Raw genomic sequence first — 57,204 nt, forward strand, 5'->3', positions numbered from 1 at the left:
CCAGCCCTGGACCATGATCTATTCCAACAAGGCCCTGATCGGCCTGGAATATGAAATCGATTCCAACGAACGTCTGGTGGTTTCTCTGACCGACTCCGGCTATGAATTCCGGCGCGAAGCCATCCCCTACGAGATGGAAACCAAAAGCGTATCGGGAGTGGTTGAAAGCAGTCTGTTCGGAGCGGTGACCTCCGCCGGTGAAAGCGAGGAACTGGCCATCAGGCTGGGCAATGTTTTCGCCTACGACGTGGACTTCACACGGGACCTGCGCACCGGGGACTCGTTCAGAGTCATCGTCGAGAAAAAATTCAGGGAAGGCAAATTCGTCGGCTACGGGCAGCTCATGGCGGCCAGCTTCACCAACCAGGGGCAGACCTACCACGCCTATCAATACACGGACAAGAAAGGCAACACGGCCTACTACGACGAAAAAGGACGTCCGCTACGCAAGGCGTTCCTCAAGTCGCCGCTGCCCTTCACACGCATCTCGTCCGGCTATTCCATGAGCCGCATGCACCCCATCCTGAAATACAGACGTCCGCATCAGGGCATCGATTACGCCGCGCCCACCGGAACGCCGATCAGCACGGTCGCCGACGGAATCATCGCCCAGGTAGGCTCCAACAAGTCCCAGGGCCGTTTCGTGCGCGTGATCCACAGCAACGGCTATGAGACCATCTACAATCACATGAGCAAATTCGCCAAGGCTTCCAAGAAAGGCGCCAAGGTGAAGCAGGGCCAGACCATTGGCTATGTCGGCAGCACCGGCTACGCAACGGGCCCGCATCTTGACTTCCGCATGAGGCAAAACGGCAAGCTCATCAACCCCTTGAAACTCAAGACCATGCCGGCCGATCCCATCGCAAGCAAGGAGATGCCCGCCTTCAAGGCCGCCGTGGCCGCATACATGGAACAGCTCGAAGAGCCCGTCCAGTCCGCAAGCCTGGAGCAGCCCTCCACGCCCAATCCATAGTCCGGCGAGCCGGAACCCTTGTTCCGGCACACCGGTCGCGCACAGCGCCCGCCACAGACATCCCGGGCCATGTCCTGACCCGCGAGCATCATTGCCGCACAATCTGCTCCGACGACTCCAAACCCAGGCGCGCAAGACAGACTTCCCGTCCACCATCAAGCCGGCGCATCTGCAAAAGCACCTCGCCGTCTTCGGTCATGCCGTGCCGAACTTCGACCTTGTCCCCATCCCTGACTTCCCGCACGTGACGAATGCGCACGCGGCCAAAAGGCGTTTTCAGGCCAAAAGTGCCCAGATGGTCCGCGATCCAGTCCAGGTAACGCAGGTTGTTCATATGCCCCAGGGCATCCATGTCACTTGCGCGAACAGTGCGGATGTCAGAAGGGCAACCGTCCCACGGCGCCTGCAATTCCGGCAGGGGCCCCTCAAAGACCGACGCTGGCACGACCTCGGCCGGCAGATGAAAAAAGGACTCGGCCTTGCATGGACGTCTTGTCGCAAGATCCAGCCCGAGCCAGGCGCTGGTTCCCCGGGCGACCAACTGCCCGCTTTCGTCCAGGATGCGGTAATCGCGATGGCATAGAATCCTTTCGGCCCGTGTCGGCCAGGTCGTGATCCGCAACACCTCTCCCAGTCCAGGGTATCGCGTCACGTGCATGGCCTGTTCGCGCAGCACCCAAGCCATGTTCTTTCCAGCCAGCCGCTCCATGCCAAACCCAAGGCGCTCGGCATGCCCTCCCGCGCTTTCCTGGGCGAATCGGCACAGGGACGCAAGTGTTATCCTGCCGGTTGCGTCCGTATGAAAGAGCTGAATCTTCCTGCCTTGCTCAAAAATCATCCCGCCTTCTGTATCCATCTGAAAATCCCTTTATAAAAACAGTTTTCAACCAGGGTCGACGTCGCTCAAAAAAAAAACCTTGAATAAGGGGAGCTGACCATCCTGGATGCCTCATTAAAAAAATGTCGCCTGCGCGGAACTACGCACAGGCTCGCGCGCGATGTTGTGTAACGGCCTTCAGGATTTACGCCATGGCGGTTCGCACATCCGCGAGCACCCAGCCTGTGGGGTGCCCTTCATGTTTTTTTTGCGACGCCCAAGGGTCTTTGTTGCATGATCGACCGAAGATGCTTAGGAACCCTAATAGATCGAAAACGATCCCTAACCGACCATGTACGTTTGACACACGAAAAACCCGGAGGAGTACTTATCGCACCCCCTTTTCCGAGCAAAAACACGATATTGATCGTTGATGACGAACCCGTCAACATCAAGGCCCTCGAAATAGTCCTGGGCGACGAGCATGATCTCACCTACGCCACCACGGGAGAAATGGCTCTGGAAATGGCTCGCGCCGAGCCTCAGCCGGACCTCATCCTCATGGACATCGTCATGCCCGGTCTGGATGGCTTTGAGGTTTGCGCAGAACTCAAAAAGGACGAAAAGACCCGCAACATTCCAGTCGTTTTTCTGACCGCCAAATGGGAAACCTGCGAAGAGGCCAAGGGGCTCGAACTTGGTGCCGTGGACTACATACGCAAGCCCTTCAGTCCTCCGATCATTCGCGCCCGGATACGCAATCATCTGGAGCTCAAGAGAAATCGCGACCTGCTCGAAAACCTGTCCACCCTGGACGGATTGACCAACATCCCCAACAGACGCAGGTTCGACGAAATTTATGTTAATGAATGGACCAGGGCCTTGCGCACAAAATCACCCCTGTCCCTGCTTTTCATCGATATCGACCACTTCAAAAACTACAACGACCTCTATGGTCACATGGCCGGCGACGACTGCCTCAAGGCCGTGGCCCGGGTTCTTCAGTCCTCGCTTGGCCGCCCGGCCGACTTTCTGGCCCGTTTCGGTGGAGAGGAGTTCATCATCCTGCTCCCGGACACAAGCGAGAAGGGATGCCTGCACCTGGCGGAAAACATCCGCGACGCCCTGAAAAAATTGCATCTCGAACATCAGGATTCCTCGGTCGCCGATTACCTCACCGTGTCCATCGGTGCGGTGACCTGCAACGATATCGCGCAGTGCGACCGCGCCCTGCTCCTGGAACAGGCGGACAAGCTGCTCTATCAGGCAAAGCACGACGGCCGGAACTGTGTCAGGGCGAAAAGCCTGCCCTGAGCAAAAGACAAATTGACTTTGGGCTCCTGCCTGCCCAAGCCTAAGGCGGGCAGGAGCAAGGGATGACAATCAAAACGTCACGGAGGGCATGATGGAACTGACTGGAAAGAAATTCGTGCTTCTGGTTGAAACGCAGTTCAATGACCACGAATTCTGGTATCCCTACTTCAGGCTCAAGGAAGCCGGAGCACAGGTCGTTGTAGTCTCGGGCAAGGCCGGGCAAAGCTATGAGGGCAAATACGGAACTCCCGCCAAATCCGAAAAGGCTCCGGCGGACATCAAGGTGGCCGACTTCGCGGGGATCATCGTCCCGGGCGGATATGCCCCCGACCACATGCGCAGGGATCAGAACACCGTCAGCCTGGTCAGGGCCTTCGACCAGCAGGGCAAGATCGTCGCGGCCATCTGCCATGCGGGCTGGGTTCTCGTCTCGGCGGGCATCCTCAAGGGGCGCACGGTGACCTCATTTTTCGCCATCAAGGAAGATCTGATCAACGCCGGGGCCAAATGGCAGGATCACGAGGTCGTCATCGACAAGAACATGATTACCAGCCGCACGCCTGATGATCTCCCGGCCTTCATGCGGGCCATCATCGAAGCCGGCAAGGCTTAGGTCAATCCGGCAAAAGAACGCCTAGGGACGATGCAGGACCAGCCGGGCAATTTCGTGGAAAAGCTCCTGCTCACGCACGACGCCCACGATCCTGCCGTCCCGCCCGACGGCCACCCGGCGACGGTTTTCCGCACTCAGAAGATCGGCCACCTGCATCAGGTTGGCGTCACTGTCCACCACTGGCGGCCTCGGGTTCATGATGTCGCGCACGCATTTGGACTCAAGGTCGCGAACCCGGGTGTTGAAAAGCCCCTGCCAGAAAATTCCCGAGTATTTCACGCCATGGTTCGTCTCGCCGCGCACCGCCGAAATATAGTCCGGCCGGAGCGCCTCGATCAGATTGCGCATGTTCAGCACGCCCACCAGCTCTTCCCCCTCGAACACCAAAACTGCCCGATGTCCGCACTCCATGATCAGACCCGTGGAAATGAAATTTTCCGCCGCGATCTTGAGGCGCTCTATGCCCTCCCTGACCGTGCTCGACGCCTGCACGCAGGTGTACTCGTCGATGGGGATCATGAGCTCGGCGATGGTCCGCTCCCGTTCCTGGATGCCGGTCTGCGGGCGGACGGCGTCGAGGATGCGGGCCACAAGGACATCTATGTCGCAGGGCTTGCACAGGTAATCGAACGCGCCGGCCTCATGAGCCTTCCGCGCTGCCCGCTCATCGCCGTGTCCGGTAAGAATGATGACCCTGGCTTTGGGCTTCATGCCCAAAATTCGCGGCAAGGCCTCGTCTCCGCTCAGTCCCGGCATTCTCACGTCAAGCAGCACAACGTCGGGATTGGCGGTTTCCAGAAATTCCAAAGCCTGATCACCGTTTTCGACCAAGCTGACCACAAAACCCTTGTGTTCCAGAATTTTTGCCATCGTTTCCCGAAAACGAGCCTCATCATCAACAATGACAACATGCGGTCTGCCCACGGCGACTCTCCTTGTCTCTTCCTTTTGAAAATCAATTGTCCGAAGATAGTTTCCACATATCGTAAGCCGTCTTGATCCTGTCAAGAAGGTGGCTCATTTCAATCGGTTTGATCAAAAAATCAAAAGCGCCGCTGGTCAGGCAGACGGCTGCGTCATCCGAAGTGGCGTGACCGGTGAGAATGATCACCTGCACGGCCGGGAGGCTGCCCTTGATTTCCCGGAGCACTTCCTGTCCCGTCATTCCGGGCATCTTCAGGTCAAGCACGACCACCTGACATTTCTTTTCCCTGAGAATTCCCACCACGTCCCTGCCAATGGAGCAAAGCTCCACGTCAACGCCCTTGCGCCTGAATATCTTGGCCGCGGTTTCCAGATAGCTTTCCTCGTCATCGACAAGCAGGACCCGCAATGCATCATCCATAGTCACCTCTTAGTAAGCTCGCATATACACGACAGACCGGGCCTTGATGAAAGAGACCGGCAGGGCGGATGCACCTCTTTCCGTCAATCCGCGGAAGATGAAACCCTGGGCAGGAGGAGAAAAAAAGCCGACCCCTGCCCCTTCACGCTGGTAAAATCCAGAACACCCTTCATGCTCTCCACAATGCCATGGCACAAGGACAGCCCAAGGCCGGTACCGCTTCCGGCGGGCTTGGTGGTGTAGAAGGGCGTAAAAATAAGCTTCTGCTGATCCACGCCGATCCCGCTCCCGTTATCCCTGATCTCGACACGCACCTGGTCGGCACCCTCGGCCGAACATGAGAGCACGATTTCTCCGGGCCTGATATTGGAAACCTCACTGACGGCGTACATGGCGTTGTTGAGCAGATTCAGAAGAACCTGCTGCAAACGGGCAGGATCGACATGCACAAGCAGCCGAGAAGCAGGCATGTCGACATGCAGGGCGACATTGCTCAGCTGAATCTTTTTTTGGATCATGGTCAGAACTTCAGGAATGAACTTGCCAAGATCGATGTTCTGCGCCTCGGAGTTTCCCGCCCGGCCGAAACTCAAAATCGAATGGGTGATCCGCGCGCAACGGTCGATCTGAAGCTTGAGCTGATTGATGCTCGCAGCCATCTCGTTCACGTCATTCAAAAAAGCGACGTCCGACGCGGCCCTGTCCCGAAAATCCTGCAACAGCATCTCCATGTAGGCCTGATCGCTTTTCATGATCTGCAAGGGGTTGTTGATCTCATGTGCAAATCCCGCAGCCATCTCGCCGAGTTCAGCCAGCCGTCCGGCACGATAGAGCTGTTCTCGCAGCACCTCACGCTCCTCGTCACGCTGCCGCAACATTTTTTCGACGTAGCCGGTCAGGTAAAGCGAGGACAGGAAGACAACAATGCCTGCGGAAAGCAGAGACATCCCCATAAAAAGGACCGTAGAGTCAGCGGCGCTGAAAATCGCGCCCATCTGTTTACGCGCAGCCAGAATCCAACCGCCATGGCGCAGGACAACGCTTGAATATGCCGTATCGGAACGCGAGTCGTGGAATGCCGTCCCGACTCTTTCCATGAAGACATGTTCAACCAGCCCGCGCTCTCTGGTCAGAATCTGTCCGCCGCTTCCGGCAATGACTTCCCCTTCCCGGTTGACGAGAAACAGTTCGGTCCCCTCGTCGCGGACATCCATGAGCATCTGGGCAAAAATTTCCAAATCAAGGGACGCGCGCAGGATGAGCGGCTCATTTCCGGAGTTTAACCGCAACGCCACAATGCAGTGAGGCAGGCCCATCTGCCCGGAGATGACGCCACTTACGCTGCTGCCCCTTTGCAGCGCCTCACTCAGCCACTGTCCGGGGACGATGTGCGTGCCTGTGTAAACGCTGGGCCCCGCATAAGCCTTCACCAGCCCCTCCGGGTCGATCAGGGCGACATCGACAAGCCGCGTGTGCTTGACGGAAAGCCTGTCAAAAACATCACGCAACCCGATGGAATCGGGATGTTCGGACAGATGGACCTGGGCCATCGTCAAGTCACCCAGGAAATCATCCAGAAAAAGGTCGACGACTCGGGCGCTGCCTACTGAGAGGAGTGTCAATCTGCCGAGCGCTCCCTGCTGGACATGATTCCAGAAAAGATACCCGCCCGTCCCAAGTGCCAGCAGCACGGGAATGAAAGGAGCCAGCAGCATGGCCGCGAAAAAATTCCGCTTTATGGTCTGTCTTGTGTACTGACGCATGTCTTCCCGCTAGCGAACCCCAGCCTCTTCGAACGCCGTGTATGTTGTTTCCACTATTGTCTTCAAGGCCACGGGCTTGAGCAGGTACGAATAGGCCCCGTATGCCATTCCGCGCAGCCCCATTTCCTCGCCGCCATGCCCAGAGAGCAGAATGACCTGGATCTTGGGCCATGCGAGCTTGATCTCCCGCAAGGTCTCGATCCCGTCGATTCCCGGCATCATCACATCGAGGATGACCACATCGTAATGCTCTTTGCCAAGCAACAGCAACGCCTCCTGCCCGCTGCCAACTCCCGCGACCTTGAACCCCCTGCGTTCCATGCGCTTGACCAGGGTTTCAACAAAATCCTGCTCGTCATCGACCACAAGAACCGACGGGCCTGCATGCACAGATGCCATCTGTGAATTATTCCTTTCTGTCATGATGTTTCACCGGCAAAAGGATTGTAAATTCGGTACCATGACCGACTTCGCTGTCGAAGCGGATGATGCCGCCCAGTTTGTTTATTATGGAGTAGCTGATGGAAAGCCCAAGCCCCGTTCCCTCTCCTACTCTCTTGGTCGTGAAGAACGGATCGAAAATGCGCCGCTGGACCTCCTTGTCCATGCCCGGACCGTCATCACGTATGCTGATGCGCACCATATCCGATTCATCATCGTAACCTGTGGATACCGTGATGTTACCGTTACGGCCTATGGCATCGATGGCATTGTTGAGGAGGTTGAGAAGCACTTGCTGAATCTGGGCAGCATCGGATTGAATAGTCGGCAGATCCTGAGCCAGATTCCAGACGAGCTGGATGTTCCGGAACCGGATTTCATTGTCCAGAAAAGCGGAGGTCTGTTTGAGCACATCATTTATGTAGAGATCGTTGCAGACAGGCTCCATTCGCCGTGCAAAACCCAGCATGCGATGCACGACCTGCCCAGCCCGTTCGACATGATGCTCGATTTTATCCACGGCGTCTCCGAATTCCTGAAAATTCGGACTTGCCTTCACATCCTCTTCTTCCAGCAGATCCCTCATCCAGCCAGCTTTTTCCCGGATAACTGCCAGCGGATTATTGACTTCATGCGCCACGCCAGCGGCCAGTTTTCCCAGCGCCGCCATCTTGCTGGACTGGATCAATTCCTCGTTGAGTTGAGCCTGCTCCCTTTCACTGCGCTCCTGCTGTGCGACGATCATGCGCGTGATCATGAGGGTGCCGACTATGATGAAAATGATGCCCCCACCAACCACGGCCCATGTCGCTGTCTGGGTCTCAAAAAGGGGCTGGAGTTCTCCGCGCATGTCCTCCTCGATGACCAGAAGCCAGTTTTTCTGCTCCAGCCAGATCCCTCCGACGAACACTTTCTTTCTCTCGGACTCGAATTCTGCCACCTTGGCCCCGGAAAATGGACTGCCGAGAAATGCCGCGTAGATTTCCTGGCTTTTGTTTCCGAACCTTGGTTTTGTCTGCAATTCGCCGTTGCGATTCACAAGGTAGGCGTCACCAAGATCCCCGAGTTGCAACCAGCGCACCAAAGAATCAAAAATATCCGAGTCGATGGTGGCCCGTAAAATCCAGACCTTGCCTCTCTCCTGCTTTTTTACGGCGATGATCATGTGAGGGAAGCCGCGAAATCCCTCGAACACGTCAGAAACGTAGATCTTCCGAACCATTACCTGGTTGAACCATTCTTCGTTTTTGTAATTCACCTCGGAGAGATTGTACGGTCCGGAGTAGCTGACATGCACCCCCTCCTCGTTGATGAGTCCCAAATCGATAAACGTACGGGAACTCAACTGCATCGTGCTCAGAATCTGCTCGAGTTTCTCCTGGGAGGAGAGGTCTTCAATGGAGTGGGCATAGGCAAGGGTGCGCAACTGGGAAACCTGTTCCCGCAAAAAGAGATCGATTCCCTGACGTTTGTTCTCGGCCAGGGTCATCAGATTGGAGCGGACTTTGGTGTGGTAGGCCGAGGCGAACATGGAGTACATGGTCGCACCCAGGACGATAAGCGGAATCAGCGAAAAACCCAACGCCGTGATGGCAATCTTTGTCCCGAGATCCTTGAGCCCAAATACAGACATACGTGCTCCTGAGGAATACTTCCTGAAACAACCAATGACCCGTTATTCAACTTGGCAGATCACCCATAGCCGACCCCGGAAGAGGGTGCAACAGCGATACCGATCAGGACGAATCGCCGCCCGAGGGCCACACGTAACGCGTCGAGGGACCACGACCTATCCTTGCCAGCAGGCCGCGGCCGACCAGGTCCTGGAGGTCATAGCTTGCGGTTCTCTTTGAAATGCCGCCATCGAGAAGATCGAGCAGGTCCTTGCTCGAAATGCTCCCATGCCCCCGTACATACTCGCATGCGATGACCTGCCGGGGGTTCAGATCCAAAGGCAATACTGTGTCATGTTTCTTTTTATCAGTTCTTGCGGGAAACGAATTTTCAAAACCGTCCCCTTTCTCCCCCACAAACGAATCCGCACTCTGGTTTAATGCGTCATCCTCATTTATTGCCTTGCCGTTGATGCCCAATTGCTCGGACTGGATCACGCGCCCCTCGGACATCACGGCCGCCGTTATGATCACATGCTTGAGTTCGCGGATGTTGCCTGGCCAATCATAGGAGACAAGGGCTTTCAGTGCCCCGCGCGAAAGAGCGAGATCAGATCTTCCAGCCATGTGTTCCCCCTCTTTCAGGAAGTGCATGGCCAAAAGCGGGATGTTCTGCCGCTGCTCCCGTAACGGAGGGGTTGTGATGGTAATGACCTTGAGCCGGTAATAGAGATCCTCACGGAACTTCCCTTCACCGATCAGGGCCTTCAAATCGACATTGGTGGCCGTGATAAGACGCACGTTCACGTCCACATCCTGGTCGCTGCCCAGCGGCTTGATCTTGCGCAGTGACAGAGCTCGCAACAAGGCTTGCTGAACCTTCATGGATGCGGACTGAATCTCGTCCAGAAACAGCGTCCCGCCATCGGCCTGCAGAAAAGCGCCGCGCCGGTCCCCCTTGCCGTCCGTGAACGCCCCTTTGACGTGACCAAACAGGGAATCGAGCAAGAGATTCTCGTCCAGTTCACCGCAATTGATTGAGATGAAGGGTTTGCCGTTTCTGGACGACAGGCGATGAACGGCTTCGGCGGCCAATTGCTTGCCCGTACCGGTCTCGCCTTCGATAAGCACGTCCACTTCGACCTGGCTGGCCTTGATGATGTCGCGTTTCATCTGCTTCATGTGCGGCCCCGAACCGACAAGTTCCGGAAAGTCCGCGTCCAATGTGGATATGGAGGACCCCATACTCAGTTCCGCCGGTTCTTTCAAAGCCACGGACTCGATCTTCAGGTCCTTTGACTTGATCTCCTCAAACTGCGCCTGCAGTGTCCTGATCATGGAATTGATCGAATCCTTGAGCATCTCTGCCTCATAGCCCGTCTCGATCAGACGGACTTCCTCCCACTCTCCCTTTTCCGTGAGAGTCTTCACCGCATAGGCAAGTTCCTGCAGACCCAGCGTGGTGCCCCTGGCCACCAGAGCAATGGCCAGCACCAGAACCAGCACGGAAATGGCGCTGATGATCAGCATGACATCGATGTGCCTGTAACCTGCGAGGTCGACCAGCACGCTGCGGTCTTCGTAGGCGATTCCGCCGATGATTCTTGCGTCCTGATCCGGGGCCAGGTGCAGGCGTACCGGAGCGTAGGCAAGAAAATGGTCACTGTAGGGCGAAGCGGACTCCACTCGATTGAGCGACCGGACAATGTCCTTGTGCCCATCGCGGACATCCTCGACGGTCTGCCAATAATTTTCGTTCCGCTCCGAGGGACGGAACGCCTCTGGCATACCGGGTCTGCCCAGAGTCCCGGACAAGGTTTTCCGGATATTCAAGGTACGCAGAGGCGCATCGTCACCCTGTTCCGATTCGGACTGGAAAAGCACCCATCCCCCCACATCGAAAAAAAAGGTGTACCGCTGAAACTTTGGATTGCGCGAGAAAGCGAAAACGGGAGAATTGGATGACTCATAGAGAGAGAGCACATTGCGGATCATCTTGGCGTTAAGTGAAAGATAAGCGTACCCGTCCAGTTCTCCGTCAGGGCCCACATAGGGAGTCACCATACGCAACGCGACACAGGACATGCGTTCTCGCGGATTGTCAGCACTGGGATAGGGAGTTTCCACCTCTTTAAACTCCGACAGCCACACTTCACCCGCTTTCAAACCGCGAACATGCGCATACAGAAGCGCTGGACCGGGCCGAATGCCGTTCACTTCATCCTGCGTCAATCGTATTTCTTTCCCCTCGCGACTCACAAAAACAACAGGATCTGCTTCGCGCAGGGGAATGAAGCCGAATTCCGCAAATTCAAGGCCGTCGAGTTCCCGAATATCCCTTAAATAGCGGGCCATATCCTCCGCGCTCATAGGATTGCGGGCTGCAAAAAGAAGCTGCCGCTTGCAACGTTCCAGCAACGTTTCCACCGCATAGGCGGTGGAAACGGCATGAATCCGTGAGTTGCGTTCAAGGGCGAGGGAGATAAATTCCGATGACGCCCAATACGTTGCATATCCCATCAGCGCGAGCACGATGAGAGACGTGGGGATAAGCGTCACGAGCAGACGCGTTCGGAGTTTCCGCCTGGCTGGAACAGGTCCGCCGGGCCGCATCCGGGATGCCCATTCCAAAATTTCTTTCGGCTTGATCATGCTTCCTCCATTTCTCCACCCCTTCCGAAACAGCCTCAAATCGCGCAAATTTTCCTTCCCGATAACAGACACCGTACACTTTGCTCAAGAAGAAAAAGAGCAATATACAGCAAAAATTACGCAACAACATTGCCAAAAACCGAGAGAACACAAACTATTTGTGAATTTTATATCAAAATAATATTATTTAAAAACAGAGTTTTAGATATAAAAATTCATATCGCGCAAAAAAAACTTGGCACAGGAATTGTTAATCACTCCACAGTGTTTGCAAGATTATTTAACGACTTGAAATCGGCAATAAACCTGTGTCGGAGGCGAAGATGGTGCACAATCATCAATTCCGGCCCAACCCCAAGGAGCGATGGATAATGGAAGCATCCGTAAAAGATTTCATGGTCCCCATAGCCAAATTTCCCAGGATATCGGACACGGCAACTTTCTCAGGAGCGGTCATGGCTCTGGAGAGGGCCAACGAGGAATACCTTTCCGGCAAGCGCGAACAGCGCATCCTGCTGGTGACCGACAGTGAAAACAAGGTCGTCGGCAAGCTCTCACCCCTCGACGTGGTCCGAGGACTCGAACCGGACTACGAAAAACTGGTCGACGAACAGAGCAGCGTGTACGTTGAAAAGTTCAGCTACGTGATCCAGCCCATGAAAGAGCAGACCACCCTTTGGGCCAAACCCCTGGACGACCTCTGCGCCATTGCCAAGGATATCCTGGTCAAGGATTTCATCCAGCCGCCAAAATCATCCCAGATCATCGACCAGGACGCGAACCTGAACAATGCCTTCCACCGCTTTGTCATGTTCAAGCATGACTCTCTTTTCGTCATGGACGGCAAGAAGCTCATTGGCGTGTTGCGCTTTTCCGACGTGTACAAGGAAATTGGCCGCAGAATCAAAGAATCGTGCGGCCTCTGAGTCACCTTCTGTTCAAGCGATGTTGTCACTGCCAAGCTAACATATTGAATAATAAAGGAGAAAATCCATGAGTGCACAAGACGTGCGAGATACTTCCCCAGATGAGCTCCTCATGCACGAAGAAGAGCCCCAGGGTCCGACTCAGTCATCCAAATCCATGATCATCAAATTGCTCATCGCGCTTGGTCTTTTTCTGTTCATTTACTTTCTGCCCCGTCCGGAGTCCCTCCCGGTGGAAGCGCATCGTCTGGGCGCCATCCTGCTCCCGATCGTGTTCCTATGGGTATCCGAAGCCATTCCCATTGGCGTTACCGCCCTGCTGGCCACGGCGCTCATGATCATTTTCAAGGTTACGGGCAGTTCGCAGGCCTGGGCTCCATACGCCAACCGGACCGTCATGTTCGTCATGATGATCATCATGTTCGGCGTCATCCTGAACGAGGTCGGCCTGGCCAAACGCCTGCTTTTCTTTATCCTGAAATTCGCGGGAACAAAGGTGAAGCAGCTCAGCTTCTTCATAGCCATAAGCAGCACCCTGCTCTCGACCCTCTTTCATGACGCGACCATCACCATCATCATGCTCTTCGCCATTGTACCCCTCTTCCAGAGCATGGGCATCACGCCGAAGAAGAGCAACAACCTGAGCAAATTCTTCATCATCCTCATTCCTCTGGCGGCATCGGCCGGCGGCTTCGGCACCATGCTCGGCGGCGGCCGCTGCGCCCTGGCCGTGGACATCACCCAGAAGTACCTTCTGGAGGCCACGGGCGTCGCGGTCAAAATCGGCTTCCTGAAGTACGCCATCGTCGAATTCCCGGTCTCCATCTTCACCGCCATAGCGACCTGGGCCATCTGTTTCCTGTACTTCCGACCCAAGGAAAAGGAACTTCCCGCATCCGTGAAGATCGAGTCCATGCCGCCCATGAGCAGCGCTGAAAAGGGTGTGGCAGCAATCTTCTCCGCCGCATTCATCATGTGGTTCGCCGGCGACCTGACCGGCTGGCATGTCAGCGTGGTCGCGGCACTGGCCCTTGCAGGCTTCTGTGCTCCCGGCTGGGTCTCTTTCAAGACCATCTGTGACAAGTTCCCGTGGGAATCCTGGATCGTCTTCGGCTCCGGCGTCTCCCTGGGCGCGGCCATGCTCTCCAGCGGCCTTGGCAAGTACCTGGCCGAAGTCTGCCTGCCGCTGCTCCAGGGGCACTCCCCCTTCGTCACCTATTACGGCATCGGCCTCTTTGGCTCGGCCCTGTCGAGCATGATGAGCAACTCGGCGGCCGTGGCCCTGAGCCTGCCCGTGACCCTACCCATGGCCAGCATGATGAACATGAGCGTCGAGACCGTCGGTCTTCTCGCCCCCATGACCACCTCCTTCATCATGCTCGTCATTGGTTGTCCTCCCACAATCATCGCTTACAGCACCGGATACTTCACCCAGGTCGAGTTCTCCAAGGTAGCCATCCCCTGGTGCCTCACCCTGCTGGCCATCTGCGTAGCCGCGGCACTGACTTACTGGCCGATGATCGGATTCAACTAAGCATCCTGTTCAAAGGGAGGGGAAACGCCCCTCCCCCCAGCTCATTGATACTCTCTTTAGTATACCTTCAGTTGCAAGAGAGAATAGTATCAGTAAACGACGAATGGTTGTCCGTCCCTACGTGACGGTCAAAACAAGGAGGATATAATGGAAAATTTGCCAAGATTGCTTCTTATCGACGATGAAGACCGTTTTCGCGAAACGCTGGCCAAGCGTCTGACGGAAACCGGATACAAGGTGAGCGAGGCCGCCAGCGGCATGGAAGCACTGGACCTGCTCTCCACCAACAAATTCGATGTGGCCATACTCGACATCCGGATGCCGGGACTAAGCGGCATCGAAACCCTGGCTGAAATCCGCGCCAAGCACCTTAGCGTGGAAGTGATCATGCTTACAGGACACGGTGACGTATCCTCGGCCGTAGAAGGCATGCGCCTCGGTGCCTTTGACTATCTGATGAAGCCCTGTGAATACGAGTACCTCGTAGTCAAGATCCAGGAAGCCTATAAAATCAAGAAAGACCGTGACGAAAGGCTGCACAGGGCAGAAGAAAAAGCCCTACTGGATAAACTGCAGAAAAGATGGGTCTAGCGTTCCAACATTGTACCGATCCTAGATAACAATAGCGGACCGACACAGCCGTAATAGTCAAACCGGGGGGATTACATCCCCCCGGTTCAACCAGAAGAACCAAGGAAGACATCCAAAGATCGGACACGCCTCAAAACCAATGTACGTTTCGAGACATCTTTGCATCCTCTCTCCATGTTAATTCAGGCAATTGCGATTCTGCAGAGAACCGGCGAGAATATCTTGAAATGAAAACATTGTTACGGTATTCACAAACAATAAACATACCCGAACCAATGCAGTGTCACTTCCATGAGGAGGAAATAATGGATTTTTTGCCCAAATTGCTTCTGGTTGATGATGAAGAAAGGTTTCGAGAAACTCTGGCCAAGCGGTTGCAGGAGACTGGCTACGAAGTCAGCGGTGCGAGCAGCGGCATGGAAGCCCTGGACCGCCTTGCGGCGGAAAAATTCGACATCGTTATTCTTGACATCCAGATGCCGGGTCTCAGCGGCATCGAGACGCTGTCGGAGATTCGTGGAAGACACATCGGCGTCGAAGTTATCATGCTCACCGGTCACGGCGACGTATCCTCGGCCGTGGAAGGCATGCGCTTGGGTGCCTACGATTATCTCATGAAACCATATGAATACGAATATCTCGTGGTAAAAATTCAGGAGGCCTACAAGATCAAAAGAGATCGCGACGAACGCCTGCGCAGGGCGGAAGAAAAGGCCATACTCGACAAGATGCACAAAAGCCTGGGCTTCTAATTCCACCCAAGGCTGAAATTATCCGTCGTTTCCCCTCCGGATCGCTTTCCATGGGGAAACGGCTGTCCCTTTGCAATGAGGTATTGATGCAGGAAAATTTCAGTTTCAACGAAGAAGAACACGGACGTCAGCCGAATTTGCGGGAATCATCCCAGCCGCACGAGAATAGCAGCTACAAGCCGCTGCATCATCTACCGCGGGGGAAGGCCTGGAATCCTCCGATACTCAAAAAATGGTGGTTTTGGCCGGCAAGCCTGGCGGGACTCTTCGCTTTGAATCTGGCGATCTCGATCTGGAGCCGCTTTTTCGGCAATTAGACCCGATTGGCGGCTTCCATTTTTGCTCCCGCTGCTGGTAAAATCGGAATTTCCCGGCCACATTGTTTCATTGTTACAGCCGGCTGCCCAGCAGCAACAACGATTTTTCCGTTTTTTGAATGCTTTGAATCCATGGCGTCCGGCTGTTCTGGATGGCCCAAGGACCTCAGCCTGCTCCGCATCTTTTGCGTGAAGCGCAGGTCCTGGCCGGGAGTGCAACTCTGGATGGATCAGGCGGAAATCGCCTGCCCGGGAGAGCTGCAGCGCGGAAGCGGCATGGATTCAAACACGGCCGGCATCATCACGCCGGTCGGGGATTCTTCATTCCGCTTGGAAAATGAGGGAGCCCAGCGACGGGATTGCGTCCACCGCCGTGCACCCGCGCTTGAAGAAAAAAGGCGGATTTCACATCCGGCCACACTGCTAAGGCAAAGGCCGGCACACCTCGAAGGAGTTATCAATGGAGCCAATGACCGTGAAAGAACTGATGATCCCGGCCGAGCATTTCCCCCGGATTTCTCAGGAGGAAACGTTCGGAGCCGCGCTGAGAGCGCTGGAACAATGCCGCATTGATTTTCAGAGCGGAAAAAAAAGCACATGCATCCTTCTCGTCCATGACGGGAAGGGACACATCGTGGGCAAGGTTTCTCCCATGGACCTGCTCATGGCCCTCGAACCCCGCTATTCAAGACTGAAGGTCAATGTCGGAGAATACTCCCGAAGCCATTCCTACGACAAGATGATCGGAAGTGCGCTGGACCAGGCTGCACTGTGGACGACCCCACTGCACGAACTCTGTACCGACGCATCAGGGATTCTCATCCGGGATTTCGTCAGCAGCCCCTCTGCGGGCCAAACCGTCATGGTGACTGACAGCCTTGACAAGGCCCTGCACCGATTCGTCATGAATCGTCATGATTCCCTGTTTGTCACCGACGGTGGGCGCCTTGTCGGCATGCTCGCCTTTTCGGACGTGTACGCGCATTTATCGGCAACCATGAAGGACGCATGCGCAATTTCACCCATAATGAAAAAAGATCTTCATGGAGTGCCATAATGAGCCACGAAAATATCGATTACAGAAATCACCCCGAAGATGAACTCCTCATCGAAGAACACCCGGAAACGTCCGAGCAGTCGGGCCGTACGATCATCATCAAGACCCTCATCTCCCTGTCCATCGGCCTCGGAATATATCTTCTGCCTACCCCGGCCAATCTGCCCGTCGACGGGCACAAATTTTTGGCCCTGCTCCTGACCGTCGTCCTCCTCTGGGTCACGGAGGCCATACCCATCGGCGTCTCGGCCCTGTGCGCCGCCGCGGGGCTCATCCTGTTCGGCATCCAGAAGCCGACCGACGCCTGGGCGCCATTCGCCAGTCCTGCGGTCATGTTCGTGCTCATGATCGTCATGTTCGGCGTGGTCTTGAACGAGGTCGGCCTGGCTAACCGCATCATGTATTACATTTTCAAGATGGCCGGAACAGGGGTCAAGAAACTTAGCTTCGTGCTGGCCGTCGGGTGCACCATGCTGGCCACCGTCTTTCACGACGCGACAGTCACGGTCATCATGATCTTTGCGCTGGTTCCGGTCTTCATGGCCATGGGAATCACCCCGCAAAAAAGCAACAATCTTTCAAAATTCTTCATCATTCTCATTCCATTAGCCTCCTCGGCCGGCGGTTTCGGCACCCTTCTGGGCGGCGGCCGCAACCCTCTGGCCCTCGAAATCCTGCAAAACTTCACGCGAGACGCGGGTCACGAGGCGACCATCGGCTTCCTGGAGTACATCGTCATCCAGTTCCCCATCTGCATCCTGACCGCCGTCACCACTTGGGGCGTCCTGTGGATGATTTTCCGGCCCAAGGAAAAAGAGCTCCCGGCCGAGGTGAGAATCGAAAAAATGCCTTCCATGCGGGGAAAAGAACTCGGCGTTACCATCATCTTCGGAGTGACCTTCCTGCTGTGGACATTCTCGGACCTGACCGGACTGCACTACAGCGTCCCCGCCGCCCTGGCCCTGGCCGGATTTTGCGGCCCAAAGTTCATTTCATTCAAGACCATCTGCGACAAATTCCCCTGGGAGTCCTGGATCGTCTTCGGTGCCGGTGTATCCTTGGGCGGAGCCATGCTCACATCCGGAGCGGGCAAATACCTGGCTGAGGTCTGTCTGCCGCTGCTTGAAGGCCAGCCTTCGTTTGCGGTCTTCTACGGAATCGGCTTTTTCGGCTCATTCCTGTCCAGCCTGATGAGCAACTCCGCGGCCGTGGCCCTGACCTTGCCCATCACCCTGCCCATGGCGGAAATGATGAACCTCTCTCCAAAGGCCGTGGCCATGCTTTCCCCCATGACCACCTCGTTCATCATGCTCGTCATTGGTTGCCCTCCGACGATCATCGCCTACAGCACGGGATATTTCTCGCAGGCTGAGTTCATCAAGGTCGCGGTCCCGTGGTGTCTGACCCTGCTTCTCGTCGCGACCATCAGCGTACTGGTGTATTGGCCCCTGATCGGCTTCTACTGATTCATGGTTGCGAAACCGTTTCTTCAATCCTAAACAAAACCGGGAAGGTACCCGTCTTCCCGGTTTTTTTCCAAAAACGACCCGCAGCAACAACCCAAACCGCCAAACGGCACGGTGGGCAGATGACTCCTCAACGTCTGGAAATGCACAGAAAACGGTTCAAAAACGCGATCGTCCTGTTCACCGTGGCCCCGGCCTTTCTCGTCGCCGTATGCGTTCTGGTCTACGCACTCAAAAGTGTTGACACCGAACACAGCCGTGCCGCCGAATCGCAACTCGCCGTCGTCGCGGAAGCAGGAAGGGCCAGGGTAGAGCACAGCATGGATTCGGCCGGGGCTCTTTTGGGGATGCTGCTTCAACGTTCCGGTAAGATGTCCGCGGGGGAACTGCAGCACACCTTCACTTCCCTTGGCCACTCCATGGACTGGATTGACGGCATGGACGTGATGGATTCCGGAACTGGCAGCAGGGTCATGGCCGGCCAACCCTTGCCGCAGGAACTGCCGCCAGCCTCTCGGACCGAAAGCGGTCTCCTCGTCACCGATGTTCAGGCCGGCAAGGACGGAACACCGCGCTTTTTCATCGCCATAGGCGAAGGGACGGACCTGTCTTCGGCAACCGTCAGACTTTCCGTCAACGCCTTCCTCTTCAGTTCCCTGCTCGACCGCGAGCGCCTCGGACGCACCGGCGAGACGTTCCTCGTCAACGATGCGGGAATCCTGCAGACCAGGTCCATCCTGCACGGAGGCATCCTGGACCGTGTCGACGGCTCTCTGGTCACTAAGGACTCCGGTGTCACCAAGATTGCCCGGCGCGAATGGTCCGGCACCACTCTGCTTTACGTCGCGCTCCCACTGGACAACCTTCCCGGCTGGCTGCTCGTAACCCAACGCGACAACAGGGAGATTTCCGAGACCCTGCACCACACCATGACACGCTTCGCGACCTTGGCCGTCATCTGCCTGCTTGTCCTGGGCGCGGCGTCCCTGCGGGCGGTAAAGAAGTTCACGACGCTCCAGGAAGAGATGGAGACGGACTCTGGCCGTCTGCGGGAGTGTGAACTGCAGGTTCAGAAGCTCGACGCCATCAGTCAACTGGGAGTGGGCATCGCCCACGAAGTCAACAACCCCCTGGCCATCATCGGAGAGGAAGCGGGCTGGATGCAGGACCTGCTCCGGCGTGATTCTTTCAAAGACCATCCCGACGCCGGAGAACTCAGGGAATCCCTTCGCCAGATCGTGACTCAAACGGCTCGCAGCCGCGAGATCACTCACAAACTCCTCAGCTTTGGCGGAAAGACCGACGGCACGATTCGCGACGTGGAAATGAACACTCTCGTCACCGACGTTGCCGCCTTGAGACGCCGTGAAGCATCGCAGCGAAACATTGAAATCCGGGAGGAACTCGCCTCGCGGCTGCCCGTCATACTCAGCGAACCCGCCCTCCTGCGCCAGCTGCTTATCAACCTGATCAACAACTCCATGGACGCCATGCCCGAAGGCGGACCCATCACCATTTCCACCGCCCCTTCGGAAGGAGGCGGCGTCCGTCTGCAAGTTCGCGACACGGGTTTCGGCATCCCCCGCGAGAACCTCGACAAGATCTTCGATCCCTTCTTCACCACCAAGCCACCCGGCAAGGGCGCAGGCCTCGGGCTATCCATTTCCCATGGCATCCTGCAGCGTATCGGCGGAAGGATTTCCGTTGACAGCACTGCCGGGCAGGGCACTACCATAACAGTCGAGCTTCCCCTTGAAGCACGACCGTTCATCAACTGACGAGAACGCCATGAGAATTCGCTCTGGAAATCTGGCGCATGTCGCATGCAACTGGTTCATGCGCAGACCGACCCCCCCGCAACCGATCCGGCTGGCCGAGCGCCTTCGGATCTTCCGGCGGTCGCTGCCGTGAAGACGACGACCGGCAGGAACCTCGCAGCTCCCGACGCCCATCCGGAGATGAAACGAAAGTATCGTTTCTTCAAAAGTCTGCTGGCCAGCAACAACCACATCCTCGAGGAAATGGCCTGGCTCGAGCGCATGGTCTATGAAGGCCGCTCCTTCACCCAGGAAGATGCGTTGGTGCACATGCGAGGACTGCTCGAGCACGGCTGTTCCCTGATTGAAGACATGAACGCACTGGCCAAGGGGCAATTCACAACTCTCTTCGGGCGCTTGCAGCATGTAGGCGGAGCGGCCCTGCGCGCCCTCCTGCGCGAGCGGACATTCGACGGCCAGGACCTCGTCCTGCCGCTTGATGCAATCTCTCTTGAAAACCTGGGCGAAGTGGGCGGCAAGGCCGCGAACCTCGGCGAGGTCCGCAACCGTGTCGGCCTGCCGACGCCGTCGGGCTTCGCCGTGACGGCTTCGGCAGCAGCCCTTTTCCTTGGGCATACCGGGATTCTCGAAACTTTCCGGCACCAACTTGTCGGAATCGACATCACGGACATAGGCGCCCTGGAGCGGATTTGCGCCAAAGCCAGCGAAAGAATCATGATTGCGCCTCTGCCCCCTGACCTGGACAAGGCACTGCAGGAGCAGGCGCGAGGCATGGTGTCCAGGTTCGGCCCCGACGTGCGTCTGGCCGTGCGTTCATCTGCCGTCTGCGAGGATTCCGATGCTTCTTTCGCCGGCCAGCACGCGACCGTTCTTGGCGCCACCCCCTTCGCCCTCCCGCGGGCCTGGAGCGCCGTGGTAGCCAGCGCCTTCACCGCCCGGGCCGTTTTCTACCGTCGGTCCAAGGGCTATTCGGAGCAGGACGTGATGATGAGTGTTTTGGTCCTGAACATGGTTCAGGCCAAGGCCAGCGGCGTGCTCTACACCATTGATCCAAACTCCGCCCACAGCGACGATGTGCTACTCTCGGCAGCCTGGGGACTCGGGGTGAGCGTCGTCGACGGATCCTCGCATGTTGACTTCTGGCGCATCCGGCGCACGGACCGGACAACCGTCACCGCCGAGACAGGAGACAAAACCTCGGCCTTCACCATTCTGCCCCAGGGCGGTATCGTCTCAAGGCCAGTGCCCGACGAAGACCGGAAACGATCCTGCCTGTCAGGCGATCAGGTCCGTACCCTGGTCGAATACGGCCTGCGACTCGAAGCACACTACGGCATGCCCCAGGACGTGGAGTGGTCCCTCGACCATGAAGACCGCCTCTTCGTCCTGCAGTCCAGGCCGCTGATGCGTGCCGAGGGAACCGACCGGGCCGAATGCTGCGAGTTCGTACCCGGTCGGACCCCGCTCCTGTGCGGCGGCCAACCGGCGGCCCTTGGGATGGCTTCAGGCATGGTCTATTCCGTGCAGTCCGATCACGCCCTCGATGACATACCAAAAGGTGCAATCCTGGTGGCAAGACAGACATCGCCGGCCTATGTGGCCGCCATGGGCAAGGTCGCCGGCATCATCACGGACATCGGCAGCGCCACGGGACACATGGCCTCCGTGGCTCGCGAATTCGGCATCCCGACGCTCGTGGACGTGGGCCGCGCAACCCATCTTCTTGCACACGGGACGGAAGTCACCCTCGACGCAACCAACGGGGTTGTCTACGCAGGCCGGGTCCAGGAAATCCTCTCGGAACGAAGACCCGTCAATCTCATGAAGGGCAGTCCCGTCTACAAGGCCCTGCAGGAGGCGCTGAAGTTCATCATCCCTCTGAATCTGGTCGACCCGCAGATGCCAAATTTCACGCCCGAGGGATGCCAAACCCTGCACGACATCATCCGCTTCTGCCATGAAGTGGCCATGCACGAGATGTTCCGGCTTTCGGACGAACTCCCGCACGCGCAGAGCGCTGCCCACGAACTGCGCACCGGGTTGCCTTTCAAGATTTTCCTCTACGACCTGGGCGATGGCGTCGTGCCGCGTGAGCGCGGCACCACAGTCGGCACAGAAGAACTCCTCTGCGAGCCCCTGAAGGCACTCCTGAACGGAATGACACATCCCGAAGTGGCTGGCGGCCAGGACGGCGCCATCCCGGAGGCCGCGAGTTACGCCGTCGTATCAAGAAGTTACGTCAATTTCAGCGGACGGCTCGGCAACCACTTCGCCACGATAGACGCCTATGCCGGGCCGGTCATCAACGACAACTACATCACCTTCTCCTTCAAGGGCGGCGCCGCCGAATACGTTCAGCGTGTTCGCCGCGCCACGCTCCTGGCCGGCATCCTGCGCCGGCTCGGATTCCGCGTCAGCCAAAACGGCGACGCGCTCAAGGCGGAAATCCGCAAATATGACGAAAGCCGTTTTCTGGACCGGCTGACCACCCTTGGGAGACTGTTGGCATCAATCCGCAGCCTCGATCTGCGCCTCGACGATGACGAGGAGGTCTCCCGAAAAATCGATGAATTTTTCAAGGGTGGCCACTCCTTTCCTCGATACTGAACGCTTCCCTGCCCTGTCCCCCTGGCGGGACTGGCCGTCCGCCAACGTTGCAGGCCGGGCTTCTTTTGTGTCAGAAGACAACGAGATTGACCGAACGTTCCCTGCAATAGGTATACAGCCACCGGGAACCCCGGCATGGAGCACGAATGAGTTTGATGCAGCGCGTCCGAAACTTTTTTTCCCCTACCCCGCCCCCGCAAGAGGAAGACAGCGGACAGGATGACGAGTTCAAGGCCAGATATCAGGCCTTTCGACGGCTCCTCTCGGCCAACAACACCGCCCTGGACATCATGACCGACCTCGAAAGCGCGGCCCTGGGGCATCGGCATTTCGGCATGCACTTCCTCAGGTCGCGGGTCACCGGAGCCACGGCCAAGGTTTTTTCCATCGTTGAAAACCTCCTGTTTCTGGCCCCGGGCAAGTATCTCGGACTGCGGGACGCCATGCGCTCCATCCAGGAGAATATCCAGCAGGAACTCTCCCTGCGCCAGACCGCCCGCCGCAATGACCTGATTCTCGACCTGGATCGCATCACGGCTCGCAACATCGACGACGTGGGCGGCAAGATGGCCAACCTGGGTGAGCTGCGCAATGCCCTGCAGGTGCCGGTCCCTGACGGATTCGCCATCACCGCCCAAGCCTACATGACCTTCATGCAGCACTCTGGTCTCTGGGACGAAATCAACTGCCTCGTACTTGGCCACCCCATGGCCTCCCATTTCGCGGCCGGGGCCGCCCAAGCGCCCGAACCGGACGAAGAACCGCAGACGGATCAGCCCATCGCCCTGCTGGAAATGTGCGCCAAGATCCGGGGCATGATCCTCGCAGCCGAGGTTCCACCCGAGCTCGAAAGCGCGATTCTCGGTGCCTACGACAGACTCTGTGAACGCGAAGGGTCCAATGTCCGCGTGGCGCTGCGCTCGAGCGCCCTGGGCGAAGACAGCGCCGGAGCATCCTTTGCCGGCCAGCACAGATCCCTTCTGAATCTTGACCGGGACAGCCTTGTCGATGGCTACAAGGAAATCATTGCCAGCAAATATTCCGCTCACGCCATGACCTACCGCTACATGCTCGGCATCCGGGACGATGACGTGCTGATGTGCGTCGGGTGTCTGGGCATGGTCACCTCGCAGGCCGGAGGTGTCGCCTACACGGCCAACCCGCTGAACGGCGTGGGTGCCCATGTCCGCATCACTTCCGCCTGGGGAGTTGCCAAAGGCGTGGTCGACGGTACTGCGACCACCGACGAATTCATCGTGGAAAAGGAACCTCAGCCGCGAATTATTGAAAGAAAGGTGCCGCGCAAGGAATCGTCGCTGGTCTGTTCGGCCGCTGAAGGCGTCTGCCGGGTATCGGTCGATCCGGCGCTCTGCGAGCAACCGACCCTGAGCGACCCCCAGATCATGGACCTCGCGACCATGGCTGTCCGCATAGAAAAGCATTACGACATCCCCCAGGATATCGAATGGGCCTATTCCCCGGAGGGAAGGCTCGTCCTCCTGCAGACACGACCGCTGGAAGTTCGCCAGGATCAGTCCGCTTCGGAGCTGCTCCCGGGGGTGACTCCCCTGGTGCATGAAGGCCAGACCGCCAGTGCGGGTACAGCCCACGGCGTGGTGCACATCGTCCGCAAGGACGTGGACATCCTCGTGCTGCCCGACAACGCCATCCTGGTCTGCGTGGAGGCCGCGCCCAAGTGGGCCGCCGTCCTGAACCGCTGCCAGGGCGTCATCACCGAGCAGGGCAGCGTCGCCGGCCATCTGGCCAACGTGGCTAGGGAATTCAAGGTCCCAGGCCTGTTCGGCGTCCCGTCAGCCACAAGCATCCTTGAAACCGGCCAGGAAATCACCCTCGACGCCGACAACTGCGCGGTCTACGCTGGACTCCAGGAAACCCTCCTGGACCGCAAGCCACAGCGGCCGAACATGATGGCAGGAAGCCCGGTCTTCCAGACGCTGCAGCGCGTCAACCGCCACATCATCCCCCTGAACCTTCTGGACCCCGACGGGCTCGACTTCACTCCGGCCAACTGTAAGACGCTGCACGACATCACCCGCTTCTGCCATGAAAAATCCGTGCAGGAGATGTTCAGTTTCGGCCGCGACCACAATTTTTCTCCCAGGTCGAGCAAACAGCTCAAGACCATCGTGCCCATGCAATGGTGGATCATCAATCTCGAGGACGGATTTGTCAGCGATACCGGCGACAAGATGATCCCGCTGGACAAGATCACCTCCGTTCCCATGCTCGCGCTGTGGCGCGGCATCGTGGCCTATCCCTGGGATGGCCCCCCGTGCATCGACTGCAAGGGCTTCATGTCGGTGCTCTTCCAGTCCGCGACCAACAGGAACCTGGAACCGGCCATGGCGTCCCAGTTCTCGGAAAGAAATTATTTCATGATCTCGAAACACTTCTGCAACCTGCAGTCCCGGTTCGGCTATCACTTCACGTCCGTGGAGGCACTGGCCGGGCCAAGACCGCGTGAAAACTACATCCGATTCCAGTTCAAGGGCGGAGCTGCGGATCACCAGCGCAAGGTTCGCAGGGCGAAGTTCGTCGGAGAAATACTCGACGAATTCAACTTCCGGACCAGAGTGCGCGAAGACGCGCTTTTCGCCCGGCTGGACGACTGCGACCAGAAATTCATCGAGAATCATCTTGAAATCCTGGGACACATCCTCATCCACACCAGGCAGCTGGACATGATCATGAACAAGGAAGACGTGGTCCAATTCTATAAAAAACGCATCCTGAATCAGCTTCACGCGATGATGGATGCAAAAAACAAGGCCTGACAAAGGCTTGCGTACGAGGAAAAATGAGCGACAGATCCAACGAAAACACACCAAGCCATGCCGTCATGCGCGGAGTCATCATCGGCGGCTCCATCGGCATGATCGCCAGCTGGTTCGGCTACGAGCCGGTCAAGGCCTTCTTCATGGGCATCGTCTGCGGTATTTTCGCCGCCGCCACCAAGATAATGGCCGACAGGATGCGCAAGAAATAGATCTTGACTTTCGCTTGCATTGCAGTACTAGGTGAAATCAAGAATCTGCCGCATGCGGATTGAAATGGTTCCAATGTCTCCAAGGTGACGTTCAAAAGAAACCGACAACCAAATCTGTACTGCAGAGGCGTGTTGGAAGGAAATCAGGAAAAAACCTCTATCACAGGCGTGTCGGCTGTAAACATTCCTAGGGAACATCTTTCGCTTTGAAGAAAGAGGCGCGTTGGTCAGAAACCAAAAACAAAATGTTGGTTGAAAGGCGCGTTGGAAGGAAACTCCCAAGGTAACACAGGTAACAGACTTGTAGAGGCGTTTATTCCAGTCACAATGACAACATGGATGTCAACCGCCGGCCCAGAACAGGCCCGGCGAACTGATCGGAATCACATCGCATCTGGTTTTTAGTCATCTCGGTTTTACGCGAGGCGGGAAACGAAAGTTTCCCGCCTCCCTCTTTTTGTGATTCCATGAACAATTCTCGCTTGCGGGCGTTGCATATGGCGGCCTTCGACAAGCTTTGAACAAGTCTGTTTCCGAGTGCCAGCCGTCCAAGCCCACCCAACATGCCTGATAATTTAACGGAGCCTGATACGCACAACTTCATTTTTCATCAATGGCCAGGCTGCTTGCATAAGAGAAGCATTCCAGTGTACAGGGGTATGCGCAAACATAAACCAACGCCAATTCAGGACACCTCATGTACTGCAAAAAATGTAAATTCCACTCCTTCGACCACGTCAGCGCATGCCCCAAGTGCGGAGCAGACTGGGAAGAATCCCGCAAGGCTCTTTACCTGAACTGGGTCTCCGCCTCGGGAGTCAACTGGCTGAAGCAGGAACCCGCCCCACAACAGCCCGAGCCCGATTTTTCCGCAAAGCCGCAGAAAACCGAACTCCATGCGCAAGCAAACGACACAGGCGCCGCCTCCGGGGACTATCTGGCCGCACCACCCGCCGCGGCCGCCGCAAAAAATACCGACATCGACGTCTCGAACTTTCCGGATCTGGATTTCACCATGACCGAGGTCCCGGTCAGGGAAGCGGCTCCCGCGCAAAAAGCGCCGACGCCCAAGCCGGAAGAAGATCTGTTTCTGGACACGCTCCCTGCCGAAGACATGGTCGAGCTTGACTTCAGCGCCTCCTTCGACGCTCCGCCCGCCCCGCAGGTTCCGGCTCCAAGCAAACCCAAGCGCGAAGATCTTTTCATTCCGGAACTCGAAGAAATGCTCGCACCCCTGGATGATGAACCACGCTCCAAGTCCTCTGCGGCCAAAAAGCCTTCATTTTCCCCGGAGACAGAAATACTCCTTGATTTCGGGACCGATTCCCCGGAAAAGACCTCGGGCAAGTCAGATGACGACGAGTTGTCCTTCCTGAGTCTTGAGGATCCCAAGAAGCCCCAGTAGATTCACGGCCAAAAGGCAGACGCACGAAACCAGAAACCAGGGTCTCATGCAGGCTCTGGTTTCTTTGTGTCAGGCTTTCAGAATTCCGTCGGGACGCACCCCTTCCGGAAAGCGCCAAAAAAGACGCACACCGCTAAAGCTGCTTGCAGCCTGGGCAGAGGAAGAAAGGCGCCTCTTGCAAAAAGAAAAAAAGCTTGACTTTTATGTTTGATTCGAAAAATAAAGCGAGTTTCCGGTGATCAGCGTAAAGCCGCTATTTTCACCGGCCGAAGACGCGGCAGCATTTCAGGACAAAATTATGGAGGAGCCTCATGGCAGTAGATTTCAGTAATGCCGTCAAGACCGACGAAGGCGTTCAGGTCAACGGCGTTGTAATGCACCCGATTGTGGAACAGTGTGAAGGCTGCGAGCGGATCAAAGAATTCGAAAGCGCCAAATTTTGCGGAACGTATCCCCAGCCCGCAGCGAAGTGGAGACTGGGAACCTGCAATTTCTCGACCCACACCAAGACCGCACCCGGCAAGGGCAAGGCCAAGGTCAACCCGCTCAAGGCATCCAAGCGCGCAGCCAAAGGTCGTTAAGCCTTTCATCACGGACTTCGTACAAGGCAGGTTTTTCCTGCCTTTTTTTTCTTCAAAATTCCGGGCAGAAGTGACTTTTGAAGTCATCCACAACCCCGAAGGACGCCACCATGCTGAGCACCGTGCTAGAACTCCTGGAAAACAGCCGCGATGAATTGCTGCGGTTGCAGACCGACCTTGTGGCCATCCCCGCCCTTGGCCCGACCAATGGGGGGCAGGGTGAAAAAATGAAGGTCGAGTACCTGGCCGATCATGTGGCCCGGTTTGCAGGCGTCCAGGCGGAAACGATCAAGGCTCCGGACGATAACGTCGACTGCGGCTACCGCCCGAACCTGATCATCAGGCGACCGGGCAAAAGCCCGCGCACGCTGTGGCTCATCGCACACACCGACGTGGTGCCCACAGGGGACCTGTCCCTGTGGCAGGGCGACCCTTTTGTCCTGCGTCAGGAGGGAGACCTCATCTACGGCAGGGGCGTGGAAGACAACCATCAGGGCATGGTCAGCGCGCTCCTCTTGCTGCGCGCCCTTGAAACGGCCCAGGTGCGAACGGACCTGTCCCTCGGCATCCTGCTCGCGGCCGACGAGGAAACGGGCAACACGCATGGCATCGAATACATCATGCGCCACCATCCGCATGTCTTTGCCGCGGACGACCTGATCGTCATCCCGGATTTCGGCACCCCGGACGGTCAGGCCATCGAGGTCGCCGAAAAAAGCGTGCTTTGGCTCAGGTTCACGGTCCGGGGCAAGCAGTGCCACGCATCGACCCCGGAAGCCGGAGTCAATTCCCTGGTCGGAGCCTCGGCGCTGATCCTTGCCCTGAACCGCCTGCACACGGTCTTCGACGCCTGCGATCCGCTTTTCGATCCACCCGTATCCACCTTTGCTCCGACGAAAATGGAAGCCAACGTCCCCAACGTGAACACCATCCCCGGCCAGGACGTCTTTCATCTCGACTGCCGCGTGCTGCCCACCTACCCGCTGGAAGATATCGAACGGGAAGTGCGGGCCATTTGCGACGAGGTGGAACTCGAGCGGGGTGTGCGCATCGCCTTCGCGCCCGTGGTCACGGAACAGGCAGCCCCGGCGACGCCTGTCGACTGCGAGGCCGTGACACGACTGACCGCCGCGCTTCAGAAGGCACGCGGACTTGAAGCGCGCGTGATCGGGATCGGTGGCGGCACCGTGGCGGCGGCGTTCCGCAAGCGGGGCCTTCCCGCCATCTGCTGGTCCACCCTCATGCACACGGCGCACCAGCCCAACGAGCACTCTTCGATGACGGCCACCATCGCCGACGCCCGGGTGTTCGCCCATCTTCTTTTCGACGACCAGGCATAAACACATGACCATCCCGACCGTGCCCGATATCTTTGACGTCATTGTCGTGGGCGCCGGCCATGCCGGTTGCGAAGCGGCCATGGCGGCCGCGCACATGGGCATGCAGACCCTTCTCTTGACCATCAACGCCGACCGCATCGGACATCTGTCCTGCAATCCGGCCATCGGCGGCCTGGCCAAGGGCCACATGGTCAAGGAGATCGACGCCCTCGGCGGGATGATGGGCAAATGGGCCGATCAGGCCGGAATCCAATTCCGCATCCTGAACACCCGCAAGGGCCCCGCCGTGCGCTCCAGCCGCGCCCAGATCGACCGCACCGAATACGTGCGGGTCGTGCAGCAGGACATCTTCAACTGCCCGAACCTCTTCGTGCGCCAGGAGACGGTCGCGTCCCTGACCGTGGAGGACGGACGCGTCACGGGCGTCGTGACAACCCTGGGCGAGACCATTGCCTGCCGAGCGGCGCTCTTGACCACGGGCACGTTCCTGCAGGGCCTCATTCATGTCGGCCTCGACAGTTTCAGCGGCGGCCGCCAGGGCGACCCGGCAAGCCACGGCCTCTCGCCGCGACTTGCCGAACTGGGTTTCGAGCTTGGACGCCTGAAAACCGGCACCGTGCCCCGGCTGCTCAAATCGTCCATCGATTATTCCGTCATGGAGGAACAGGCCGGAGACAACCCGCCCCGCCCCTTCAGCTTCGACAGCCCCGGCATAAAACTCCGGCAGCTGCCCTGCTTCGTGACCTACACCACGGAGCGCACCCACGAGATAATCCGCACCGGATTCGACCGCTCGCCCATGTTCACCGGTGTCATCAAGGGCACCGGAGCGCGCTATTGCCCATCCATCGAGGACAAGATCGCCCGCTTCCCCGAGAAGGACCGGCACCAGATCTTTGTCGAGCCCGAAGGCCTGACCAGTCACGAGGTCTACCCCAACGGCATCCCCACGAGCCTGCCCCTGGACATCCAGAAGGCGCTGGTGGCGTCCATTCCGGGCCTTGAGAAGGCCCAGATCATCCGACCCGGGTACGCCATCGAATACGATTATGTCCCCCCGACACAGCTCAAACCCACCCTCGAAACCAAGCTGGTGCGCGGCCTGTACATGGCCGGGCAGATCAACGGCACCTCGGGCTACGAGGAAGCGGCCGGACAGGGGCTGTGGGCGGCCATCAACGCGGTCCTCGCCCTGCGCGGAGAGCCCGAGCTGATCCTCACCCGCAGCCAGGCCTACATCGCCGTGCTCGTGGACGATCTGGTCACCAAGGGCACGCTTGAACCCTACCGCATGTTCACCTCCCGGGCCGAACACAGGCTCCTGCTGCGCGAGGACAATGCCGACGAGCGACTGACCGCCATCGGGCGCGATCTTGGCCTCGTCGATGACAGCCGCTGGCAGCGTTTCACCCGCAAGCAGGCTGCCGTGAACGAAATCATGACCGGACTGGAAGCCATCCGCGTCCGCCCCGATGCCGCGACCAGGGATCTGGTCGAGGCCATGGGCGGCACGATCCCGCAAAAGTCGGTCAGCCTCAAGGAGCTGCTGCGCCAGCCGGAACTGACCATCGAGGTTCTCTCACCACTGTGGCCGGAGCTGGACAATTTTGATGAGGAAGCGCTGGAGGAAGCCGAAATCAAGGCCAAATACGAAGGCTATCTGCGCCGCCAGCAGGAGCTGGTGGATCGCTTTGAAAAGATGGAACTGACGGCCCTGCCCGAAGACATGAATTACGTAGGCATTCCCGGCCTCTCGCGCGAGGTCACCGAAAAACTGACCCGCATCCAGCCCCGCACCCTCGGTCAGGCCGGACGCATTTCCGGGATCACCCCCGCAGCCTTGTCGTGCCTTGAAATTCAGCTCAAAAAAATCGGACGGCTCTGATCAGGGCCGTCCGAATCCGTTCTCAAATCTTCACTTTCAAACCAGGGGGCTCATCCCCCGCCATCAATCCTCACCCGACTCCGAAGCGCAGTGGGCAAAAGACGGCACATGAAATCCGTCAACCAGTTCCTGCGCCAGGGCTTCAAGCCGCGCCACGAAAGCGTCGTCCAGCACCGACTCCAGGGTTTCGTCCGAAGGCATGACATCTTCCTCCGGGCCCCGGACCTTCAAGAGGATGACCCGGCCGTTGCTCATGACCTCGTAGCCCACTGTTCTGGCCATGCCGCGCCCATGCAGTTCGCGGACATGATCCTGAATGATCTCGAAAAGTTCCAGTCCCGTATCCGGTCTGGTCACGATGGAAAAAACACGTTCCGCCACGTTCACCTCCTGTGCCGCTTCTCGCTTTCACGTTTGTCCCGGCTTGTAAACCACCCGCTCACCCCTTCACAATCACGCCAAAGACACATACCTTTATTTTTTTGGAACCCCTTTCACAGGAAAGCACTTATGAAACAACTCGTCGCGACCCGCATGGACCGATGCATCGGTTGCCATTCATGCTCCTTGGCATGCGCCCGCGTGGTCCACAAATGTCTGTCCTGGGAAAATGCCGGCATCCGCATTCTGTCCTCTGGCGGCCTTTCCACCGGCTTTCTGGCCAAGGTCTGTCTAGCCTGCAACCCTGCCCCCTGCGCGGCGGCCTGCCCCACGGGCAGCCTCAAGCAGCGCAAGGGCGGCGGAGTCACCCAGCAGAAGAAACTCTGCATCCAGTGTGGCAAGTGCGTCGCCGCCTGCCCGGTGGACGCCATCGCCCAGGATCGCGAGGGCAGGCCCTATGTCTGCATCCACTGCGGCAACTGCGTGGAATTCTGCCCCCATGACTGTCTGGAAATGCAGGAGGTGGAATCATGATCGCCGATACCTTCAAGATCCTGGAAGTCAACCTGTCCACGGGCCGATCCACCATCCGCTCCATGCCAGGCGTGGATACATTCATTGGCGGATCGGGTCTGGCCGCCAAACTTCATCTCGATTACGCAAAGCCCGGCATGGCCTGGGATGATCCGGAGCAGCCCCTTATTTTCTGCATCGGCCCCCTGACCGGATTTTTTCCGCTCATGAGCAAGACCGTCTGCGCCTTCACATCGCCCCTGCACAGCCAGTACGCCGAATCCCACGCTGGCGGGCGCAGCGCCCTGGCCCTGCGTTTCGCGGGGCTGGACGCCCTGGTCATCGTCGGCCGCGCCGAAAGGCCCACGGTTCTGCATCTAGGCGCCAACATCATAGAGCTCATGGACGCGGGATACCTGTGGGGCAAGGACGCCCTGACCACCGGCAAGCTCCTGCGCCGCATCCTCAAGGGCTCCGGACACCGGACCATCATGCGCATCGGTCCGGCCGGAGAGAACAAGTCGGCCATGGCCTGCATAAATGTCGACACCTATCGCCATTTCGGCCGTCTCGGCGGAGGGGCGGTCATGGGCGCCAAGAACGTCAAGGCCATTGCCATCGAGGGCAACGGCTCCCAGAACCTGCCCGAGGGCAAGGAATACGGGGCCCTGTACGCCGACATCTTCCGCAAGGTCACGGACACGGATATGATGCGCAAGTATCACAATCTCGGCACCGCCTCGAACCTGGAGGCGCTGAACGAGCTGAAAGCCCTGCCCTGGCGCAACCTGCAGGCCACCTCGGACCCCGGCATCGAAGGCATCACGGGCGAGCGCTTTGCCGACGACACGCTGCTGCGCAATGCCGCCTGCTCGGGTTGTCCGGTGGGCTGCATCCATATCGGCTTCGTGCGCGAGAAATTCGACAAGGACAACCAGTATCTCTACCGGCAGGTAGGGTACGACTACGAGCCCATCTTCGCCACGGGTTCCATGCTCGGCCTGACCCACGCCCCGGACGTGCTCACGGTCATGGACGAGGTGGAGAAGGCGGGCCTCGATGTCATGAGCGGCGGCGTGGCCCTGGCCTGGGCCACGGAGGCGCTTGAAAAGGGCGTGGTCACGACGGAACAGACCGGGATCGAACTGCGCTTCGGCGAAGTCCGGGGATATCTCAAAGCCGTGCACCTGCTGGCCGGAGCGGCAAGCGAGTTCTGGAAACTTCTGGCGGCCGGAACCATGGTCGCGGCCAAACACTACGGGGGCGAGGATTTCGCCTGCGTGCTGGGCCAGGAGATGGCCGGATACGCCACGGGCGAGGTCTTCTACGTGGCCCAGTCCCTGGGCCTTCGGCACTCGCACCTGGACACCGGAGCCTACAGCTACGACCAGTCCAACGCGCCCAAGGACGTGGACAAGGCCCTGGCCTTTCTGCTGGAGGACGAACGCGAGCGGGTGATCCTGACTTCGATGGTGGCCTGTCTCTTCGCCCGCAAGGTCTATGACCCGGACACCCTGCGCCAATGCCTGACCGTGCTCGGCGGCAGCAACCTGGCCGACGGCCTGGATGACGCGGCGGCCTCCATCCAGAAACTGCGCTGGCAGGCCCGGATCGCGGGTGGCTTCGACCCCATGGGAGTAAAGATCCCCAAACGCTTCCTGGAAGTCACCACCTGGAAAGGGCAAGCCGACCCAGAGTACCTTGAAAACTTGCGCATGGCCTATGCCACGGCCATCAGTGAAATGGGCAAACCACAGCAATAACAAGCATTCAACTGCAAGGCGCTGCCCGGAGGAGATGCCCTCCGGACTGCGCCTTGCAGTCATTCCTTAAGTTCCACTTCCGCCACTCTTCGATACTCCGGCCCGGAAGGCTTGAGGATGCTCTGCCAGAGCACGACATGGCTCACCGTAAACGCGGGCCAATCCTTCTTCAAATCGACGAGCAGAGCGGACCACTCATCATTTCGGGCCGCAGTCTTGACCCGGGCCACGGTCAGATGCGGGGAAAAAGGTTTCGACTCGGCCAAAAAACCGGCCTGAGCCAATCCTTTATCAAGCTTTTCAAAATACGCCGCGCATTCCTCGCGTCCCTGCCGCAAACCGACCCAGACCACACGCGGCGCGCCCACGGCAGGAAAAAAGCCGCCCGCTCCCCCCTGCGCCGCAAAGCTCCCCCGGGCCGCTTCCTGCATTGCCTGGACAATGGCCGGCACCTTGTCCTCATCCACTTCGCCCAGAAACCTGAGCGTCACATGAGCCAGTTCCGGCCGCACCCACGACACCTTCGAGGCCAGGCGCTTTTTCCACGCCGATTGAATCTGGCGAATGATTTGCGCGTACTCGCCGGGAAGGGGGATGCCTATGAAAAGGCGCATGAGATTACGCTCCGCTGAATTTTTACCGCGCTGCCAAAAGAGCCTGGATCCCCGCCTGCGCGGGGATGACGCGGAGGTGGAGCAGCTCGACGTTATCAGGAATGCCTGGATCCCCGCCTGCGCGGGGATGACGCGGAGGCAGGGCGGCTCGACGTTATCAGGAATGCCTGGATCCCCGCCTGCGCGGGGATGACGTGGAGGCGGGGCGGCTCGGTGTTACCAGGAATGGACAAATGGCAGCTGTGACCGCGATCTTTCCATTCCCCCCTTCCGCCCTGGCATCAAGCGTCCCCGACCAGGCCCGGCCACGCGCCCACCAGCCAAGCGCCAGCTCCGGCTCCAACTCTTCCTCCGGCTCCAACTCTTCTTCCGGCTCCAACTCTTCCTCCGACTCCAACTCGGTCTCCAACTCCACCCAGCGCCTAAAGCGCCGTCTCCCCCTCCTCCCCGGCATATGCACCAATCAGCTCCCACAACGTCCGCACGCCAAACCCGGTTCCTCCGGGCCTGAAAATGGACGCATTCTCATCCGTCCAGGCCGGACCCGCGATGTCCAGATGGGCCCAGTCCACGCCTTCGGGCACGAAGTTCTTCAGGAACATGGCCGCGTAGATCGCCCCGCCCTCCCGGGTGGCGATATTCTTCAGATCCGCCACATCGCCTTTCAGGGGCACGCCGTATTCCGCCCACAGGGGCATGGGCCAGTAGCGTTCTCCCACGCGGCTGCCGCCTTCGCGAATGCGTCCATCAAGCTCGGCCGTGGTCGCGAATACGGCCGCGACCTTCGTACCCAGGGCCACGAGGCAGGCCCCGGTCAGGGTGGCCAGATCGACCAGGATCTCGGGCTCGAAGCGCGCGCTGTAGGCCAGGGCGTCGGCCAGGATGAGGCGGCCCTCGGCATCGGTGTTCAGGATCTCGATGGTCTTGCCGTTCATGGCCGTGACCACGTCACCGGGCTTGGTGGCCTTGCTGCCCGGCACATTCTCCGTGCACGGCAGCAGCCCGACCACCCGCCGGGGGCTTTCACCTGACCGGCCCAAGGCCATGAACAGGCCCAGAATCGCAGCGGCTCCGGCCATGTCCCCTTTCATCTCGTGCATTTTCGCGGACGGCTTGAGCGAGATGCCGCCAGTGTCGAAAGTCACGCCCTTGCCCACGAAGACCAGGGGCCTTGCCTCGCTGCCCGGCGCCGAATCGAGCACGATGAACCTGGCCGGAGTGTCGCTGCCACGAAAAACCGAGGCAAAGGAGCCCATGCCCATCCCGACGATCTCATCGGGGCCGAAAACCTGCACGCCAAACCCGAACCGGACGGCAAGGTCACGGGCAACGCCGGCCAGATGCTCGGGCGTGGCCACATTGGCCGGAGTGTTGACCAGATCGCGGGCCAGGGCCACGCCTTCCGCCACGGCCAACGCCCGGGCCACCTTCATCTGCATGTCCTCGTCACGGCTCCAGACGGCCAGGGTCTTGGGGCAGTCCTCCTCGCCGGGATCGGACTTGAAGTCGACAAAACGATAGCTGGCCAGCCGCGCCGCCACGACGCATTCAAGAGTCAGGTCATCGGCCAGTTCCAGCCGGTCCAGGTGTTCGGAATCCACCGCCAGGGAGCAAAGCTCCTGACTGGCGGCGGCGCGAACAGCCGTGCCCACGGCAGCGCGAAATCCGTCCAGATCAAGATCGTCGGCCTTGCCGAGTCCCACAAGCAGGCACGACCCGCCAGACGCGGAGCAGAGGCGGGTCCGTCCGGCCTTGCCCGAAAATAAAATCGCGGGATCAAGGCCAAAAAGCCCTGCAAGTTCCCGATCCGCTTCGCTCCAACCCTTTCCTTCGGAGCGAAACATGAGCAACACGGCATCTTTCAACTCGCCACCATCCCGAAATACATGTATATTCATGAAAACCTCGTCAGTATGAAATATTCAAGGGCTATGCGGAAACAATAGGTTGCCTGGGAACGAGAGTAAAGACGGTTGCCAGACGCCGGGAAGGAACTATCTGTAACCTCAAACATTATCAGGAGTTGTGGAATGAATGACAACCGCATCGTCGCCGTGCTCGGAGCCACCGGCTACATCGGAGGCCGCCTGGTCGCGACCCTGCTTGAGCGGGGCTGGAGAGTGCGCGCCGTGGGCCGCAATCCGGAGAAGCTGCGGTGCAGGCCTTTCGCGGCCCATGAAAACGTGGAACTGGCCCAGGCCGACGCCCTGGACCAGCCTGCGCTGACAGAGGCCCTGCGCGGATGTCACGCGGCCTACTATCTGGTCCATTCCATGTATCCGGGAGTGAAGAATTTCGAGGACCGCGACAAACGCGCGGCCATCATCATGCGCGACGCGGCCAAGGAGGCCGGTCTTGAACGGATCATCTATCTGGGCGGCCTTGGCGACATGGACAAGGATTTGAGCGAACACCTCAAATCGCGCATGGAAGTCGGCGAGATCCTTGGCAGCGGGCCGGTCCCCCTGACCTGGCTGCGGGCGGCCATGATCATCGGTTCGGGCAGCGCGTCTTTCGAGATCCTGCGCTATCTGGTGGACCGCCTCCCGGTCATGATCACTCCGGCCTGGGTCAAGTCCCTGTGCCAGCCCATCGCCGTGACCAACGTGCTCGAATACCTGGCCGGATGTCTCGAAAATCCCGAGACGGCGGGGCGCACCATGGACATCGGCGGCCCGGACATCCTGAGCTACCGAGACCTTTTCGACATATACGCCCGCGTGGCCGGACTGCGACAGCGACTCATCATACCGGTGCCCGTCCTGACGCCGAAGCTCTCCTCCTACTGGATTCAGATGGTAACGCCCGTTCCCGCCAGCCTGTCGCGCCCCCTGGCGGAAGGCCTGCGCAACAAGGTCGTATGCCGGGAAAACAGCATCCGGGAGCTTGTTCCGACCCGCCTGCTCACATGCGAAGAGGCCATCGGCAGGGCGCTCGAACGCACGGTCCGCCACGAAGTGGAAACCTGCTGGTCCGACGCGGGCCTGCAACGCGTGCCGGAATGGATAGACTGCGGCGACGCGCCCTACGCCGGAGGCACGGTGCTGGAGTCGGCGCATACCCTGACCCTGGCCGCCACCCCGGCCCAGGTCTGGAAGGCCATCACCCGCCTCGGCGGGGACGAAGGCTGGATGTACGGCGACTGGATGTGGAAAATCCGGGGGATATGCGACAAGCTCATCGGTGGCCCGGGTCTGCGGCGCGGGCGGCGCGACCCGGATAAACTGCGCGTCGGCGACGCCCTGGACTTCTGGAGGGTGCTCGTCGTCGAGGAAAACCGCCGACTGCGCCTGCTCGCCGAAATGAAACTGCCGGGCGAAGCCCTGCTCCAGTTCGATGTGGATGAAGAGCACCCAGGCCGCACCAGGGTGACCCTGCGCGCCCGCTTCTTGCCCCGGGGATTGTGGGGCATCGTGTACTGGTACCCCCTCATACCCGTGCATGGGCCGCTCTTTCGGGGCATGCTCACGGCGCTGGCCCGCAAGATCGGCGGAAAAATTCTTTCCGGACCCATCACCCCGCCCAAGGAGGGCTCACAATGCCGACTTTGATGACCCAACCGAACTTTGTGGAGACCACCATCGCCGAACCAGGCATCCGCGAAACCCTGGAGACCATTCTTGGTGAACAACGCTCCGGGGTTCTGGCCACCTCCTTCATGGACATACCTCTGTGCAGCCAGATGGCCTTTGCCGCGACCCATGACTTGCGGACCCTGATCATCGTAACCCCGCGCCAAACCGCGAAATACGACAACATGAGCTCCAACCCAAATGTCTCCTTTTTGGTAAGCACAGCCCGCAACGATCCGTCCGATCCGGCCAGCGCGCAGGCCCTGACGGTGACCGCATTCGCCACGGAACTCGACGGAGAACGCAGGCACAAGGCGGTGAATCTCTTTTCAAGAAGGCACCCGAATCTGAGCGCCTTCGCGGCCGCGTCCGACAGCGCGGTCATGGAGCTAAAAGTTGACAGCTACTGCCTGGTCAACAATTTCCAGAAACTGACCCGCATCGGTCTTGGATGATGATTTTGTAAATCTTCGCGCTATCCTGGACAGCAGGGCGGCAATTGGGGAATATTTAAAAAAAACAACCGGAGCCGACGCATGCCGCCACGGAATTGCGGGCCCGGCAAGGAGAATATCATGAACCGACCCATCCGGCTGGGAGTCAGCCGCTGCCTGCTCGGGGACAAGGTCCGCTACGACGGAGGGCACAAGCACGACCCCTTCCTGACCAAAACCCTGGGAGAATATGTGGAATACGTTCCGGTCTGCCCGGAGGTGGAATGCGGCCTGCCCATTCCACGTGAAGCCCTGCGTCTGGTGGGCGATCCCGAGTCCCCGCGACTTCTGACCCAGAAAACCCGCGTCGACCACACCCGGCGCATGCAGGAATGGGCCGCCGGCCGTCTGGCCGAATTGGAGTCCGAAAACCTGTGCGGCTTCATTTTCAAGAGCAAATCCCCATCCAGCGGCATGGAGCGGGTCAAGGTCTATTCGGAATCAGGCAACCTCGCCGGGCAATCCGTCGGCATCTTCGCGCGCATGTTCATGCAGCACTTCCCCATGCTCCCGGTCGAAGAGGAGGGACGCCTGCACGACGTGCACCTGCGCGAAAATTTCATCGACCGCATTTTCGTGCTGCGCCGCTACCGCGACATGATCAAATCCGGGCAGACTTTAAGCAATCTGATCACCTTTCACACCCGGCACAAGCTCCAGCTCCTGGCTCACAGCCCCGAAATCTACCGTGCCATGGGCAGGCTGGTGGCGGGCGGCAAGGCCATGCCCAAGGAGCAACTCTTCAAGAACTACCACGAGCACCTCATGACCGCCATGCGCATGAAGGCCACGCCGCCCAAGCACAGGAACGTGCTGCAGCACATCATGGGCTATTTCAAGAACGAACTGCTGCCGGACGAAAAGCAGGAGCTGCTCGAACTCATCAACCAGTATGCTCGCGGCTTCCTGCCGCTCATCGTGCCCGTGACCCTGCTCAATCACTATGTGCTCAAATATGAGGAGTTCTACCTTCAGGACCAGACGTATCTGCGGCCCCATCCCCTGGAACTCAAGTTGCGCAACCACGCCTAGGGCAAGAAGCAGGAGACGCGCATGACCAATGCCTATGAAATCATCAGCCGCTTCGACCCGGATTTCCCGCGCAAGCGGGCCGGACAGCTGCTCACCGACACCTCGGAGTTCATGAACATCACGTATGGCGATGTGATTGATCTGGATGGCAAATATTTCCTGGTGCTGCGGGACGAAAAGGAACGCAGCTTCGGCGTGGAAGACCCCAAATACTGGGTCAAACGTTGCCGGGAGCTATCCACGGGAGAAAGAAAGATCCTGAAGCTGGTCTTTTATGAGCGTTTTCCCGTGTCCATGGGCAGCATGGAGATCGAATGCTTTCGCAGCCCGCGCAAGGAGGCGCGCATCCTTGATCTGGTCAGGGGAGACATGCGCTTCATGCAGGGCTACTCCCACGACGACGCGGTCGGAAACAACGTGCGTGTCCTCGATGTGGTCAAGGGCGAGCTTCTGTCCCTGCACATCGACCGCCTGGAAGCCGATCACAAGACCTATTTCTTCGAAATGCTGCCGGACATCCTGGACAAGTTCGTCGAAGCCTGCCGCGCCATCGAATTTCTGCACAAGCACGGCGAGAACCATGGCGACATCCGCCGCGACCACCTGTGGATTGAGCAGGGCACGGGCAACTACGTGTGGATTGATTTCGACTACACCTACGAATTCCAGGAAAATCCGTTCGGCCTGGACATCTTCGGCCTTGGCAATCTGCTTCTGTTCCTTGTCGGCAAGAAATTCTGCACCACCTTCAACATCCCTCGCCCGGATTTTGACGGCAAAACGGATGTCTCGCTGGAAGCGGCGGACTTCTCCCTGCTTTTCAAGCACAGGCTAGCCAACCTGCGCAAAGTATATCCCTATGTGCCCCATGCGTTGAACAACGTGCTCATGCACTTTTCCTCCGTCTCCGAAGTGTTCTATTTCAATGTCGGAGAAATGCTTGAAGACCTTGCGCCCTGCATCGACGAAATCCGTCGCGGGCGAATCAACAGTTAAGGAGAGAACATGAACCCCAAGAAAATTCTCATCGCCGTGGACGCTTCGGACAACGCGGCCCGCGCCGTGACCTATGTCGCCGAACTGCTCGGAGGAAGTACGGGCTTTTCGATCACGGTCCTTTATATCGAGCGTCCGCCCAACCGCGACCTGTATCCGGACGAGGCCTCCTGGGTCGAGGCCGGCCAGGCCCAGGAACTGCGCATCCGCACCTTCCTGCAGCAGGCCAAGTCCAATCTGACCGGACAGGGCATTGCACCGGACGCGGTGACCATCTCCTATGTTCCGCATTGCCAGTCCCCGGTGAACCCCGCCGCGCAGCAGTGCAGCATCGGCACGTCCATCGCCCGCGACATCCTGCAGGTCCAGCAGCAGGGCGATTTCGGGACCCTGGTCATCGGCCGGCGGGGAGTGTCCCGCGCCGAGGAGTTTCTGTTCGGCAGCGTGACCACCAAGGTCACGCATCTCGCCAAGGACTGCACCGTCTGGGTGGTGCAATAATTCAGGAGGAAACGGAAATATGCCCTGCCTTGAACTTACGACCAACATTCGCGTCCAGGACAAGAACAAGCTCATGCGCTCTCTTTCCGACTGTGTCTGCACGGGGCTCTGCAAGGCCGAAACCTACATGATGGTCATCATCAACGATGACGTCTCCATGTTCTTCGGCGGCAACGAGGAGCCCGTGGCGCACGTGACCTTGAGCGCCCTGGGGCTCAGGGACGAGTTGATCGGGAAGCTGGCCGGGGACTTGACGGAAATGATCCAGGCGCAAACTGGAATCGAAAGCCCGCGCATCTACATCGTCTTCAGGGATGCGGAACCCGGCAAATGGGCCTGGGACGGGCGCACCTTCTCCTGACCCGCATCTTGCCTGACGGCGGAGCCTCGTGTAAGGGAGCCGGGGCCGGGACGGTTGGAATCCCGGCACCATCAACACGAGGTTACCATGACAGAAAAGAACTATGCCCAGAGCATCGCCGGGGACCTGTTTCACATGATCAAATCCGCCCAGGAACAGGGCGTGAGCGTGGACGCGGGTTTTCGCAACCAGGCCATGTCCAGCCCGAGCATGAGCCTGACCTACATGTTTTTGACCAAGAACGACCTGCTCAAGGTCCCGGCCCTGCCTGCCCAGGTCAAAAAGCAGGTCCGCCGCTCGAATGCCATGGCCGTCATCGAACTGGCCAACGCGGCAGGCGTGAAGCAGACTGCGGGCATCCACCTGATCTGGTCCAGCGCCAAGGCCTGCTCCACGATCGAGTCCGAGGCCGAGATGCTGGACGGCATCCAGATCCAGGGCCTTGCGGCCTTCACCGCCCAGATCAAGAGCACGCTCAGAAACGACATTCCCCGCACCATGGACCAGCAGGTCCCGCCCAGCGCCGAGTAGAAACGTGGCCCGTCTCGTCGGGCCTGAATTCGCGATCCGGAGATTCCCATGCTTTTGAAACTGTGCTTTTCGACCCTGATCTGCGCCTTTATCGGCTGGATCACCAACTTCATCGCCATCAAGATGCTCTTTCACCCGCGCCGCCCGGTGCAGATCGGCAGCCTGACGGTGCAGGGCATCTTCCCCAAAAGGCAAAAAGCGCTGGCCATGAACCTGGCCGCCGTCATCGAGGGCGAGCTTCTCTCCCACGACGACATCCAGAACGTCATGCGCCGCCCCGAATTCGCGGCCAAGCTCAAGGACAGGATCCAGGACGGATTCGCCGAATTCCTGTCCAAGCGTCTGGGAACCTTGAACCCCATGATCGCCATGTTTCTGGACGGCCCCATGATGGAAAAGATCAAGGCTCTGCTGGACAAGGAACTGGACCGCATCGTGCCTGGCCTGCTTGAAACCGCCACAAGCGAACTGGAGACTTCCCTGGATTTCAGAAAGCTCATCCAGGACAAGATCGAAAACCTCTCCATGGAACGGCTCGAAGTTCTGCTCATGTCCATCATGTCCAAGGAATTCAGGTTCATCGAAGTGGTGGGCGCGGTCCTGGGCGCGATGATAGGCCTGATCCAGGGCCTGATTTTTTTCTAGCCTCCGCACCATCCAGCACCCCATCAATGGCCGCCTCGCGCGGCCATTGGCATTTCAGAGCCTATCTCCGTTCACCCCTTTGGACATCAATTTCACTCACGCTTGCCTTGGGCCTGTAAAACGCGATACGGGCAAAGGCAGGTCTCCCGTGATTTCGTATCCGGAAGAGATGCCGACGCAAATGACGGCAGCGCTTCCCACGGCATCCGAAATTCACGCGATTTGTCCGAAAACGTCACCACATCCGAGGTACAGCCATGAACAAACCCCTTCTGGAACCTTCGTGCGGCTTGACCCGCCGAAAATTTCTGGCAGCCACTTCCAGCGCCGCTCTCCTTTTTGCAATGGGCGGTCTGCGGGGTCTCGCCTGGGCAGCCCCGCTCGAACTTCCGGCGCTGCCCTACGCGGAAAATGCCCTGGAACCCGTCATTTCCGCCAAGACCATCGGCTTTCATTACGGCAAGCACCACACGGGCTACTTCAACAATCTAAGCAAGCTCATCGCGGGCAGCGAATTCGCCGACATGTCCCTGGAAAAAATCATTCTCGAAACGAGCGGCAAAGCGGACAAGACCGCCATCTTCAACAATGCCGCCCAAACCTGGAACCACTCCTTTTACTGGCAGAGCCTCTCCCCCAAGGGCGGAGGGACGCCCCCGGCCGATCTGAAAAACAGGATCAACGATTCCTTCGGCGATCTGGACACCTGCCTGAAGGAACTGAGCGCCGCTGCAGTCGGACGTTTTGCCAGCGGGTGGGCCTGGCTGGTGGCTGACGGCGACAAGCTCAAGGTCATGAACACCATGAACGCCGACACGCCCCTGACCAGCGGTTTGAAGCCACTTTTGACCATCGATGTCTGGGAGCACGCCTACTATCTGGACTACCAGAATCGCAGGGCCGACTATGTCAAGGCCGTGCTGGAAAAGCTGATCAACTGGGAATTCGCCGCCGCGAATCTGGGTTGATCCTCCCCGGCGCAAACGGCAAAACGCCTTCCGCATAACCATCGCGGAAGGCGTTTTGTGCCGCGCAAGCGCAATGAAACCTCACTCCCCGATGATCTTGACCAGCACCCGCTTTTTCCTGCGCCCGTCAAACTCCCCGTAGAAGATCCGTTCCCAGGTCCCGAAATCGAGACGCCCGCCGGTCACGGCCACTACCACCTCGCGACCCATGATCTGCCGTTTCATGTGCGCGTCGGCGTTGTCCTCGCCCACATTGTGCCGGTATTGCGAGACCGGTTCGTGCGGGGCCAGCTTTTCCAGCCACTTTTCGTAGTCGTGATGCAGACCGGACTCGTCGTCGTTGATGAAGACCGAGGCGGTGATATGCATGGCGTTCACGAGCACGAGCCCCTCCCTTATGCCGCTCTCGGCCAGGCATTGCTCGACATCGCCAGTAATGTTGATGAAGGCCCGGCGGGTCGGCACCTGGAACCAGAGTTCCTTGCGATAGCTTTTCATGAATCCCCCGTTGAATACGATTGTAATTGACGGTGCATGATCGACACGTAGCCGCCGTGCGCTTCCGATTCAAGAGCAGGCCGACCAAATACCCACAAAAAAGATTGCCCGGCATTCCAGGTGCCCCGCAACGGCCTTTTGGCCCGACTTTTCGAAAACATGGCCATCACTTTCAGAGGGCAACAAGCAGAGTGTCAGCGCGTCCGGCGTTGACCCAAAGCCTGCACCCTGATATTGGTAGGACCAATTTCCATTCCAACCAAGGAGCAGCCCATGACTTATATCCCTGTCGGCGGATTGAACGTCGCAAAGCCACTTCATGACCTGATTCGCGAAAAAGCTACGCCCGGAACCGGCGTGACGGACACGGATTTCTGGGCCGCCCTGGAAAGAATCCTGCACGACCTGTCGCCACGCAACCGTGAACTGCTGGCCAAGCGCCAATATCTGCAGGACACCATCGATTCCTGGCACAAACGCCACAAGGACGAAATCCACGATGCCGTCGCTTACGAGCAACTCCTGCGCGAGATCGGCTACATCGTGCCGGAGGGCCTGCCCTTTTCCATCGGAACCAGCGGCGTCGATCCCGAAATATCCTCCATCGCCGGACCGCAGCTGGTCGTGCCCGCCACCAACGCCCGCTACGCCCTGAACGCCGCCAACGCCCGCTGGGGCAGCCTCTACGACGCCCTGTACGGCACGGACGTGCTCAGCGAGGACGACGGCGCGACACGCTCCGGAGCATACAATCCCCTGCGCGGGGCCAAGGTCGTCGAATTTGCGGCCGGTTTTCTGGACAAAGCCCTGCCCCTGGCCCGGGGCAGCCACGCCGACGTTCAGGAATATCGCCTCACGCCAGCGGACTCCGGCCGGGAAGTCGAGGTCGAGTTGCCGGACGGCAAGACATCACTGCTGAATCCACGGGCTTTCGCCGGATTCGCGCCCGGCGTCCTGCTCTTCAGGAACAACGGCCTGCACATCGAACTGCATTTCGATCGCGACCATCCTGTGGGCAAGGCCCATCCCGCGGGCCTCAAGGACGTGGTCCTGGAAGCGGCCATGACCACCATCGTCGATTTCGAGGACTCCATCGCCGCCGTCGACGGGGAGGACAAGGCCCAGACATACGCCAACTGGCTGGGCCTGCTGCGCGGCGACCTCAACGCCTCCTTTCCCAAGGGCGGCAAGACCGTGAACCGCAGCCTGAACCCAGACCGCACGTACACCGCACCGGACGGCGAGCCCCTGACCCTGCCAGGCCGCAGCCTTCTGCTGGTGCGCAACGTGGGCCATCTCATGACCACGGACGCGGTCCTGCTCGGTTCCGAAGAAGTCCCGGAGGGCATCCTTGACGCCATGGTCACCGGCCTTGTCGCGCTGCACGACCTCAAGGAACTCGGCTCCCTGCGCAACAGCCGCGCGGGCAGCGTCTACATCGTCAAACCCAAGATGCATGGCCCTGAAGAAGTCGCCTTCGCCTGCGACCTTTTTAATCGCGTGGAGGACGCGCTGGGCATGCCCCGCCACACCATGAAGATCGGAATCATGGACGAGGAGCGCAGGACCTCGGTCAATCTGGCGGAATGCATCCGCGCCGCCAAGGACCGGGTCATCTTCATCAACACCGGGTTCCTGGACCGCACAGGCGATGAAATACACACCAGCATGGAAGCCGGGCCCATGGTTCCCAAGGCGGCCATGAAGAATGCCAGCTGGATTCTGTCCTATGAGGATTGGAACGTGGACACGGGCCTGGCCTGCGGGTTTTCCGGCAAGGCCCAGATCGGCAAGGGCATGTGGGCCATGCCGGATCGCATGAAGCAGATGGTCGAGACCAAGCAGGGGCACCCCCTGGCCGGGGCCAACTGCGCCTGGGTACCGTCGCCCACGGCCGCGACCCTGCACGCCATGCATTACCACGAGGTGGATGTCTTTGCCCGCCAGGCGGAACTGCAGGGCAAGAAGAGAGCCAGCCTGAACGAACTTCTGACCCTGCCCCTGCTCGACCGCGCACTCTCCGGGGAGGAGATCCAGCGCGAACTGGACAACAACTGCCAGGGCATCCTGGGCTACGTGGTGCGCTGGGTCGACCAGGGCATCGGCTGTTCCAAGGTGCCGGACATAACCGACGTGGGCCTGATGGAAGACCGCGCCACCCTGCGCATCTCCAGCCAGTACCTGGCCAACTGGCTGCACCACGGCCTGTGCAGCATGGAGCAGGTCCGCGCCACCCTGGAACGCATGGCCGCAGTGGTCGACCGTCAGAACGAAGGCGACCCGGCCTATCGCCCCATGGCCCCGGACTTCGATGCGAGCGTGGCCTTTCAGGCCGCCTGCGACCTGATCTTCAAGGGCCGCGAGCAGCCCAACGGCTACACGGAGCCCATCCTGCACGCCAGAAGACGGGAACTGAAGAAACAAAAAGGATGACGCCTGCATCCTGAACACCCTGCAACGCATTGGGCCCGCCAGGACATAAGCATCCTGGCGGGCCCAAATTCGATTCACCGAGAAAAACGTTCCGCTACAACACCCGTCGCGCCTCCTGCCACAGAATCGAGCAGCCGACCCCGCCGAAAATCACGCCCACGCCGCCGTCGATCCAGCGCGCCACGCCAGCGTACATGCCGCGCATGCGTCCCGTGGATAAAAAGAGCGCAAGCAGCGTGAACCAGGCCGTGACTATGACGATGACCTCGGCTCCGTAGACCCAGCGAAGAAAATTGGGCGTCGCGGGAGTCATGAACTGGGAGAAGATACTCAGAAAAAAGAGTGCGGCCTTGGGGTTCAGAAGGTTGCACCAGAATCCCTCACGCCAGCCGCGCAGCAGGGAGTCCCTTCCGCCTGCCGCGTCCACCTGGACACAGGCGTCGGGCATGGCCGTTTTTTTGCCGAACAGGCAACGCACGGCGATGTGGATCAGATACAATGCCCCGCAGATGCGGATCAGGCCGAACACGGCCGGGCTGGAGGCGATGACGAGCGCCAGTCCGAGCACGGAATAGACCACATGCACAACCAAGGCCGATCCGATGCCCAGCGCCGTCATGACCCCAGCCAGACGGCCACGGGAAAGGCTGTTGCGCAAAACCATGAAAAAATCCGGCCCCGGCGCCACGGCCACGGCCACACCCACCGCAAAAACCTGCCAAAAACCATTGTCCACGATTATCCTCCGTGGTTGGGGTGTGGGGGGCGAAATATTTTTCGCCCCTACGGGGTTGCGCCATGCTTCCTTACACCGAGATTGGGCAGACACGTAGGTCTGCCCCTACGGGGTTGCGCCATGGGATTTGTCATCACATGGTCGCCATGATCCGATATATGCATACCATGGCCGCAACGATCCGGTATATGCATACCGTAGGGGCGGCCCTGCGTGGACGCCCTTCTTCCCTGCCGACCCTGTGTGATTGTCTCGCCTTGCACCGAGGTTGGGCAGACACGTAGGTCTGCCCCTACGGGGTTGCGCCCTGGTATTCGTCATCACATGGTCGCCATGATCCGACACATGCATACCATGATCGCCACGATCCGATATATGCATACCGTGGCCGCAACGATTCGGTATATGCATACCGTAGGGGCGGCCCTGCGTGGCCGCCCTTCTTCCCTGCCGCCCCTGCGTGGTTGTCTCGCCTTACACCGAGGTTGGGCAGACACGTAGGTCTGCCCCTACGGTGGTACGGGTCGGTGTGGGCGGGCGATGTTGGGGCCGTGTTGGCACCGTGTTGGCATCGTGTTGGCACCGTGTTTGGACCGTGTAGGGGCGAAAAATTTTTCGCCCACCCCACGATTGCACCGGCCACCCTGTTTCACACGGATCGTACCAGGCGGACATGAAAACGGCAGCTTCGGTCCTGGGCCAGTACGGCGCCTCCTCCGACATCGACGAACCAGGCCGATGTATAGCTGCGCCGGTCTCCTGTCCAGAGCCATAAGTACCTGTCGCCAAAGGGCCTGTGACAAAACTCGTCCAGCTCAAGCCCGGGTCTCAGCAACGAGACCAGTTCCTCCACCGTGGGCATGCGCCAGCCTTCGGCCGCATCGGTTCCCGAGGCCACGGAAGCCGCGGAGGCCATGCCTTCGTCCCAGGTCATGGGCCAGGGGGAGACGGCCCCCCAGACCAGGCCGGTGCATCGGTCCAGCCAGCCACCCATGGCCTCTTCCAGCTCCGTTTCGTGATAGGCCATCGGCCGGTACAGCTCGTCCAGAAAATCAAATGGACGCGGGCCCACGCCGGTGCGCAGCGGCTTCGAGCGCAATCTGCCCATGACGGTACAGACTGGTTCCTGCAGCACGCATTCGTTGTTTGAGCGTCTTTGCAGATCCGCTTCAAGGGTCTTCAGGGCATCGCGCATGGCTCCTGCATCCTGAAAGCGCGCATCGGGATCAGAGGCCAGGGCCCGTGCGAAAAATTCCCGCCACGGCCCGGAAAAAAGGGGCGAATCAGCCAGGCCGTCCACAGGCAAAAATCCGCTGACCAGACGATGCAGGACCACGCCAACGGCGTGAAGGTCGGCCCGCTCGTCCGCCTTCTCGGGGCTGTCTTCCTGTTCCGGCGGGGCGTAATACGGAGAACCGATCTTCAGCCCCCTCGGCTTGACCCAGACCTCGCCACGCAGTCGCGACAGGCCAAGGTCGATAAGCTTGATCGTCCCGTCGCTGCCGAGCATCAGATTGCCGGGCTTGACGTCGAGATGGATGATGCCCCGGCCGTGCAGATACTCCAGTCCGTCCAGGGTCTGACGCACGAAATCAAGGGCGGTGCGCGGCGGCACTGCCCGCGTCACATCCTCGACCACGCGCCCTTCACCGATGAGACCGCCCAGGTTCATGCACAGGTATTCAAGGACCATGAAGGGCCGCCCCCGGTCCTCGTCCAGATCGAGGACCGAGGCGATGTTGCGATGCTCGCATGAACCAAGGAGCCTGGCCTCGCGCAAAAAAGCGGACCTCACAGCTTCCTCGCCCATAAGCTCGTTCAACAGCTCGTGGGGCTGCAAAAGCTTCAGGGCCATGATCCGGCCCAGGGCCTGATGCCCGACCTTGTAAACCCCGCCCATGCCACCCCGGCCAAGGCCTCCCAAAACATTGTAGCGCCCTATCTTCATGGTCACCAGAGCCTCGTGGCGTAATAATCGGGGAATCCACGCTCGCGGATTTTGGCCACGGTGCGTTCGATGTCGTAGGGCACGAAGCGCACTTCGATCAGGTCCGTCTGGGTATTCCAGAGCAGGTATTTGGCGTTGTTGTTTCCGTCCCGGGGCTGGCCGACGCTGCCCGCGTTGATGACGCACGGACTCCCATCCAGCATAAACCTCTCTCGCCCAAGATCCCTGCGCACGACTTCGGTCCCGTTCCAGCCAACCAGACCCAGCTCGTGGGTGTGCCCGACAAAGGTCAGCGCCTCACCCTGCGCAAACCAGCGCTCAAGAGCCGCATCATCGACCTGGAACAGATAGGTGGTCACGCTGTCGGGCGGGAACCCGTGCACGAACCTGGCCCCGGCGTGGCACAGAAAACGGGGCAGGGAGCCGATGTAGCGCAGACTCTCGGAAGACAGCAGGCTCGCGGTCAGTCCCAGTCCCTTTTGCGCCGTGGAGTTGAACCAGGCGCGTTCCGTCGCGTTGACGATGCCGAGTTCATGGTTGCCCATGCAGCACACTACGTCATGTTCGCGCACCGAGATGACGGCTTCCTCGGGATTCGGCCCGTAGCCGACCACATCCCCCAGGCTCACAATCTGATCGACAGGCAGCGGCGCCATGTCCTGCCAGACAGCGTCCAGGGCTTCGATGTTGCCGTGAATATCCGAAAGAATCGCGACCAGCATGCATTCTCCGCCGGGGGACGATGTCGTCGCCCCCCTTTTCATTTTGCAAAAGCAATGCTAAGCGAACGCTCAACACTGCCAGTCTTACTGCAAGACAATTTCAATATTTCAACATGATAGCAATAAAGGGTTCACTCATGATTCGCAAATACATCTTCATATGCATGATCATCCTGAGCATCGCGTCCCCTGCCTCGGGCGGCCGGATCGGTGATGTCACCCTGTCCGACCAGCTCACCCTGGGTGAATCCACCCTGACCTTGAACGGCCTTGGGATGCGCACCTTCACCTTCTTCGACGTCTATGCGGCCGGACTCTACCTGACCGCGCCTTCCACAGACGCCGGGACAATCCTGGGCACGGATGCCCCCCGGGCCATGACCATGCATTTTCTGCGCAAGGTCGAAGCCGAAAAGATCTCAGACGCCTGGCTGGACGGGCTGGAGGCCAACACTCCCGCCGCCGACGCGTCTCTCAGGGAGCGCTTCGCGACACTCGGAAGCTTTATGGAAACCATGAGCAAGGGCGAGACCCTGAGCTGCCTGTATGATCCGGCGGCTGGAACCAAAATCGTGGTGCGCGACCAGCTCAAGGGCGTGATCCCGGGCAAGGATTTCAACGATGCCCTGCTGGCCTGCTGGATCGGTCCCAAACCCGGACCGGGTGAAAAATTCAAGGCCGGAATTCTGGGCCAACGCTAAAAAACGAATGCCAAGGCGCCCAGGGGCGCCTTCACTTTTTTCTGCGCCAGGGAAAGCGGCAGCTCAAGGCCTCCCACGCATACCGGATTCCCCGCACCACGAACACCCCAAGCACGGTCAGCAACGCCGCATTGACCTTGGCCGCCTGAAGCGTCGATTCCTTGAAATATGACTTGGCGTGCTCGTATTCCTGCTCCACCGGCGTGATAGGAGGCTCTTCCCTCTTTTCCACCGGCACCAGGGCACCCTTTTTTTCTTCCATCAATTCTTTCTCCCCATGAATTCATCAATGAGCCTCTTGAATGCCGCAAGGTCTCCCCGGCCGCTGTAACGCAGCGCCATGTACCCTTCTGCAATATCCCCGACAGGCTGGGCCAGATCCGGACGCAGCGTGCCGATGCGCCGGGCAAAATCACGCGGGCCTTCGGCAGGTCCCCTGGGCAATCCCTGTTTTTCCAGTTTGCGACAAAAGCGGGCGTACAACGACACAACCGGATCTCGCCGGTCACGCCGCGCCCGCAGCATGAAGCCGACCACAACGCCCAGCACGGTGCATAGCCCCACGGCCAGGATGACCGCCAATTTTCCGGCTCCGGCCCGGGTGGCGGGATCGAGACCCAGACGCTCCCACAAGCCGCGCTGCCGTTCATGGCTGAAGCCGAGCACCCACTGATTCCAGGAGTTGTTGGCCGCGTCCCATCCCAGTTGAAAAAAACGTCCCACCTTGCGCAGGGCCCGGACCCCTTCGGGCAGCACGACACCCCGGCCCTGGGGCACGAAGGTCTCCACGCCGGTCACCAGCCGCTGCGGGGCGACAACCGAGGTCGGGTCCACGCGCAGCCAGCGCCCGTCGATCCAGACTTCGACCCAGGCGTGGGCGTCGGACTGGCGGACGATGAGGTACCCGCCCATGGGATTCACCTCCCCGCCCTGATAGCCGACCACGACCCGGGCCGGAATCCCGGCGGCGCGAAGCAGAAAAGCCATGGCCGAAGAATAATGTTCGCAATATCCCAGCCGGGTTGCAAACAAAAACTGATCGACGATGTCCTGATCCATGGCTCCGGGACGCAGGCTGTACACGAACCCGCCCTCCCTGAAAAATTCCAGCGCGGCCGCGACCGTCCCTTCCGAGGAGAGGCCCGCCTCCCTCCATTGGGCGGCCAGGGCGCGAGCCTTGGGATTTCCGCCATCGGGCAACGCGGTCCACGGCGGTCCGGGAACGGGGGCGGAGCCGGGAGTCGGCACCGAGACGAGTTCAAAGCGCACCCGCGAACGGACCATGCGCAGGCTGGCCAGGGTCTGGTCGGAGCGAAGCACCGTGCCTCTTGGGGCGAGCACGGGCAGGTCAAGGGCGAAAACCCACTCCCGGTTGTGCGGCTCCATGGTCATGGTGTAGGGCACGCCGCCCTCGGGGAGAGCGCCGCCGCGCGGGGCGGTGACCTCGGCGGGTAGGTCCCGGGACCAGGTCAAGCCGTCGAAGCTGTCCAGCACCAGCCCGCGCCAGTAAAGGCTGTCCCGGTCCGGGATGGAGCCGGGAAAATCGACCCTGAAGGCCACCTCCCGGGACAGGGACAGGCTGGCCACTGAACCCGGCTCAAGGGTCTCGCTGAACCCGCTGACACCCTCGTCACGCTCGTCGTGCACGCCCCAGAGAGCGCCCTGGAGACGAGGAAAAAAGACAAAGAGAAGCAGGGCCAGCGGCAGGGCCTGAACCAGCAGCAGGCCGCCGCGACGCAGGTCCGGGAGCAGGCGAGATTCGCCGGAATGCAGGTGAACCAGGGCAGCGGTCACGGCCATGACCGAAAAAAACATGTACGCGCTCATGACCAGCGTTTGGGAATAGAGCACGTTGGTCACGACCACGAAATAGGCCAGAAAGAGCAGGGCCAGCATGTCGCGCACGGACTTGCTCTCCACGGCTTTTAGCCCCAGCATGAGGGACAGCAGGGCCACTCCGGCGTCGCGTCCGAAGGACCGGCCATGGGTGAAGAGCACCAGGGCAAGGCAGCAAAGGGCCAGAATGACGCGCAGCCACCGGGATGGAACGGGCCAGCCCCGATATTGCATCCCCAGGGCGTAGCCCCAGGCTGCACAGACGAAAACGCCGACAAAGAGCGGCACGCGCGGCAGGTGCGGGGCAAAGGCCAGCGCCAGGGCCAGCAGGGTCACGCTGAAGCGGCGCTTGTCGTGGATCATGCGCCCTCCGGGAGCAAGGCCAGGGCCTCCAGGCAGCGATGCGCCTGTCCTGCGCCGCTGCCCGGTTCGATCATAAGCCCCGGCAGCCGCAGCCCGTAGCTTATGCCTTCGCGCTCCGCTTCCCGCACCAGTCCGGCCAGCAGACTGATGCGCTCCTCGTAGCCGGACGCCCGGACCTCGTCCCAGTCAAAGACTAGTGTCCGGGCCACGCCGGAGCGAAATTCCTTGGAAAACAGGCCAGCGCCCCTGGCCGAGGCCTTCCAGGAGACCCGGGACATGCCGTCTTCAGGGCGATAGGGCCGCACGCCGCCGAACTCCCCGGACTGACTGACGATCCCGAGTCCGCCCTCATCGCCGTCGCCCAGCAGCTGATGCCGATCCATCCTGTCGACGGCCAGGGGCCTGGGATAAACCAGCCCGGTCACAGGGAGCACAAGGGGGGACCAGGCGCGAAAGAGCCCCAGGGGATAGCGGGTACTGATCACCACCTGTCCCAGTGGCAAGAGGCCACGCTTTGAGGTCGGAACGCTCAGATCCATCTCCAGTCCGGCCCCGGCATGGAGGGAAAACTCGGCCTCTGCCGCTCCGATGCGCACGCAAAGGCGCCTGCGCTCACGGCCAGCGGCCCGGAAAAAGAGCTGCAACCGGGCATCATCCAGGCAATAGGCCGGAAAGAGCCGCCCGGCCTCGACCTCAAGCCCGGCCAGGTTGGCATAGGCGTGGATAGCGGAAAGAATGGAGATGCTGCCCAGCAGAAAGGTCAGCAGAAAGGCCAGATTGTTGGTATAGTTGATGGCCGCGATGAGCATGGCCAGAAGAAAAAAGGCAAAGACCGTCCCGGCCCGGGTGGGCAGGATGTAAATCCGCCGCCGGTTCAGACGCAGGGGCAGATCCGCGCGTTGCCGCGCCAGGATCAGATTACGGATGAACCGTGGCAAAACCATGCTGTTCTCCCCGCGCGGCGCTCAGGGGATGGGCACCGCGGCCAGAATCGCGGTCAGGTCAACGCCCGCGCCATCGGCCGAACGCAATCTGTGTCCGGCAAGACTGGGAAAAACGGCCTGCACGTCCTCGGGCAGCACGAAATCCCGGCCGTCAAGGAAGGCCCAGGCGCGTGAAGCGCGGACCAGCGCCTGCCCGGCGCGGGGGGAGAGGCCGTTGACGAACCGCCCGCCAGTTCTGGTCCAGTCCAAAAGGTCGCGCACGTAGCGCAGCAGGGCGGCGCTGGTGCGCACATGATCGACGCGCTCCTGCAGATCAAGGACCTCATCGGCATTGCTGACCGACTCGGGCAGCACCGGACGGCCTGCGCTCTGACTGCGCCCAAGAAGCTCCAGTTCGGAATCGAGGTCGGGATACCCAAGGCTGATGCGGAACAGGAAACGATCCAGCTGCGACTCCGGCAGCGGATAGGTTCCGGCCTGATCCAGGGCGTTCTGGGTGGCCAGAACGAAAAAGGGGCGGGGCAGCAGGCGCGTGCTGTTGTCCAGGCTGACCTGCTGCTCTTCCATGACCTCCAGAAGCGCGCTCTGGGTGCGCGGCGTGCCCCGGTTGATCTCGTCGGCCAGAAGCACGTTGGTGAAGACCGGACCGGGATGGAATACGAAGGAGGACTCGGCTGCGTCAAAGACCGAGACCCCCAGCACGTCCGCCGGCAGGAGGTCGTTGGTGAACTGCACGCGCTTGAATTCAAGCCCCAACACCACGGCCAGGGCCTTGGCCAGGGTCGTCTTGCCGATGCCGGGGATGTCCTCGATCAGGAGATGCCCGCGTGCCAGAAGGCAAGCCAGGGAAAGGCGCAGCTGGGTATCCTTGCCCAGGACCACGCCACCGAGCAAATCCAGAGCCTGCCGCAAGGTGCCTACCATCTACTCTCCCAGAAGCTGGCCCATGGAATAGAGCCTGCCGGGTTTGCGGCTTGAAAGCCATGCCGCCGCGCGCAGTGCGCCACGCGCGAAATTTTCACGGGAATGGGCGCGATGGGTGACCTCGACACGCTCGCCCGGGCCAAAGAAATAGACAGTGTGATCGCCGACCACGTCACCACCGCGCAGGGCGTGCACGCCCAGTTCCTTTTCCGGCCGCGCGCCGATGATGCCCTGACGGCCGTAGTTGCCGACCTCGTCCATTTTCCAGCCGCGCGACTCGGCCAGCACCTGGGCCAGCTTGACGGCGGTGCCGCTGGGGGCGTCCTTCTTGTGATGATGGTGAATCTCGGTGATTTCCATGTCGTAGGCCTCGCCCAGGATGCGTTCGAGCATGGGCAGGATGCGCACCAGGGCGTTGACGCCGATGGACATGTTCGGGGACCAGAAGATCGGAATGTCCCTGGCCATTGTTTCCAGTTCGGCCTGCTGGTCCGCGGAGAGTCCGGTGGTGCCGATGACGATGGGATTGCCCGTCTTCGAGGCCTTGCGGGCCGAGTCCAGGCTCACTTCCGGAGCGGTGAAGTCGATGACCGTCGCACCGGGACAGGACGGCAGGAGCTCCGCAAGATCGTGCATGACGGGACAGCCGAGCGTTTCCAGCCCCTTGCTGTACTCGGCCCGTTCCACGACCCCGCTCACGGTAAACTGGTCGGACTCCATGGCCAAATGGGTCAGGGTCGAGCCCATCCGCCCCTTGGCGCCCATGATGATGACTGGAATGCTCATGTAAGACTCCTCGTGTTTTATTGCCCTTGCGCGCCGATAAGACGCAGATATTCGTCTTCCTGCAGGATGGCCGTCCCGAACTGCCGAGCCTTGGCGAGCTTGCTTGCTCCGACGTTCTCGCCGCAGATGAGAAAATCGGTCTTGGAATTGACCGCGCTCTGCACCAATGCTCCCTGGGCGCGGGCCTCTTCCTGCATGTCCTCGCGCGAACCGCGCATCTTGCCGGTAAAGACCACATGCCTGCCCGCCAGTGGACTGTCAGTGACCTGCTCGCGGGCCGCTCCGGTGGCCATGATCCTGAAACCCAGCCCCAGCAGATGACGCAGGGTCGGAGCCACCCGTTGCAGCCCCCCGGCGATGGATCGTGCGGTGATGGCTCCAAAACCGTGTATGGCCTCGATCTGCTCGCGGCCGACTTCGGGCAGATCCTCAAGGCGAAACTGCCCGAGCAGCTTGCGGCTGTCACCCTTGCCCAGATCCTCGATGCCAAGGGCGGCCAGGAAACGCCAGTCCTCGACCTCGCGAGTGCGGCTCAGATACACGGCCTCGGCCAGATTGGACGACTGCACGGGTCCAAAGCCCATGGCCCGAAATTCATCCTCGCCCAGTTCGTACACCTTTTCAAGGCTGTCATACCCGGATCGGACCAGCTTTTCCACGGTTTTGCGACCAAACCAATCGGCGTTGCCCAGCGTCTTGAACCAGTGCTCGATGGTCTGCACGACCTGATCGGGACAGTGCTCGTTGCCGCAGATGAGAAAATCGTTTTCCCGGACAAGCGCCGTGCCGCAGGACGGACAGTTCTCGGGGAGCGTGGTCGGTGCCGGGACGAGCACGGCTTCGACCTTGGGAATGACCTCGCCGCTGCGGATGATCTCGATCTGCGCTCCGGGACCAAGGCCCTTCTTCTCCATCAGCCCGGCGTTGTGGGCCGTGACCCTGCGGATGGTCGCGCCGGAGACGTTCACGGGCTCGACCATGAGCACCGGAGTGACCTTGCCCGTGCGTCCGACCTGCCAGATCACCTCCCGCACCACGGTCAGGGCGGTCTCGCCCTTGCGCTTGACCGCGATCTGCCAGCGGTAGTGGTGGCTGGTGGCGCCCATGCTGCTGCGCACGTCAGGGTTCACCACCTCCACGACCATGCCGTCCAGGGGATAATCCACCTGGCCCGAAAGCTCCTCGGTAAGCGCGTCCATGCGCGCAAGCAGCTCCGCCCCGCTCCCTTCCCAGCTCGGCAGCTCCGAGTAGGGCACGAAATGCACGGCTTCGTCGTCCAGGGCTTTCCTGGCGAACTCGTTGACCGTATCCGAGGACACGATGCCGACCACCAGATTGCGCGGATGCTCGAAGGCGTCGGCCAGGTGCTCCTGAAAATAGCTCTGCAGGATGACCATCTCGCCCACGCCCCTTCCGCGTCCGCCACGGGGGATCATGCCCTTGGCGAAGGCGGAGCTGACCTCGTAGCCGCTCTCGCCATTGCCGCGCGTGACAAAGACCGTCCCGTCGTCGCGGCCGGCCAGGCCGTCGAGCTTGGGCGTGACCCGGTAGCGCACCTCGCTGACCCCGATCTCCCCGGCTTCCTTTTCCACGCGGGCCACAAAACGCTCCAGTTCCTCCGGAGTGTAGGCCTTGTCGGTGGAGAGCATGGGCACGGGGTGACGGATTTCACGCTTGCCGGAAAAAGTCTCGGGCTCGACCCGATGCAGGAAGGGGTGCTCAGGATCGAGCTCCCTCAACCGGGCGACCAGCAGGTCGTACTGGGCGTCGTTGACCTGTGGCACACCCCGCCGGTAGGCATCGTTGTACTCGATCAGTCGCTCGACCAGCCGCCTCTCCTCGGAAGGAAGCTCCAGCGGCAGGCTCATGCCTCGTCCCCCTGCGTGCCTCGGCACACGGTCTGCAATCCGGAAAAATTCTCGGGGGGGCCGACGGCGATGAGCGTGTCTCCGGCCTCGATGGTCACTTCCGGATGCGGATTGAAGGTCATCTTCCCGCCCGCCTTTTCGATGGCGATGATCATGAGGTTGAACCGGGGGCGGATGCCCGAGGTGATCAGGTTCTTGCCCACCAGTTCCGAGCCGGGCCGGACAGGAATCTCTTCCATCTGCAGGTTGTGCCCCTGGGTGGCCAGATCCATGAAATCGGTGACCGTGGGACGCAGC

53 protein-coding genes (2 of these 53 only partly in view) are annotated in these 57,204 nt (G+C 59.7%); 31 read left to right on the plus strand and 22 right to left on the minus strand.

All coding sequences use genetic code 11. The features are described from left to right. Positions 1-973 carry the 3' portion of a M23 family metallopeptidase gene (locus BMZ24_RS01060; protein WP_092188393.1) on the plus strand. The gene continues 434 nt to the left of window position 1, outside the view, so 973 of the gene's 1,407 nt are visible here — the last part of the coding sequence; its start codon lies beyond the left edge, outside the window; the stop codon is at positions 971-973. Positions 974-1,061: 88 nt separating this feature from the next. On the opposite strand, the gene BMZ24_RS01065 is transcribed toward BMZ24_RS01060, so the two are convergent. Then, a complete protein-coding gene (locus BMZ24_RS01065) occupies positions 1,062-1,811 on the minus strand; it encodes an acyl-[acyl-carrier-protein] thioesterase (RefSeq protein WP_161948999.1) in 750 nt (249 codons plus the stop codon). Positions 1,812-2,213: 402 nt separating this feature from the next. Between BMZ24_RS01065 and BMZ24_RS01070 the strand changes: the two genes are divergently transcribed. Together BMZ24_RS01070 and BMZ24_RS01075 are read left to right on the plus strand one after the other, a co-directional pair. Beyond that, positions 2,214-3,104: a GGDEF domain-containing response regulator gene (locus tag BMZ24_RS01070; RefSeq protein ID WP_244150256.1), complete on the plus strand. Its 891-nt coding sequence runs from the start codon at positions 2,214-2,216 to the stop codon at positions 3,102-3,104. 91 nt (positions 3,105-3,195) lie between these two features. Beyond that, on the plus strand, positions 3,196-3,717 hold the full coding sequence (locus BMZ24_RS01075) for a type 1 glutamine amidotransferase domain-containing protein (RefSeq protein WP_092188397.1): 522 nt from the start codon (positions 3,196-3,198) through the stop codon (positions 3,715-3,717). Between the two features lie 21 nt (positions 3,718-3,738). Here the strand turns inward: BMZ24_RS01075 and BMZ24_RS01080 are convergent, their stop codons facing one another. From BMZ24_RS01080 to BMZ24_RS01105, 6 genes are all read right to left on the minus strand, one after another. Next, positions 3,739-4,641, minus strand: a complete 903-nt coding sequence (locus tag BMZ24_RS01080) for a response regulator (protein ID WP_092188399.1) — start codon at positions 4,639-4,641, stop codon at positions 3,739-3,741. A 31-nt stretch (positions 4,642-4,672) separates the two neighbouring features. After that, entirely contained in the window at positions 4,673-5,062 is a 390-nt protein-coding gene (locus BMZ24_RS01085) for a response regulator (protein ID WP_092188401.1), read from the minus strand. 83 nt (positions 5,063-5,145) lie between these two features. Continuing rightward, the gene (locus tag BMZ24_RS01090; protein WP_092188403.1) at positions 5,146-6,825 is read right to left on the minus strand and encodes a sensor histidine kinase; all 1,680 of its coding nucleotides are present in this window, start codon (positions 6,823-6,825) and stop codon (positions 5,146-5,148) included. Between the two features lie 9 nt (positions 6,826-6,834). Then, positions 6,835-7,248, minus strand: a complete 414-nt coding sequence (locus BMZ24_RS01095; protein ID WP_244150257.1) for a response regulator — start codon at positions 7,246-7,248, stop codon at positions 6,835-6,837. Beyond that, entirely contained in the window at positions 7,232-8,899 is a 1,668-nt protein-coding gene (locus BMZ24_RS01100) for a sensor histidine kinase (RefSeq protein WP_092188407.1), read from the minus strand. The genes BMZ24_RS01095 and BMZ24_RS01100 overlap by 17 nt, the downstream gene beginning before the upstream one ends. Before the next feature lie 103 nt (positions 8,900-9,002). After that, the gene (locus tag BMZ24_RS01105; RefSeq protein WP_092188409.1) at positions 9,003-11,531 is read right to left on the minus strand and encodes a sigma-54-dependent transcriptional regulator; all 2,529 of its coding nucleotides are present in this window, start codon (positions 11,529-11,531) and stop codon (positions 9,003-9,005) included. A 455-nt stretch (positions 11,532-11,986) separates the two neighbouring features. On the opposite strand from BMZ24_RS01105, the gene BMZ24_RS01110 reads away from it, so the two are divergent. The 5 genes from BMZ24_RS01110 (at position 11,987) to BMZ24_RS01130 (ending at position 15,651) form a co-directional block, all read left to right on the plus strand. After that, positions 11,987-12,457, plus strand: a complete 471-nt coding sequence (locus tag BMZ24_RS01110; protein ID WP_225940154.1) for a CBS domain-containing protein — start codon at positions 11,987-11,989, stop codon at positions 12,455-12,457. A 67-nt stretch (positions 12,458-12,524) separates the two neighbouring features. Continuing rightward, the gene (locus BMZ24_RS01115; protein WP_092188413.1) at positions 12,525-13,991 is read left to right on the plus strand and encodes an SLC13 family permease; all 1,467 of its coding nucleotides are present in this window, start codon (positions 12,525-12,527) and stop codon (positions 13,989-13,991) included. A 147-nt stretch (positions 13,992-14,138) separates the two neighbouring features. Continuing rightward, on the plus strand, positions 14,139-14,582 hold the full coding sequence (locus tag BMZ24_RS01120) for a response regulator (RefSeq protein WP_092188415.1): 444 nt from the start codon (positions 14,139-14,141) through the stop codon (positions 14,580-14,582). A gap of 305 nt (positions 14,583-14,887) precedes the next feature. After that, positions 14,888-15,334 carry a response regulator gene (locus BMZ24_RS01125; protein WP_092188417.1) on the plus strand — a complete coding sequence of 149 codons (447 nt, stop codon included), beginning with the start codon at positions 14,888-14,890 and terminating at the stop codon, positions 15,332-15,334. Positions 15,335-15,420: 86 nt separating this feature from the next. Next, the gene (locus tag BMZ24_RS01130; protein WP_092188419.1) at positions 15,421-15,651 is read left to right on the plus strand and encodes a hypothetical protein; all 231 of its coding nucleotides are present in this window, start codon (positions 15,421-15,423) and stop codon (positions 15,649-15,651) included. Here the strand turns inward: BMZ24_RS01130 and BMZ24_RS19630 are convergent. Next, positions 15,648-15,785: a hypothetical protein gene (locus tag BMZ24_RS19630; RefSeq protein ID WP_153304599.1), complete on the minus strand. Its 138-nt coding sequence runs from the start codon at positions 15,783-15,785 to the stop codon at positions 15,648-15,650. The two genes, BMZ24_RS01130 and BMZ24_RS19630, sit on opposite strands and share 4 nt — an antisense overlap. 326 nt (positions 15,786-16,111) lie before the next feature. Here BMZ24_RS19630 and BMZ24_RS01135 point away from each other — a divergent pair, with 326 nt between their 5' ends. The 10 genes from BMZ24_RS01135 to mnmG all read left to right on the plus strand — a co-directional run bounded on the left by BMZ24_RS01135 (position 16,112) and on the right by mnmG (position 30,777). Next, a complete protein-coding gene (locus BMZ24_RS01135) occupies positions 16,112-16,708 on the plus strand; it encodes a CBS domain-containing protein (RefSeq protein ID WP_092188421.1) in 597 nt (198 codons plus the stop codon). After that, the gene (locus BMZ24_RS01140; RefSeq protein ID WP_092188423.1) at positions 16,708-18,174 is read left to right on the plus strand and encodes an SLC13 family permease; all 1,467 of its coding nucleotides are present in this window, start codon (positions 16,708-16,710) and stop codon (positions 18,172-18,174) included. Before BMZ24_RS01135 ends, BMZ24_RS01140 begins: the two co-directional genes overlap by 1 nt. A gap of 122 nt (positions 18,175-18,296) precedes the next feature. Continuing rightward, entirely contained in the window at positions 18,297-19,952 is a 1,656-nt protein-coding gene (locus tag BMZ24_RS01145; protein ID WP_092188425.1) for a sensor histidine kinase, read from the plus strand. Between the two features lie 45 nt (positions 19,953-19,997). Further along, complete coding sequence (locus BMZ24_RS01150; RefSeq protein ID WP_092188427.1) at positions 19,998-22,559, plus strand: PEP/pyruvate-binding domain-containing protein; 2,562 nt, start codon at positions 19,998-20,000, stop codon at positions 22,557-22,559. 146 nt (positions 22,560-22,705) lie between these two features. Continuing rightward, positions 22,706-25,354 (plus strand): PEP/pyruvate-binding domain-containing protein, encoded by a 2,649-nt coding sequence (locus tag BMZ24_RS01155; RefSeq protein ID WP_092188429.1) that lies wholly within the window; start codon positions 22,706-22,708, stop codon positions 25,352-25,354. A 23-nt stretch (positions 25,355-25,377) separates the two neighbouring features. Next, positions 25,378-25,566, plus strand: coding sequence for a hypothetical protein (locus BMZ24_RS01160; protein ID WP_092188431.1), 189 nt, complete (start codon positions 25,378-25,380; stop codon positions 25,564-25,566). 697 nt (positions 25,567-26,263) lie between these two features. After that, the gene (locus BMZ24_RS01165; RefSeq protein ID WP_092188433.1) at positions 26,264-26,971 is read left to right on the plus strand and encodes a hypothetical protein; all 708 of its coding nucleotides are present in this window, start codon (positions 26,264-26,266) and stop codon (positions 26,969-26,971) included. 311 nt (positions 26,972-27,282) lie between these two features. After that, entirely contained in the window at positions 27,283-27,552 is a 270-nt protein-coding gene (locus BMZ24_RS01170; protein ID WP_092188434.1) for a PxxKW family cysteine-rich protein, read from the plus strand. A gap of 110 nt (positions 27,553-27,662) precedes the next feature. Continuing rightward, positions 27,663-28,892: a M20 family metallo-hydrolase gene (locus BMZ24_RS01175; protein WP_092188436.1), complete on the plus strand. Its 1,230-nt coding sequence runs from the start codon at positions 27,663-27,665 to the stop codon at positions 28,890-28,892. Positions 28,893-28,896: 4 nt separating this feature from the next. Continuing rightward, positions 28,897-30,777, plus strand: a complete 1,881-nt coding sequence (gene mnmG / locus BMZ24_RS01180) for a tRNA uridine-5-carboxymethylaminomethyl(34) synthesis enzyme MnmG (RefSeq protein WP_092188438.1) — start codon at positions 28,897-28,899, stop codon at positions 30,775-30,777. A 63-nt stretch (positions 30,778-30,840) separates the two neighbouring features. Here mnmG and BMZ24_RS01185 read toward each other — a convergent pair whose 3' ends face one another. Beyond that, positions 30,841-31,158 carry a hypothetical protein gene (locus BMZ24_RS01185; RefSeq protein WP_092188441.1) on the minus strand — a complete coding sequence of 106 codons (318 nt, stop codon included), beginning with the start codon at positions 31,156-31,158 and terminating at the stop codon, positions 30,841-30,843. A 129-nt stretch (positions 31,159-31,287) separates the two neighbouring features. Between BMZ24_RS01185 and BMZ24_RS01190 the strand changes: the two genes are divergently transcribed. Both BMZ24_RS01190 and BMZ24_RS01195 read left to right on the plus strand, forming a co-directional pair. Next, positions 31,288-31,692 carry a 4Fe-4S binding protein gene (locus BMZ24_RS01190; protein ID WP_092188443.1) on the plus strand — a complete coding sequence of 135 codons (405 nt, stop codon included), beginning with the start codon at positions 31,288-31,290 and terminating at the stop codon, positions 31,690-31,692. Continuing rightward, positions 31,689-33,434 (plus strand): aldehyde ferredoxin oxidoreductase N-terminal domain-containing protein, encoded by a 1,746-nt coding sequence (locus tag BMZ24_RS01195; RefSeq protein ID WP_092188445.1) that lies wholly within the window; start codon positions 31,689-31,691, stop codon positions 33,432-33,434. Before BMZ24_RS01190 ends, BMZ24_RS01195 begins: the two co-directional genes overlap by 4 nt. A gap of 59 nt (positions 33,435-33,493) precedes the next feature. Here BMZ24_RS01195 and thpR read toward each other — a convergent pair whose 3' ends face one another. After that, positions 33,494-34,048 (minus strand): RNA 2',3'-cyclic phosphodiesterase, encoded by a 555-nt coding sequence (gene thpR / locus BMZ24_RS01200; protein ID WP_092188447.1) that lies wholly within the window; start codon positions 34,046-34,048, stop codon positions 33,494-33,496. Between the two features lie 422 nt (positions 34,049-34,470). After that, complete coding sequence (locus tag BMZ24_RS01210) at positions 34,471-35,946, minus strand: leucyl aminopeptidase (protein WP_092188451.1); 1,476 nt, start codon at positions 35,944-35,946, stop codon at positions 34,471-34,473. A 132-nt stretch (positions 35,947-36,078) separates the two neighbouring features. On the opposite strand from BMZ24_RS01210, the gene BMZ24_RS01215 reads away from it, so the two are divergent. The 9 genes from BMZ24_RS01215 to BMZ24_RS01255 all read left to right on the plus strand — a co-directional run bounded on the left by BMZ24_RS01215 (position 36,079) and on the right by BMZ24_RS01255 (position 43,148). Then, entirely contained in the window at positions 36,079-37,599 is a 1,521-nt protein-coding gene (locus BMZ24_RS01215; RefSeq protein ID WP_092188453.1) for an SDR family oxidoreductase, read from the plus strand. Further along, complete coding sequence (locus BMZ24_RS01220) at positions 37,587-38,075, plus strand: pyridoxamine 5'-phosphate oxidase family protein (protein ID WP_092188455.1); 489 nt, start codon at positions 37,587-37,589, stop codon at positions 38,073-38,075. The genes BMZ24_RS01215 and BMZ24_RS01220 overlap by 13 nt, the downstream gene beginning before the upstream one ends. A 120-nt stretch (positions 38,076-38,195) precedes the next feature. Then, the gene (locus BMZ24_RS01225) at positions 38,196-39,146 is read left to right on the plus strand and encodes a YbgA family protein (RefSeq protein WP_092188457.1); all 951 of its coding nucleotides are present in this window, start codon (positions 38,196-38,198) and stop codon (positions 39,144-39,146) included. A 21-nt stretch (positions 39,147-39,167) separates the two neighbouring features. Beyond that, complete coding sequence (locus BMZ24_RS01230) at positions 39,168-40,142, plus strand: serine/threonine protein kinase (RefSeq protein ID WP_092188459.1); 975 nt, start codon at positions 39,168-39,170, stop codon at positions 40,140-40,142. A gap of 9 nt (positions 40,143-40,151) precedes the next feature. Continuing rightward, the gene (locus BMZ24_RS01235) at positions 40,152-40,643 is read left to right on the plus strand and encodes a universal stress protein (RefSeq protein WP_092188461.1); all 492 of its coding nucleotides are present in this window, start codon (positions 40,152-40,154) and stop codon (positions 40,641-40,643) included. Positions 40,644-40,662: 19 nt separating this feature from the next. After that, positions 40,663-41,004, plus strand: coding sequence for a phenylpyruvate tautomerase MIF-related protein (locus BMZ24_RS01240; protein WP_092188462.1), 342 nt, complete (start codon positions 40,663-40,665; stop codon positions 41,002-41,004). Positions 41,005-41,091: 87 nt separating this feature from the next. Next, entirely contained in the window at positions 41,092-41,535 is a 444-nt protein-coding gene (locus tag BMZ24_RS01245; RefSeq protein ID WP_092188464.1) for a hypothetical protein, read from the plus strand. A 48-nt stretch (positions 41,536-41,583) separates the two neighbouring features. Further along, on the plus strand, positions 41,584-42,180 hold the full coding sequence (locus tag BMZ24_RS01250; protein ID WP_092188466.1) for a DUF445 domain-containing protein: 597 nt from the start codon (positions 41,584-41,586) through the stop codon (positions 42,178-42,180). 257 nt (positions 42,181-42,437) lie between these two features. Further along, positions 42,438-43,148 (plus strand): superoxide dismutase, encoded by a 711-nt coding sequence (locus tag BMZ24_RS01255; protein ID WP_092188468.1) that lies wholly within the window; start codon positions 42,438-42,440, stop codon positions 43,146-43,148. Between the two features lie 81 nt (positions 43,149-43,229). Here the strand turns inward: BMZ24_RS01255 and BMZ24_RS01260 are convergent, their stop codons facing one another. After that, complete coding sequence (locus BMZ24_RS01260; RefSeq protein WP_092188470.1) at positions 43,230-43,646, minus strand: secondary thiamine-phosphate synthase enzyme YjbQ; 417 nt, start codon at positions 43,644-43,646, stop codon at positions 43,230-43,232. A 273-nt stretch (positions 43,647-43,919) separates the two neighbouring features. On the opposite strand from BMZ24_RS01260, the gene BMZ24_RS01265 reads away from it, so the two are divergent. Next, positions 43,920-46,079, plus strand: coding sequence for a malate synthase G (locus BMZ24_RS01265; RefSeq protein WP_092188472.1), 2,160 nt, complete (start codon positions 43,920-43,922; stop codon positions 46,077-46,079). A 94-nt stretch (positions 46,080-46,173) separates the two neighbouring features. Here the strand turns inward: BMZ24_RS01265 and BMZ24_RS01270 are convergent, their stop codons facing one another. The 3 genes from BMZ24_RS01270 to BMZ24_RS01280 all read right to left on the minus strand — a co-directional run bounded on the left by BMZ24_RS01270 (position 46,174) and on the right by BMZ24_RS01280 (position 49,485). Then, positions 46,174-46,815 (minus strand): LysE family transporter, encoded by a 642-nt coding sequence (locus BMZ24_RS01270; protein WP_092188474.1) that lies wholly within the window; start codon positions 46,813-46,815, stop codon positions 46,174-46,176. A 649-nt stretch (positions 46,816-47,464) separates the two neighbouring features. Further along, entirely contained in the window at positions 47,465-48,763 is a 1,299-nt protein-coding gene (locus BMZ24_RS01275; protein ID WP_244150277.1) for a protein kinase domain-containing protein, read from the minus strand. Between the two features lie 2 nt (positions 48,764-48,765). After that, complete coding sequence (locus tag BMZ24_RS01280; RefSeq protein WP_092188478.1) at positions 48,766-49,485, minus strand: metallophosphoesterase family protein; 720 nt, start codon at positions 49,483-49,485, stop codon at positions 48,766-48,768. A gap of 137 nt (positions 49,486-49,622) precedes the next feature. Between BMZ24_RS01280 and BMZ24_RS01285 the strand changes: the two genes are divergently transcribed. Further along, the gene (locus BMZ24_RS01285; protein ID WP_161949000.1) at positions 49,623-50,186 is read left to right on the plus strand and encodes a chalcone isomerase family protein; all 564 of its coding nucleotides are present in this window, start codon (positions 49,623-49,625) and stop codon (positions 50,184-50,186) included. 31 nt (positions 50,187-50,217) lie between these two features. Here BMZ24_RS01285 and BMZ24_RS01290 read toward each other — a convergent pair whose 3' ends face one another. The 7 genes in view from BMZ24_RS01290 to BMZ24_RS01320 are tightly spaced (at most 21 nt apart) and all read right to left on the minus strand, a layout consistent with a single transcriptional unit that may run on beyond the window. Further along, the gene (locus BMZ24_RS01290; RefSeq protein WP_092188482.1) at positions 50,218-50,448 is read right to left on the minus strand and encodes a hypothetical protein; all 231 of its coding nucleotides are present in this window, start codon (positions 50,446-50,448) and stop codon (positions 50,218-50,220) included. Next, positions 50,448-52,385 carry a transglutaminase TgpA family protein gene (locus BMZ24_RS01295; protein ID WP_092188484.1) on the minus strand — a complete coding sequence of 646 codons (1,938 nt, stop codon included), beginning with the start codon at positions 52,383-52,385 and terminating at the stop codon, positions 50,448-50,450. Before BMZ24_RS01295 ends, BMZ24_RS01290 begins: the two co-directional genes overlap by 1 nt. Continuing rightward, positions 52,382-53,329 carry a DUF58 domain-containing protein gene (locus tag BMZ24_RS01300; protein ID WP_092188486.1) on the minus strand — a complete coding sequence of 316 codons (948 nt, stop codon included), beginning with the start codon at positions 53,327-53,329 and terminating at the stop codon, positions 52,382-52,384. Before BMZ24_RS01300 ends, BMZ24_RS01295 begins: the two co-directional genes overlap by 4 nt. 21 nt (positions 53,330-53,350) lie before the next feature. Then, complete coding sequence (locus BMZ24_RS01305) at positions 53,351-54,253, minus strand: AAA family ATPase (RefSeq protein WP_092188488.1); 903 nt, start codon at positions 54,251-54,253, stop codon at positions 53,351-53,353. Next, positions 54,254-55,039, minus strand: a complete 786-nt coding sequence (gene dapB, locus BMZ24_RS01310) for a 4-hydroxy-tetrahydrodipicolinate reductase (protein ID WP_092188490.1) — start codon at positions 55,037-55,039, stop codon at positions 54,254-54,256. A gap of 17 nt (positions 55,040-55,056) precedes the next feature. Next, positions 55,057-56,907, minus strand: a complete 1,851-nt coding sequence (locus tag BMZ24_RS01315; protein WP_092188493.1) for a BRCT domain-containing protein — start codon at positions 56,905-56,907, stop codon at positions 55,057-55,059. After that, positions 56,904-57,204 carry the final stretch of a potassium channel family protein gene (locus BMZ24_RS01320; protein ID WP_092188495.1) on the minus strand. The gene runs 815 nt beyond the window's last position, so 301 of the gene's 1,116 nt are visible here — the last part of the coding sequence; the start codon falls outside the window, past its right edge; the stop codon is at positions 56,904-56,906. Before BMZ24_RS01320 ends, BMZ24_RS01315 begins: the two co-directional genes overlap by 4 nt.

It is taken from the genome of Desulfomicrobium norvegicum, from assembly GCF_900114595.1.
Classification (GTDB): Bacteria; Desulfobacterota; Desulfovibrionia; order Desulfovibrionales; family Desulfomicrobiaceae; genus Desulfomicrobium; species Desulfomicrobium macestii.

Excerpts from the sequence above, each read along its gene's own strand:
- BMZ24_RS01215 (WP_092188453.1), top strand. The coding sequence starts at position 36,079 with ATGAATGACAACCGCATCGTCGCCGTGCTCGGAGCCACCGGCTACATC.
- BMZ24_RS01230 (WP_092188459.1), top strand. The coding sequence starts at position 39,168 with ATGACCAATGCCTATGAAATCATCAGCCGCTTCGACCCGGATTTCCCG.
- BMZ24_RS01090 (WP_092188403.1), bottom strand. The coding sequence starts at position 6,825 with ATGCGTCAGTACACAAGACAGACCATAAAGCGGAATTTTTTCGCGGCC.
- BMZ24_RS01195 (WP_092188445.1), top strand. The coding sequence starts at position 31,689 with ATGATCGCCGATACCTTCAAGATCCTGGAAGTCAACCTGTCCACGGGC.
- BMZ24_RS01115 (WP_092188413.1), top strand. The coding sequence starts at position 12,525 with ATGAGTGCACAAGACGTGCGAGATACTTCCCCAGATGAGCTCCTCATG.
- BMZ24_RS01100 (WP_092188407.1), bottom strand. The coding sequence starts at position 8,899 with ATGTCTGTATTTGGGCTCAAGGATCTCGGGACAAAGATTGCCATCACG.
- BMZ24_RS01130 (WP_092188419.1), top strand. The coding sequence starts at position 15,421 with ATGCAGGAAAATTTCAGTTTCAACGAAGAAGAACACGGACGTCAGCCG.
- BMZ24_RS01245 (WP_092188464.1), top strand. The coding sequence starts at position 41,092 with ATGACAGAAAAGAACTATGCCCAGAGCATCGCCGGGGACCTGTTTCAC.
- dapB (WP_092188490.1), bottom strand. The coding sequence starts at position 55,039 with ATGAGCATTCCAGTCATCATCATGGGCGCCAAGGGGCGGATGGGCTCG.
- BMZ24_RS01235 (WP_092188461.1), top strand. The coding sequence starts at position 40,152 with ATGAACCCCAAGAAAATTCTCATCGCCGTGGACGCTTCGGACAACGCG.
- BMZ24_RS01190 (WP_092188443.1), top strand. The coding sequence starts at position 31,288 with ATGAAACAACTCGTCGCGACCCGCATGGACCGATGCATCGGTTGCCAT.
- BMZ24_RS01150 (WP_092188427.1), top strand. The coding sequence starts at position 19,998 with ATGCAACTGGTTCATGCGCAGACCGACCCCCCCGCAACCGATCCGGCT.
- BMZ24_RS01275 (WP_244150277.1), bottom strand. The coding sequence starts at position 48,763 with ATGAAGATAGGGCGCTACAATGTTTTGGGAGGCCTTGGCCGGGGTGGC.
- BMZ24_RS01260 (WP_092188470.1), bottom strand. The coding sequence starts at position 43,646 with ATGAAAAGCTATCGCAAGGAACTCTGGTTCCAGGTGCCGACCCGCCGG.
- BMZ24_RS01065 (WP_161948999.1), bottom strand. The coding sequence starts at position 1,811 with ATGATTTTTGAGCAAGGCAGGAAGATTCAGCTCTTTCATACGGACGCA.
- BMZ24_RS01285 (WP_161949000.1), top strand. The coding sequence starts at position 49,623 with ATGATTCGCAAATACATCTTCATATGCATGATCATCCTGAGCATCGCG.
- BMZ24_RS01300 (WP_092188486.1), bottom strand. The coding sequence starts at position 53,329 with ATGGTTTTGCCACGGTTCATCCGTAATCTGATCCTGGCGCGGCAACGC.
- mnmG (WP_092188438.1), top strand. The coding sequence starts at position 28,897 with ATGACCATCCCGACCGTGCCCGATATCTTTGACGTCATTGTCGTGGGC.
- thpR (WP_092188447.1), bottom strand. The coding sequence starts at position 34,048 with ATGCGCCTTTTCATAGGCATCCCCCTTCCCGGCGAGTACGCGCAAATC.
- BMZ24_RS01315 (WP_092188493.1), bottom strand. The coding sequence starts at position 56,907 with ATGAGCCTGCCGCTGGAGCTTCCTTCCGAGGAGAGGCGGCTGGTCGAG.
- BMZ24_RS01140 (WP_092188423.1), top strand. The coding sequence starts at position 16,708 with ATGAGCCACGAAAATATCGATTACAGAAATCACCCCGAAGATGAACTC.
- BMZ24_RS01240 (WP_092188462.1), top strand. The coding sequence starts at position 40,663 with ATGCCCTGCCTTGAACTTACGACCAACATTCGCGTCCAGGACAAGAAC.
- BMZ24_RS01290 (WP_092188482.1), bottom strand. The coding sequence starts at position 50,448 with ATGGAAGAAAAAAAGGGTGCCCTGGTGCCGGTGGAAAAGAGGGAAGAG.
- BMZ24_RS01280 (WP_092188478.1), bottom strand. The coding sequence starts at position 49,485 with ATGCTGGTCGCGATTCTTTCGGATATTCACGGCAACATCGAAGCCCTG.
- BMZ24_RS01085 (WP_092188401.1), bottom strand. The coding sequence starts at position 5,062 with ATGGATGATGCATTGCGGGTCCTGCTTGTCGATGACGAGGAAAGCTAT.
- BMZ24_RS01075 (WP_092188397.1), top strand. The coding sequence starts at position 3,196 with ATGGAACTGACTGGAAAGAAATTCGTGCTTCTGGTTGAAACGCAGTTC.
- BMZ24_RS01165 (WP_092188433.1), top strand. The coding sequence starts at position 26,264 with ATGTACTGCAAAAAATGTAAATTCCACTCCTTCGACCACGTCAGCGCA.
- BMZ24_RS01220 (WP_092188455.1), top strand. The coding sequence starts at position 37,587 with ATGCCGACTTTGATGACCCAACCGAACTTTGTGGAGACCACCATCGCC.
- BMZ24_RS01170 (WP_092188434.1), top strand. The coding sequence starts at position 27,283 with ATGGCAGTAGATTTCAGTAATGCCGTCAAGACCGACGAAGGCGTTCAG.
- BMZ24_RS01295 (WP_092188484.1), bottom strand. The coding sequence starts at position 52,385 with ATGATCCACGACAAGCGCCGCTTCAGCGTGACCCTGCTGGCCCTGGCG.
- BMZ24_RS01265 (WP_092188472.1), top strand. The coding sequence starts at position 43,920 with ATGACTTATATCCCTGTCGGCGGATTGAACGTCGCAAAGCCACTTCAT.
- BMZ24_RS01155 (WP_092188429.1), top strand. The coding sequence starts at position 22,706 with ATGAGTTTGATGCAGCGCGTCCGAAACTTTTTTTCCCCTACCCCGCCC.
- BMZ24_RS01105 (WP_092188409.1), bottom strand. The coding sequence starts at position 11,531 with ATGATCAAGCCGAAAGAAATTTTGGAATGGGCATCCCGGATGCGGCCC.
- BMZ24_RS01145 (WP_092188425.1), top strand. The coding sequence starts at position 18,297 with ATGACTCCTCAACGTCTGGAAATGCACAGAAAACGGTTCAAAAACGCG.
- BMZ24_RS19630 (WP_153304599.1), bottom strand. The coding sequence starts at position 15,785 with ATGGATTCAAAGCATTCAAAAAACGGAAAAATCGTTGTTGCTGCTGGG.
- BMZ24_RS01160 (WP_092188431.1), top strand. The coding sequence starts at position 25,378 with ATGAGCGACAGATCCAACGAAAACACACCAAGCCATGCCGTCATGCGC.
- BMZ24_RS01210 (WP_092188451.1), bottom strand. The coding sequence starts at position 35,946 with ATGAATATACATGTATTTCGGGATGGTGGCGAGTTGAAAGATGCCGTG.
- BMZ24_RS01225 (WP_092188457.1), top strand. The coding sequence starts at position 38,196 with ATGAACCGACCCATCCGGCTGGGAGTCAGCCGCTGCCTGCTCGGGGAC.
- BMZ24_RS01110 (WP_225940154.1), top strand. The coding sequence starts at position 11,987 with ATGGCTCTGGAGAGGGCCAACGAGGAATACCTTTCCGGCAAGCGCGAA.
- BMZ24_RS01175 (WP_092188436.1), top strand. The coding sequence starts at position 27,663 with ATGCTGAGCACCGTGCTAGAACTCCTGGAAAACAGCCGCGATGAATTG.
- BMZ24_RS01250 (WP_092188466.1), top strand. The coding sequence starts at position 41,584 with ATGCTTTTGAAACTGTGCTTTTCGACCCTGATCTGCGCCTTTATCGGC.
- BMZ24_RS01095 (WP_244150257.1), bottom strand. The coding sequence starts at position 7,248 with ATGACAGAAAGGAATAATTCACAGATGGCATCTGTGCATGCAGGCCCG.
- BMZ24_RS01255 (WP_092188468.1), top strand. The coding sequence starts at position 42,438 with ATGAACAAACCCCTTCTGGAACCTTCGTGCGGCTTGACCCGCCGAAAA.
- BMZ24_RS01305 (WP_092188488.1), bottom strand. The coding sequence starts at position 54,253 with ATGGTAGGCACCTTGCGGCAGGCTCTGGATTTGCTCGGTGGCGTGGTC.
- BMZ24_RS01135 (WP_092188421.1), top strand. The coding sequence starts at position 16,112 with ATGGAGCCAATGACCGTGAAAGAACTGATGATCCCGGCCGAGCATTTC.
- BMZ24_RS01120 (WP_092188415.1), top strand. The coding sequence starts at position 14,139 with ATGGAAAATTTGCCAAGATTGCTTCTTATCGACGATGAAGACCGTTTT.
- BMZ24_RS01125 (WP_092188417.1), top strand. The coding sequence starts at position 14,888 with ATGGATTTTTTGCCCAAATTGCTTCTGGTTGATGATGAAGAAAGGTTT.